This window comes from Gillisia hiemivivida, from assembly GCF_007997295.1.
Classification (GTDB): Bacteria; Bacteroidota; Bacteroidia; order Flavobacteriales; family Flavobacteriaceae; genus Gillisia; species Gillisia hiemivivida.
The window spans coordinates 1-57,671 of record NZ_VORY01000015.1 but is presented as its reverse complement, the minus strand read 5'-3'; the positions used below and the strand labels follow the sequence as shown (position 1 = coordinate 57,671).

The window sequence follows — 57,671 nt, the reverse complement described above, 5'->3', positions numbered from 1 at the left end:
ACAGTGAGATAAACGGAAGAGAAGCTTATGGTCTTCTAGATATGATGAGCGAACTTAGAAACGGAGTTTGGAGCGAACTTAGAAAAGGTGGTGAAATTAGCACCTACCGTAGAAACCTTCAACGTGCATATATAAACAGAATGGATTACTTAATGACACAGGAACAACAAAACAGCCGATTTAGCCGCGGAACGAGTGTTGATGTTGCCCAGAGTGACATTAGACCTGTAGTAAGAGGAGAACTGGTTACTTTACAGCGTAACATTAGAAACGCGGTAGGAAGATCTAATGATCAGTTAACCCGTTATCATTTAATGGATGCTTTGGAAAGAATTGATCTAATCCTAAATCCTATTGCAAAAGGCTAATTTTCTTTTAAAATTTTAAGATTTGAAACGGTTGCTTTAACAGCAACCGTTTTTTTGTGTTAAAACATATTTAACAATTCATAAATTGCTTATTTTTAGATGTTTAAGTATTAATTAATAATTTAAATCATGAAAAAAATAAGTTTAGTATTAATAATGCTAATGTCCTCCTTTGCAGCTTTTGCACAGGTAGAAAAAGTGCATAAGGATAAAGACAAAGATCATATGGAGCATAAAGAAATGAAACATATGGAAATGAAGTCTCATGATGAAGACGCCACTATGTATTCTGATAAAATGGCTGCTAAATTGAGTTTGAATGCGGAACAAAAAGCAGACTTAAAAAAAGCTCAACAGAAAAGATGGGAAAGCATGAAGGAGTTGAAGGCAGGTCACAGAGCAGAAATGACCGAAGAAGATGCAGAGGATATGCCACAAGAAAAAGCCGAAATGCATGAACAGAGGATGAAAATCCAGGATGACTTCAAAGAAGATATAAGAGAAATTCTTGATGATAAGCAGTTCGCAAGATGGGAAGTTATGCACAATGAAGAGATGAAAATGGATAAGGAAAAAATGATGATGCACAAGGACAAGTCGAAAATGAAAGGGAATAAAAAAGATCATGACGATGATGGATCAGAATATTAACCATAGTATCACATATGTTTTTAAGGTTTTTACAGAAAATTAAATGTTTAACTAATTAATCTGTAATTAATTGACAAAAGCTTCGACAATTTAAAAAGCCAATTGCAAATATTTAAAATTTGCATTCATTGTTTAGAACCCACTAAATTATTTTAGTGGGTTTTTGAATTTTAAAATGTATTCAATTTTAAACCTTTTTTAAAACTATGAGTCTAACCAGTATAGAATATAAAATTTATTTCATATTCTAGATTATTCTACCCTACATAGCCACCTCATAAAATGAGGTGGCTTTTATATTATACTATAGTTATTAATTAAGCTTTCATCTTTTCGGTTACAAAAACCTGAATACAACTGCTTATAACATAACCTAACGCAAAGGCCCATAAAGCCATCCAGAAAAGCCGGCACTAGTGTATGCAGCTTCTCCCCATTTACTTAAAAAATTTTGCATAATCCTAATCGTTTATTCTAATCTATTGTTGCATTTTTTAACCTCAACGCATTTGCAATAACAGAGACTGAACTAAAGCTCATTGCTAATGCTGCGATCATTGGGGATAACAGCAATCCAAAAAAGGGATAAAGTACCCCGGCAGCAACCGGAACTCCTAAAGTATTGTAGATAAGTGCAAAAAATAAATTCTGTTTGATGTTTCTCATCACCTTTTCACTTAATCTTTTTGCCTTTACAACTCCTTGCAGATCTCCTTTTACCAAAGTGATCTTTGCGCTTTCTATAGCTACATCGGTTCCCGTTCCCATGGCAATTCCTACATTAGATTTAGCTAAAGCAGGTGCATCGTTAATCCCATCGCCTGCCATGGCAACTAATTTTCCTTGATCTTGGAGTTTTTTCACTTCATTCAATTTATCTTCAGGTAACATTCCCGCTTTAAACCCAGATAGATGAAGTTTATCTGCTACAGCCTGAGCTGTCTTTTTGTTATCTCCTGTCAACATAATAACCTCTATCCCATCATCCATCAATTCCTTTATAGCTTGGGCACTGGTTTTTTTAATAGGATCGGTGATGGTAATATATCCCACAATTTCATGGTTTACTGCAACATAAGAAACTGTTTTACCCTGCTCTTGTTCGCTCTCAACCTGACTTTTAAATTCTGAAGTTATCTCTGCATTCTCCTCAACCATCAACTTATCATTTCCAATAGCAACTTTTTTTCCATCAATTTCCCCAGTCACCCCTTTTCCAGTAACCGAATTAAAATTGACTGCTTCAATTAAACTCACATTTTTATCTTTCGCGAAATTTACTGTTGCCTGGGCGAGTGGATGTTCGCTCATTGAGTTCACAGAGCCTACAAATCTTAAAACCTCATCTTCAGAATAAGAAGATTCTAATGAAACTACTTTTTCTACTGAAGGCTTTCCTTCAGTAATTGTTCCAGTTTTATCAATAATAAGCACATCTACTTTATCCATTTGCTCTAAAGCCTCAGCATTTTTAATAAGCACTCCATTTTGTGCGCCTTTCCCAACACCAACCATCACAGACATTGGTGTGGCTAGTCCCAGAGCGCAAGGGCATGCAATTATTAAGACTGCAATAGCGTTTATCATGGCATAAGCATACGAAGGTTCTGGACCATAGATTGCCCAAATAACGAAGGTGATCACAGAGATCAACACTACAATAGGCACAAAATAACCTGAAATTCTATCGGCTAATTTTTGAATTGGCGCTTGCGATCTACTGGCATCATTCACCATTTTTATAATTTGAGCCAGTAAAGTTTCGTTTCCAACTTTTTCGGCTTTCATGGTAAAGCTTTGGTTCCCATTGATAGTTCCAGAACTCACTTTATCACCTTCAACCTTATCTACTGGAATAGGCTCACCTGTAATCATAGATTCATCTAGGCTACTCTGACCCTTTTCAATTGTTCCATCTACAGGAATTTTGTCTCCTGGTTTTACACGTAAGAGATCGCCCACCATAATTTGATCTGTAGGCACTTCTTTTTCTACTCCATCAACAATCTTATAAGCTTTATTTGGAGCGAGTTTTAAAAGTTCTTTTATAGCGCTATTCGTTCTACTGTGGGCTCTGGCTTCTAATAGCTGACCCAAAAGCACCAGCGTTAAAATAACGGTAGCCGCTTCTAAATAAATATGCACCGTACCAGCATCGGTTTTAAACTGATCTGGAAAAAGGCCGGGGAAAAGCAATCCAAATACACTAAAAACCCAAGCCACACCTGCACCTATTCCAATTAAGGTGAACATATTAAGGTTCCAAGTGATTATAGATTTATAAGCTCTTTCAAAAAACATCCAAGTAGCATAAAATACTACAGGAATGGAAAGGCCTAACTGGATCCAATTCCAGGTTTTCATATCCAACCAATCATAAAGCGGGTTTCCCGGAATCATTTCAGACATCGCGATCAAAAAGATTGGAAGGGTAAAGAGTACTGCGAGCTTAAATTTTTTGAGTAGCTTCATGTAAGTTTTTGCTTCCGCAGAAACATCTGCTTTCATTGGCACTAGGTCCATTCCGCAAATGGGGCAATCTCCAGGCTCATCTCTTACGATCTCTGGGTGCATTGGACACGTATACTGTGCAGCTGATGATTTTAAACTCATTTCTTCTACAAGATCCATCCCGCAAACTGGACAGTCTCCAGGTTCATTATAGGTCTTATCCCCTTCACAGTGCATCGGGCAATAAAAAGTTCCTGTTCCTTTTTCATTGGTTTTAGAAGACCCATTCTCCTTTGCATTTGGAGCTTTTCCGTGAGGATAAATCTGATAGGTTCCTCCTTCTTTCTCTAATACCTCTTGAAATTTTTGAATCTTAATGTGAGATTCCATTTCTACAACGGCTTCCTTCTTTTCAAGATCTACTATGGCTTTAGAGACTCCTTCTACAGCGTTTAGAACCTTTTCCACATGTGTACTACAGCCATTACAAGTCATTCCTGTAATATCATAAGTATGACTCATGATTTTTCCTGGTTCATGTATCTCATAACCTCCTCCATCTACTTTTAAAGCTTTTTGAAACTGACTCAGTTCAACGTGAGTATCCATTTCTATTTCTGCTTCAGCTTTTTCCAAATCTACAGATGCGTTAGAAACACCTTTTATATCCTTTAACGTGTTTTCTACATGGGTTCTGCAACCATTACAGGTCATTCCAGAAATTTTATACTTATGTTTCATGTCTTCTAAATTCAAGAAAACCCAGACGAATCCAGGTTTTAAACTAATTAAATTAATAATTTTTATTAAGCGGCATAGGCCTCGCATGCTTTTTCACATTCGCGACATGCTTGTGCACAATCTTTACAATGTTGTGTGTCATGTTTCTCACATTCCTCTGCACATGACTTGCAAACCTGTTTACAATAATCTACTAGACCTTGGACATCTTTATAGTTAGTTGCCAGAATTTGACTTAAAGCCGCACAGGCTTCTGCACAAGCCCGGTCTACTCTAATGCAGTCTACCATCATTTTCACATTGTCTTCATCTAGGCAAGCATCTGCACAATAATTACAGTGGTTAATACAGTTTCCTAATGCATGAATCAATTTTTCATTTCTCATAACTCTGGTTTTTAAGTTTCTATTCAAAGTTAACTATTATAAAAACTAAAGACTTTTAATATTATGGTAAGATTTTATGAAAATATAGGAAAATCAAGAACCTCGGGGCAAGCCCACGTGGTATGTCCCGATGGTTCGGGAGGAAAATCCTTTTAAAAGTTCGAGGCAAGCCCGCCTGAACGTATCGGGCAGGCCTCGGAGAAACTGCCCAGCCGGTCAGGCGGGTTAAACCCTCAATGAGGGATTAAAAGGTGTCCAGTGTATTTCTGATCTTTTTAGAAGTTTTATAATGAGAAGGAGTAAATCCAGTAATCTTTTTAAATTGAGTAGAAAGATAAGCGGCACTTCCAAAACCTAATGTATCCGCAATTTCGGTGATGCTGAGTTCATCATATTCCAGCAATTCTTTTATGCGCTCTACCTTGAGTTCATTTTGATAAGTCTGAATACTTTTCCCCTCAGTCTTAGAAAATATAGAACTTAAATGGCTGTAATCGAAATGAAGTTGATTACTCAAGGTCACCGATAAGTTTTGATTATTCTTAAGCTTTTCCTGAAAAATATCATTTAAGATGATCGCCTTGATCTGCTTTACTATACGTTGATTTTTTTCTGAAATAACTTCAAAGCCAAGCTTTTTAAATTCCTTCTGAAGATTTTCTGTCTCAATTGAATTGATGGGTGTGCTAAGCTCAATAGTTCCTAATGTAATAGTTCTATAGGAGATATTATTGCGGTCTAAGATGTCACGAACTGCATGGATACAGCGATCACAGACCATGTTTTTAATATGTAAAACGTCAATTTCCATGTTATAAAATTTAAACTTGAGCTTGCCAGTATTGTGAAATTGACAAGCTCAGTTTAATGTTAACTAATTAGTTGCTTGGTTATTAATAACTTCCTCAACTCGGCCACATTTTAGCATTTTATCACCAAAATAGGGGTTTCTAATTTCTGAAGAAGAAGAATACCAGTAATCACCTTTTCCTTCAAAAGCCATAGGGCAAAATTGCTTATAGATCTCTCCAGAAGAAACTGATCCAGTTAAGACCACTTCCATTCCATTAGTGATCTTTGAAAAAGCTTCACGTTGTTTATTAATGTCTGTTGCTTCTGCTAATTGTTTAGTAGCATCCAATAAAGTTTGCTCTGCCTTAACTTCTTTTAAACTTTCCAACAACATGTTAGCATGCTTCTGTGCTTCAGTATTATCTGATGCTACTAATGCCGATTTCACTCCAATATAATGCTCGAAAGCTGCTTGAGTGGTAGTTTCCTTGAACTGAACATTTATCACTTCTTCCACATTTAATATTTCTGTAGAATCTGCTTGGCCTTCAGAATTCATCTCTTCATCCATTACTGTCGTGGTTTCTTCGTTTTTATTCTTGTTATCTCCACAGGAATAAAATCCAAAACTTGCTACCATAGCAGCTATCATAAAACCGTTTCTAATTTGCTTTTTCATTTCTTTTCTTCTTTTTATTTTTATTCAAAACTTTTCTAATACTTGGTGACGAGGTAAACCATAGGGTAAATCCACTTAAAACTGTTAATAACCCTAGCACAGAAAACGAACGCAAAAGTAAGTTATTAAAATCATCTCTTGCTTCATAATCCATAGTATGCGTCATCCATAAAAAATCGAACCAACGCCAATCCCGATGTCTTATACTTTCAAATTTACCATTTTCTACAGCAACATATGCCTTAATATTTTCCCAAGACTTATAAGAGATCACATAAGCAGGCAATGGCTTCCCTCTGTATTCATGATGCTTATCTGTATCATTTATTTTTTCGATATTTGAAACCTCCAGCTCCTTTAAAACATGCTTATTTGCCACGGCTAATGCATCTTCTTGAGATATTCCTTTAAGCTTTGTTCCGCTTATAGCATTAAAAAGGCTAGTTTCATTTACCCAATAAAAGGGTCTTTTACCAATCTCCATTAATTCTAAAGATGTTATTTCTGAATTTAACTGAAGCTGAGAAGGACTTATTAGATTACTAAAACTAGCTTCTTCTACGTTTGCTTTAAGAAACTGATCTCCATGAATTTCGTCTATATCTGTCCAGCTAAAATACAAACCACTAATTGTCCACATTAAAAACTGAATCCCGATAAATAAACCCAGATACCGGTGTGTTTTTCTGATTTTTTTAGCGGTGTGTCTGTTTACCATTATATATTAATTTATTTATTTAGGATTTAAATAGTCCTTAGCGATAAAGAGCGAGTGCGAAATGTCTCATATACTTTGTGCTTTTCACCAAAATTAATTCATTATAAAAGATGAAGTCCCCAGGAAATATATCCCGGAACACTTCATCTTTCCTACTATTCCTAATAAATAAATTAGATGAATAAGTAATTGAATCTCAACTACTGCTTTTTGTTATTTTTCATTTCAGCCTGATGGGCTTTCATTTTAGCTTGCATTTTATCCATCATTTCTGGATTCTCATGTAAGAATTGGATCATTTTATCCATCATCTTTTCAGCCATCTCCGGGTTCGCCTTCATTTCAGCATGCATATTTTGCATCATAGCTTCTTTCATAGAAGGATCTTCCATCATTTTAGCCTTCATTTTATCCATCATCTTCTTCTGCATTTCCGGATCCTTCTCCATTTTATCCTGCATCATTTTCTTCATTTTTTCCTGCATCTCAGGATTGGCTTTCATAACTTTCATCATTTTGCCATCCTCCATCATTTGCATATGATCTTTCATAAGCCATTTATCACCCTCAGCTGAATTATGAACAACTTGCATGAAATCCTTAAATTTGGTTTGATCTGTAGCTATTTCTTTATAAACTTCATTTCTAAATTCATTTTCTGCCAAAGCTTCAGATGCTGTTTGCGTAGTTCCACAGCTTACTGCTAGTAAACTTAGAATTGCTACCATTGATACTCGAAATACATTTTTCATAATTTTAAATTTTAGTTAGTCATTAATAATATTTAAACTCATTTCCTTTCACATTACATTTCCTTTTTTTGTCCGGTATGTCTTATTACAATTTTGTAGGGCTAATTTGGAGTATAATTTCTAGAAGAGGAATGTGTCTTTAAAATTTTCCAAGATCCATCTACTTTTTTAAGAACAGAAGTTGCTACTCCCTTTTTACTAATAATTTGTGCCTTTCTATTTTTCTCCTTATTAGGCTTTAGATCTAGGGTGTAGATATAGGTTTCTGCAGTAAACGCATAAGGAAGATCTATTTGAGCATCTATAGTATAATCTGAAAAGGTGAAACTATTAAAATGACTCAGTTCTGGCCCAATGTGATTTTCTATATAATTTGCATAAGTACCTTCAGCCCCACCAGATTCAAAAACCTGCGAATCTTCAGAGAACAATTCCATAGTCCCTTCTGTGGAAAGATTTTGAAAGGCATCTTTATATTTCTTCATATGAGCTATTACCTCATTCTTTTCCTTTTCTACATCTACCTCTACCGCTTCAATTTCCATTGGCATTACCTCTGAGCTGGTATCCTTGGTTTCTTCCTTGCAGCTATAGATTCCTAAAATTATAATGAGTGATAATAGTAAGAATAGATGCTGTTTAAAAATACGAGTAGTTTTTTTCATTTCAAATATTGAATTTATTGATTATAAAGATGAAAATACTTTTATTAGTTTAATTGAGGACTAACGCCACTTACATGAATATTTGAAGTTTTATTTGAGAAATAAGATCAACTGATTGAAAGAAATTTCATTCTTCTGCCCTTTCCAGCAAATCTCTTAGCAATTCACATTAAATACTATCAAGTACTTTATTTATCCAGTTTAACACTAATTTCTTTTCAGACTTGGAAATTTTGGCATCTCTGTGAATTAATGTGTAGGATTCCAACGGCATTTCATCCTGTTCTACCTGCCTAATAAAAGATTTTAATTTACTTTTCTTTCGTCTATCAGAATAATCTCCAAACTCACTAAAATTTAACTCTTCACTTCCATGCTTTATATGATCTTCTAAAAGCATGGCCAAAGGTTGAATCTTATTATACCATGGATATTTAGTGTTGTTGCTATGGCAATCATAACAAGATGTGCGTAACATGCTTTCTACTTCCTTTGGCGGATTGTAAGTTGCAATAAAATCTGTTACAGGTACAACATCACTTTGGTTACGAGTAGTAGGAATAAATTGGATTCCTATTAGCGCAACCAAAGCAACAATTGCAATTATTTTCAAAATTCTGATCACTTAGATCTCTTTTTGTACAGTTCCACACGTAAGCATTTTACTACCATAATAAGGGTTTTTAATCTCCTTAAATTCACTTAACCAAATTGCTCCTTTTCCATCGTTGAACATTGGACAATAAGCTTGAAACAGTTTTTTTGAGGTTCCCGTGATTGCAATCAAGTCGGCCACATCTTTACTTAGAATCTCGAAATGTTCTCTTTGATGGTCAATCGTATTTTCCGCAATATGTTCTGCATGTTCTTTTGCATCTTCAATAATGTCTGTAAGTTCTTTATTTTGTTCTGATGAATAAGCTGATTTGTCAAATTCAGCAAATAAATTTGCTAGAACAGCCCCAAAAGTTTTCGCTTCTTCCGTATTATCTGCAACCAAAGCATTTTTAAGCTCTAAATAGTTCACAATAATAATATCGGTTGCAGATTTATCTTGATCAATTGCCATATTATCAGATGAATTCATTGAGGAATTATTCATTTCCATATTATCATGTTCCATCTCCATATCGTCTTGATCCATTTCGTGATCATCTTCTTTCTTAGAATCTCGGCATGATGTCAAGGTGAAAGCTATTATTGCCAGTAGCATTACTCCTAATATTGATTTTGATTTTTTCATTTGTTTTCTTTTAAATATTACTGATAACCTTTTTTAATTTTTTCGTAATTTCTTCTGCTATATCTTTTAATTCTGAATTCTCAATAGCTTGCATAGAAGCTAATGGATTAACGGCTGCAATTTCAATAGAATTGCCATCGAGTTGCTGCACAATTACATTACATGGCAGCATAGTTCCTACCTTATCTTCCGCTGTTAAAGCCTTATGTGCATAAGGGGCATTACAGGCACCCAAAATTCTATAATTCTGAAAATCTACATCCAGCTTCTTTTTAAAAGTAGCTTTAATATCGATATCGGTTAAGACACCGAATCCTTCTTTCTCTAATTCTTTGGAAACTTTCTCTATGATTTCTTCAAAATTCCCTTTAACTGTTTTATTAAAATAATAATTCATAGTTGATTTATTTAATGTTTATGTTTCTAAATGTTCTTATTCTCCTTGTATCCTTTTCCAAAAGTTTCGTCATCTCAGTTCATCCTTCATATTAACTAATATCAATTTCATCATTTCAAGATCATGCCTTGTTTCATTATCATCTATCCATCATATTATTTTCACAAGCCTAGTTATACTCTAAGGTAATTCATTAGGTTAAAAAAAATAAATTATTCCCCAACTTACACTAAGATGCCTACTCTGTTTCTACAGTTTTGTGATTTAGAAACCATTTTTCACCGAAAAAAATAAGCAAAATAGAACCTAGGGCTATCCCAATTAGTATTGGATCATTTTCAATTTTAATCCATACAAAAGCAAAAAGCACCACAATATCCAGAACAAGGGCACATATCACAATCCAAGGCTTAAAATCGATCTTATTTTTTAAGTTTCTTAAAACGCCCCAATGAACGATGATATCCATTACTAAATAATAAATAGCGCCTAGGGAGGCAATTCTTGTTAGGTCAAAAAAGATGGTTAGGATAATAGCAATCACAACAACATATACCAACATATGCTTTTGCACACTTCCCGTCATACCAAAATGGCTATGTGGGATCAATTTCATATCCGTTAACATAGTAGTCATCCTGGAAACGGCAAAAATACTAGCTATCACACCAGATGCGGTTGCTATTATTGCAATCCCTACAGTAAACCACAAGCCAAATTTCCCAAATAATGGTTTTGAAGCTTCAGCAAGGGAGTAATTTTTCGCTTCTACGATTTCCGGAATGGAAAGGTTTGAAGTAACACCCCACGAAACCAGAAGGTATACCACTGCACAAATTGACAAGGAAATAATAATCGTTTTACTCACATTCTTGTGAGGGTCTACTATTTCACCACCACTATTTGTAATAGTAGTAAAACCTTTATAAGCCAAAATAGATAAGGCCAATGCACCCAAATATTCCATTACCCCATTTTGAGGTGCACCACTTGGAACTAAATCTGTTACTACAAAACCAGAAGCATAAATCGCCCCGCCGGCAAAAATCAACAATCCTCCAGTCTTAAGAACTGCCATAATGAGGGATGATTTTCCAATCACCTTATTCCCAAGAATATTAATTAAAAAAGCTAAAATAAGAAGCCCTACCCCCAGAGCAGGTACTAAAAATTTATTGTCATTCACATCGAACAACTGTAGGGTATAAGTTCCAAAAGTACGGGCGACAAGGCTTTCATTAATAATCATAGAAAAGGTCATTAATAATGCCGCGAAGGCTGTAATAATTCCCTTTCCATATGCTTTTTCCAGATACATAGCAATGCCTCCCGCCGAGGGAAAGGAATTAGACATTTTAATATAAGAATAAGCGCTAAAGCCAGATATAATACCTCCCACCATAAAAGCAATGGGGAAATATTTACCTGAAAGTTCAGCTACCTGGCCCAATAATGCAAAGATTCCAGCACCAATCATTACATTGGTACCCATGGAAATAGCACCAATTAGACTAAGACTATTCTTTTTATATTTCACCATTTATTAAAACCTTATAGATAATCCACCACCGGCACCAAATCTGTTATCATAGCTCCCCATTAAAGAGAAATTTTTAGATATAAAATATTCGAGCCCTGTGCTCCAGGTCTCTTCTTTTTCAAAATTATCACCTTCAGGAAGCTCATCTACCCATCCAAAATCTGCCTGAAATTCATATTCCCCAAATAATACCAATCGTGGAAAGATCATGATTTCCCGAGCCAGGCTTATTTGAGGCCTCAACTTATTATCTACACGAAGGTCGAGGGCAAACATATAAGGAGTAAAATACCGAATACCCCCAATAGCCGTGGTACTGAGTTCTTCTATACTGTTTTCCATTTCATTCTCTACATTCACACCACCAAACAGTCGCACCCAGTCATTTAAATAATATTCATAGGTGAATTCTGCTTCAATATTTTCATTCCATCCGTATTCAGCCAGGGCAGTAAATTGATTCCTGATATTGGAACTCACCACATTTAATTCTGTCATGTGGGATGCAGCATCTACCATCCCCCAGGTATAAAATTTATTGGTTTCTCTTATAAGATTGCTTACTGGATAACGTTTCATTCGTTCATCCCTTTTAGTATCATAACTTATAACTCTTGCCATACCTGAATCCAAGTGATACAAAATGTGGCAATGGAAAAACCAGTCTCCATACTCATTTCCATAAAATTCAATAGTTACCTCCTTCATGGGCGGCACATTAACCGTGTGTTTTAAGGGTGAATATTCCCCGTTCTCATTTATTACCCTGAAAAAATGTCCATGAAGGTGCAAAGGGTGGTGCATCATCGTAAGATTATTAAAAGTGATGCGGGTAACCTCATCGCCTTTAATTTTTATCTTATCTGATTCAGCTAAAGGCACCCCATTGAAACTCCAGATGTAGCGAGCCATATTCCCCGTTAAATTCAATAGAATTTCAGTGACAGGAATATCTTCGTCATAACTTGTCTTTTCAGGAGATTTCAAATAATCATAATTATATTCTGAAAACATACTCATGCCATCAGATTCTTCCATTTTCATATCTTTCATCCCATCCATCGACATATTTTCTGTAGGAGAATTAACCATTTTCATGGTATCCTTCTTCATTTCCATTTTCGAATCATCCATTCCAGACATCGTGGAATCTTTTTTCATTTCCATCTTAGAGCGATCCATTTTGGAATGGTCCATCCCTGTCTTAGAGGAATCTTTCTTCATCTTCATATCACCATGGTCCATCCCATCCATTTTCATTCCCCATTTTTCCTTGAGTTTATAAGGATCTGGGTTACTAGGATTAAATTGCAAAGCAGGAGCACCCATTTTCATTTTCATCTTGGCCATTTTCTGCATCATCCCTATCTTGTCGGGTCTTGCTACTTCGGGCGCCGGAAGTATTCTCCCGGTGCCAAGAAAAGCAGAGGCAGTACCCGAACCATCCTGTGCCATAATTTTGAATTCTATTTTCCCATCATCGGGGATGGTCACGATAAAATCATAAGTTTCAGCAACAGCAATAAAAGTTTTATTTTTTTGAACCGGTACCACATCTTTCCCATCAGCAGAAACCAACGTAGGCATATTACCTCCAAAAGTCATCCAAAAGGAAGTTGATGCTGCACCATCTATTATCCTTAGCCTTACCTTTTCACCGGGTTTAAACTCAGGGTATTCTATTTTTTCTTCTCCATTTATTAAAAATGCAGGATAGTATATATCAGCAATATCTGCCCCTTCCATTCGCTGTCTCCAAAAATCGACTTGTGCGCCCAAAGCACCTCTTGCAATTACCTGGTTAAGAGGAGTTGCCGTTCCTTTTTTGATATTGTACCATTCGGTTCCCCTTTTCAGGAATCTAAGGACATTCTTGGGTTTTTCATTAGTCCAGTCTGAGAGCAACAGTACCAGATCTTTATCATAATCCAGTAGCTTTTCTTTTGGATTTATCAATAAAGAACCATACACCCCGCTTTGTTCCTGCAACATGGTATGCGAATGATACCAATAAGTACCATGCTGTTTAATTTCGAATTCATATTTAAACGTTGTTCCCGGCATAATGGGTGGTGTGGTAAGATAAGGGACACCATCATAAAAATTAGGTAGTAACATGCCGTGCCAGTGAATGGAGGTTTCCACATCCATTTTATTTTCCACATAGATCACAGCATATTCCCCTTCGGTAAATTCGAGGGTCGGACCGGGAATACTTCCATTTATGGTCATTCCCATTACCTCTTTTCCTGCTTTATTTACAGACTCCTGATTTATCGTGATTTTATATTCCTTTACCGGAAGATTATTAACATTTCCTTCCACCGAAGCTTCCAGTTCATTCTGACAATATCCTGAAGCTCCTGTAATTAGGGCTAGAATAAATAGGTGTATTTTCAATTTCATATTATTCTTTACTTAAAATGACTATTCTAAAGTTCCAGATTATTAACTTAAGTAAGTCAAGGTTTTTGTATAAAAAACAACATCGATATTTAGATTTCGATGGAGATAGCATGTGTGACCAATCTAATTTTTACAGATGCTATTAATATTTATTCATTCTCCAATCTTTCGATCATTCTTTTCATTTCAGTTATTTCCCTTTTTTGGGCTTTTATAATGTCTTCTGCCAATTTCTTCACCTCTGGATCTGATATAGCTGCACGCTCACTCGTTAAAATTGCAATGGAATGGTGTGGGATCATCGCTTTCATCCAAAGCACATCCCCAATAATTGGACTTTGAGCCCTTACCAATCCTAATGCACCTAAAAATAGCACCAAGCTCCCTACATAGATCGCAATGTTCTTTTTCTTGTTTGTATACATGTTTAGCATAAGAGATAGCATTATAACCGCCATTGCAGATATTCCTAAACAGCTCATATAAAATCTTGTGAGACTGAAATACACATGATCAATTGCATAAGTGTTTAAGTACATTGTGATATACATAGCCAGAAAGGATAAACCAAGCATCAGGAAAAACTTAGCGTAATTATTTCCTTTCATTTCGTGTTGACCTTTTTCTTGTGAATTCATATTGGTTAGTTTCTGGTTATCACACTAAAGTATTGTAAAACTGCCTCTTAAGTTGTTAATATTTTGGGTACTATCTATATTATTTGGTCTAAAGAATTCCTAAAATCCTCATTTAAGCCTTTATATTCTGTCAAACTCATGCCTGTTTCATTCTTAAACTGACGAGATAAATAATTCATATTATTATAATCTAAAAGCTGACTTATCTCTGTGAAATTATACTCCTGAGACTGGACTAATTCCTTTACTTTTTCAATCTTCAGTTTTATAAAATACTTCTCAATAGTGATCTTTTCAGTAATCGAAAATATCTTGCTGATCTTGGAGTAATCAGAATTAAGATGAGCCGAAAGTAAGTTGGATAGAGTCCCTTCAATTTTAAGAGGCAGATTCTCCAATAGGTTGATCAATTCGATTTTAACAGCTTCAGATAGTATTGATTCAGGGCTGCTAATAAGTATAAAACCATTCTCGACTAGAACCTGATTCAATTTCTGCTCATCAGAAATTTCGTCCTCGGTATCTATTATCACTCTTCCTAAAACAACTTCCAAAGTATTTACTCCACTAGCATTTAATTCATTTCTCACCACTTTTATACAGCGGTCGCAAACCATATTTTTTATGTAGTATTCTTTGGTCATGAGTGCTAGTATTTATTAAAATCTCTCTTTTAAAAATTTTACTTTTGAAGAACTTCGAATGGGATCTCAATCTGAGAAGTCTCCCAAGCCAAAGAAATCACACCCATATTCTCTTTCTTTTTCTTTACATGATAAACAAGCGATTCTTGGATTTTCTCTAATTTATTAAGCTTAACATTTGTGACTAGTATGTCTTCTGCTTCACTATACTCATCCTTACCATGCTGATCCCAGTTAGAATTGAACATCACTTTCCAAGACTCTTTTCCCGGAACTACGAAAAATCCATATTTCCCGGCGGGCAAAACTTTACCACCTATCTTCAATGCTTTGTTCGTTTCTATCCAAGTTGCTTTATGAGCCCCTGCTTGCCATACGGTGTTAAAGCCAACCAAACCTCCAAAAACCATTCTGTTTCTAACACTTGGAGAAGAATAATCTATATGCACATGCGCATCTCCAACCATCGCCATCGCACTTGTGTGGGGACTCAATACTTTTTTAGGAGTTGTCGATTCCTGTTTAGTTTCAGAATTCATATTATGATTTGAATGCTCATTTTGTGAAAAAGCACCTAAACTAATTAGGGCAATACAGCTTGTTATAATTGTTTTTTTCATGATTTTATCTTTAAAAGTTTAGTACTTGATTTATTGCTAAGAATATTAAGATGAATGAAACTATTCCATAGACCAATCTGACACTCCATTTTTTATATACCGATTCTGGTTTCACATTCCCTACTTGACAACACTTTTTCATTTTATTGTAGTTTTTAATTCCCCGCAGGTTATCATAGCGCTACCGTAAAAAGGATTTTTAACTTCTGAAGAAGCACTCAACCAATCGGCTCCCTTATTATTATCTGCCATAGGACAATGCAACACATAAAGTTCTTTATTGTTTAACTGAAAGGTTTTAACCATTCCAATCATTGTTTCTGAAAACTCATCAAAACTGTTCCTCATCTCCTTAATCTCTTTGGCAGAAGCCATTGTATTTGTAGAGGCTAGCAATTCCTTCTGAAAACTTTCCCAGATCTTTCCAACTTGGCTGTTAAATTGTGATTTATTGATGCTCTTTATTTGATCACCCATTTTTGTATTTAACTTTTTTGCTGAAGAAAAATCGTCTTCTACAAGTGCGTCTTTAAACTTTAAATAATTAGACAAAACAGCTTCAAATTCCTGTTTTTCTTTTTCTGAAATAGCAACTTTAATAAAGGCATCCTCTTTATCTGTATCTATTTTTGGGTTCATCATGCTAGGCCTTCCAGACAACTGTACCGAAGCATCTACCGTAAAAGTACCGTTGCTAACTATTTCGTCACCTGCTAGCAAACCTTCAGTCACTATATAAGAATCCCCTAAAGCAGGGCCCAAAACAACTTCTCTTAAAATAAATTCAGCTCTATCTCCTAGAGTTTCTTTTATATAAACCACAGATCGCTTTCCTGTCCACAATACTGCAGACTTTGGGATGACTATTTCTTGGGTTTCTTTTCCAGAGATGTCATTTACCACTACTCCAGAAGCAAACATTTCAGGTTTTAACTTCCCTTCTTTATTATTAACCTCAACTCGAGCAGAAGCTACTCTGGTTTGGCTATTTATCAAAGGATCTATAAAACTTATTTTTCCTTCAAAAGTTTCCCCCGGTAATGAATTTATGGTGTAAGTGATCTTACTTCCTTCTTTTACCCAGTTCAGGTCGCTTTCATAAAGATCGAAAAGCACCCAAACCTTGGAAAGGTCGGAGATCTCATAAATTGGCATTCCACGTTCTACATAATCCCCAAGATCTACCATTTTTTCTGTAACAATTCCATTTACATCTGCGCTAATTGGAAATCGCTGAATTGCTTTTCCGGTAGATAAGATCCTGTTGATCTGTGAATCGCCGATCTTCCAGTTTCTCAGCTTTTCCTTTGCTGCTGCGAACAACTCCGGCTGACTCTCTTTAATACTTTCAGCTTGCAGCAATTCCTCTTGCGCAGTTACCAATTGTGGTGAGTATACAGTAGCCAGGGTTTGACCTCTGCTAACTTTCTCTCCGGTAAAATTTATTGAAAGTTGTTCTATTCTCCCCGGGATGTGGGTAGATTGAGAATACGCATTTCGCTCATCTACTTGTACTTTCCCGTTCAGTCTCAATTCCTTGTTAGCACTTCCCTTTCCTACCGTCATTGTAGTGATGTTTGCCAATTTCATGGCGTCTTCACTCATTGTATAGTTTTCAGATTCTAGATTATCGCTTTTTAAAGGAATAAGTTCCATCCCACAAATAGGGCAATTTCCTGGCTCAGATTGTCTGATTTGCGGATGCATAGAGCAGGTCCAAATCTGGTCTGCGGTTTCCCCAAGGTGATCATGGATTTCCTTGTCCTCAGAATTAGAGTTTGAAGGTTTTAAGATCCAACCAATACCAGCTCCAATAATTAGAGTTGCAATTACGATAAGTATTATTTTTTTGTTTTCCATCTTAATAAGATTATGGAGTTTTATTAATTTCTGAATTTGAATTTACATCGCCAGAAAACAAGTAATCTAACTTTGCACCAGCGATAAATCCGTTTTTAATAGCTTCTATTTTTTGAGTTTTAAGCAACAATATATCTTGATTCATTCTTAAAACTTCTTCGAAATCTCCTGTGGCGTTGCTAAAAGCAGAGATATATAATTTATTGGCTTGGCCGGAACTAAGCAGTTGCCTATTGTATAGCTCAATCAGTTTTTCAGATTTATGATATTCATAAATAGTCATTGCCAGCATACTTTGCAGCTCATTTCTCATAGCTTCTCGCTCACTTATACTACTTGATACTAAGAATTCTGCTTGCTCTCTTGAAGCTTTATATTTTTTTCTGAAAATAGGCAGACTTATAGAGACCATAGGCATGATAGCATCTTGACCATTCCCTTCAGGACTAGCATCTGTTCTTTTAGAAATGATTGAATAATCTACCCCAATACCAATATTTGGCATTCCTTGCTTCTCTGCTACGGTTTGTTCTGCTATATAAGATGCCTTTTCCTTTTCTATTGCCTTCAATAAAGGATGCGATTCCAGATTATCTTCTGAATTTATCTCCATAGGAAGTCCTGAAAGTTTTAAAGTATCCTGAACAAATATGGTTTCTTGAAGATCTCTATTTAAAAGTAAATTGAATTTAGTGCTTACAGGAATCAGCATTTCATTCATAAGCTCAATCTCTGTAATAGCAGCATCTTTATCTATATCTACCTTAACCACATTTACCATAGCACCATCGCCACTTTTGAATCGGCTTAAGGATAATTCCCTGTAAGATTCAAGAATTTCAAGATTCTCCTCTTTAATCTGTATAGTTTCTGAAATTGTGTACAATTCAGCATATACCGATTTTACATCATAGATCAGCTGATTTTTTAAGTCAAGGAATTTTTGAAATTTCGCTTCGGCCATTAAGTTGGCGGCATTTTCTTTTGCTTCCAAAGTACCAAACCAGGGAAACATCTGCATTAAATTGAATCTTGCCTCCTGAGCTCCTACTCTGGTTTCTATCATTCTTCCCAGACCGCTCATAGTTAGAGTTGGATCTGGCAAACTTGATACCTGTGGGGAATTTCTCATTGCAGCTTCAAACTGGGCATAAGAAGATTTCAACTTAGGATTGTTCTTAACTGCTATTTCTAAGTAAGTGTCCAATGTTTGCGAGTATCCCCCCATGCCCCAAAGTGGGAGCAAAAGAAGCAGAAATTTCATCCCTGGAAATCGCTTTTGAAAATATTTTGATATAGATTTTTTCATCATCTGTTTCTTTATTGTTTAGGTTTCAGATTATCAGGAGCTAATTCTCCACCTTCGGGGGAGTTAGAAGGGGAACTTACCACCGTTTCTCTCCAATATGCTTGAAGCACAGGAACCACAAAAATGGTCATGATCTGGATGATCATTCCACCAACTATTGGAATTGCCATAGGCACCATAATATCAGATCCTTTTCCGGTAGATGTTAGAACAGGGAAGAGAGCAATAATTGTTACTGCAGTGGTCATCATAGCAGGACGCACTCTTTTTAATCCTGCTTCCATCACAGCTGCCCGAACTGCCTCTACCGTTTTAGGTTTTTTCCTTTCGAACACTTGGTGAATATAAGTTCCCATTAAAACACCATCATCGGTTGCGATTCCGAATAAGGCAATGAACCCCACCCAAACTGCAACGCTTAAATTGATATCTCCCATCTGAAACAAGTCCCGCATATTCATCCCAGAAATGGCAAAGTCCATAAACCAAGTTTGACCGTAAAGCCAGATCATTATAAATCCTCCCGCAAAAGCCACAAATACTCCTGAAAAGTGAATTGCAGACGCGATTATGGTTTTAAATTGAAAATAAAGTAACATAAAGATCAAGATCAAACTTATCGGGATCACAATTGCCAATCGTTTTACCGCTCTTACCTGATTCTCATAATTCCCTGAAAATTTATAACTCACACCTGCAGGAACTTTCAGCGTTCCGGCATCTATTTTGTCCTGCAAAAATTTTTGGGCATCATCTACTACATTCACCTCAGCGAAACCATCTCTTTTGTCAAAAAGCACATAGCCCACCAAAAAAGTATCCTCACTTTTTATCATTTGTGGACCTCTGGTATATTTTAATTCGGCTAATTCACCTAGTGGAATTTGAGCACCGCTATTTGTAGGCACTAAGATTTTTTTGAGGCTTTCCGGGTCATCCCGTAACTCTCTTGGATAACGTACTCTAACAGGATATCGCTCTCGACCTTCCACGGTAGTGGTGATCTCCATTCCGCCAATGGAAGTTTCCAAGCTTTGCTGCACGTCTTCAATACTTAAGCCATATCTGGCAATGGCGTTTCTATCAATATCAATTTCTAAATAGGGTTTCCCAACGGTTCTATCTGCAAAAACTGCTTCAGCCTTTACAGAAGGTACTTGCTTTAACAATTCCTCCAGTTCAATTCCGAAATCCTGAATTGTTTGAAGGTCTGGCCCGTAAACCTTTATTCCCATTGGAGCCCGCATCCCGGTTTGTAGCATCACCAATCTGGTTTCTATTGGTTGTAATTTAGGGGCAGAGGTCACTCCCGGAATATTGGTTCGTTTTACTATTTCTTCCCAAATATCATCTGGACTTTTAATATGAGAGCGCCAATTCCTATAATAATCACCATCCTCATCTTCAATTAGATCTTCCCTTTCTGTCCTGCCTTCTAAGGCTTCTTCATTGGTTAAGCTATCTCCAGATCTTAATATGAATTTATTATCATCATCAACTTTAAAGGCCACTGGTTTGCCCTTTTCAGTAAGAATAAATTCAGGTTTATAATTAATGATAGTCTCATACATAGAGATTGGCGCAGGATCCAGTGCGCTTTCTATTCGCCCTAACTTTCCAACAGCAACATCAACTTCGGGAATGTCAGTAATTGCTATATCGAGTTTTTGCATAATCTCTTTGGAAGCTTCTATCCCAACATGAGGCATTGCAGTAGGCATCAGTAAAAAACTCCCTTCATTTAATGAAGGCATGAACTCTTTCCCTACTCCCGGAAACGTATGAGACATTCCGCTCCAAACAGAAGTACTTCTCACGTTCCAGCCTACCTTGTCAAAACCGGTTGCAGCAAAACCAAAAACCTTTGGAAATCCTAACCAGATCATGATTCCAAATAAAATGGTCATTAATGGAAGAATAAGAAATTTCCCTTTATTTAATAGGCACCAGTTAAGAATCACTTGGTAATATTTCACTATACCCATGAGGATAAAAAGAGTAATGGCAAGCAGTACAATTACAAAGAAATAGTTTGAAATAACAGATGTTTGATGTCCAAGTGGCACCCATTCTTCCGCTAAGAAAAACAAGGTTACCGCAAGGATCACTATTACGGTGATTAAGTTGGAATACTTTCCTAAAAACTCTGGATTTTTATCCTCGAATAATCTTAATGTTCCTATTACTACTAATGCTAATGGTAACCAAAAACTGAAATAGATCGCTAAGAAAAGGCCAGTAACTATTAAAACTATATTCCAAATCCTTACCACTTTTTTCTTCTGAACTTTTATGTTGAAAAAGAAAAAAGTGATCATTGGTAATATTAATATCCCAATAATAAATGCTGCTCCCAAGGCAAAAGTTTTGGTGAATGCCAATGGTCTAAATAGCTTCCCTTCTGCATGTTCCATAAAAAAGACCGGCAAGAAACTTACAATAGTAGTTGCTAAGGCAGTTGTAACAGCTGGGGCTACCTCTAAGGTTGCTTTATGAATTACCTGCAATAATTTATTATCTCGGGCTCCCGCATTCTTTTTCATCTCCAAGTGCCGAATAATATTCTCAACAAAAATAATTCCGACATCCACCATGACCCCAATAGAAATAGCTATTCCAGATAATGCAACCACATTAGCATCTACCCCAAAATAACGCATGGCAATAAAAGTCATTAGCACCCCAATAGGCAATAAACTGGAAATTAAGATGGAGGCTCTAAGATTTAGGACCAATACAATAATTACAATGATACTTATTAAAATTTCATGCGAAAGGGCACTCTCAAGAGTTCCTATTGTTTCTCCAATTAATTGTGTACGATCATAAAAAGGAACAATGGTAAGCTTGCTTATAGTTCCATCGGCCAATGTTTTTTGAGGCAGACCTACAGATATTTCCTTGATCTTCTCTTTGGTATTCTTAATTACTTGAAGCGGATTGGAACCATATCTGGCAACAACTACTCCTCCAACAACCTCTGCTCCTCCTTTATCCAAGATTCCACGGCGTTCTGCAGGCCCCAAGCTTACCACCCCAAGATCTTTAATCAGAACAGGAGTGTTATTATCATTGGCAAGAACTACTGAATTTTCGATGTCCTCAACAGACTCGATATATCCCAATCCACGAACCAGATATTCAACTTTATTGATCTCCATGGTTTTGGCGCCAATATCCCTATTGGAATTCTTCACAGCCATCATCACCTGATCAATTCCAATATTATATGCCTTTAAAGCATCTGGATCTACATCTATCTGATACTCCTGAACATAGCCTCCTACAGATGCCACTTCTGAGACTCCTGAAGTTCCACTTAATCCAAGCTTCACATAATAATCCTGGATAGATCTCAATTCATTAAGATCCCAGCCACCGGTAACATTACCTTCTGGATCGCGACCTTCCAGCGTATACCAATACACTTGCCCCAGTCCAGTTGCATCTGGACCTAAAGTTGGTTGCACACCTGATGGAAGCAGATCTGTTGGGAGCGAATTCAATTTTTCTAATACCCGGGTTCTGGACCAATAGAATTCTACATCCTCTTCAAAAATAATGTAGATGGTAGAAAATCCGAACATCGAAGTACTACGAATAGATTTCACTCCGGAGATCCCCAATAATGTAGAGGTCATGGGATAGGTGATCTGATCTTCGATATCCTGCGGAGATCTCCCCGGCCAATCTGTGAATACAATTTGCTGGTTTTCACCGATATCTGGAATGGCATCTACGGGAACCGAATCTTTAGGCAAAAATCCAGTATCCCAATCGAATGGAGCAGTGACCAATCCCCATCCTACCAGAGAAAGCAACAATAGTATTGTTACTAATCTATTGTAGAGGAAATATTTTATAAGTTTATTAAACATGGGTTTACTTTAAATAATTTTCAAAAAACTAAGTTTTTGGTCGAAGAAGAATGATAAAGATCAGACTACGACATAGCTCAAACTGACTACTCTTGTAGTTAGTTCGATAAAAATTATTTAAAATCAGATAAGGAATACCTGGTCCATCAAATGGATATCTGTGACCAGTAGGGGTGGGGAATAATCTTTAAAAGGAATTATCTGTTCTGGAGAACTTTCAAAAAGTTCAATGAAAGAAATAGTAAAGGCTGAAACAAAAACTTGCTGATCCAGACTTAATTTATCAAAAGAGATCTTTAACTCGTCTTGACCTTCTATGGCAAGATGTGTATTAGTACAGCAAGAATCTGTAAGCATTCCTGAAACCATCATAGCATCCATATTATGGGAACTCATCCCACAATCTTTAACTTTAGAAAACACAGCTTGATCTACCAATAAATCTCCACAGAAATGTTTTTCGATAGTAAAGGAAAAGGTGGAAACCAGCACTAATAGCGCTAGAATCAAAGAAGAAAATTTCTGGATACCTTTTTTCATTACAAACAAATATAAACAATAATTGTTATAATTGATATACTTACCTCTTAATCAGCAAGCATAGATTATAACAGCTTATACAAATGTAACAGAAAGTTGTATCTCTAACTTTCAAGTTTTCAGGATTAACTTTTGAGTTTATGGCCATTTTTGCGCCTGTAATAATAGAATGCTGGCATTAATATTAGAACAAAAATTGGATGGATCAAAAACCTTCTAACATAAAAGAGTGCTAAAAAGTTTTGGCTTTCTATTTCAAAAATCAAGACAACAAACACAGTAAAACATATTACAAAAAAGATCGAAAAAAGATAAACCGAGAATTCTAAAATATTTTTATCAAAAAAAGTAACATATAGTATCCCCAACGAAATAATAGAATTGATTGAATACCTTAAAAGGACATTAAAAAACAATTTCCCGGTCTCAAAATATGGAAATGAGTGATTCAAATAGTCTGCCTCATAGAATTTTAATAACGGGTCATAAAATAATTGATTCTCAAAATAGCGCACCATTACTAGTAAGGTAACAAGCAAAGAGATCATAATAATTTTATACCGCTTTTTCATCTACTGTGTTTTTAGAAAATAACCGAACCCAAAAAACCCACAAAATAAATACAGTCCCGTAAATTATGAGCGGAAAAACAATGGTGTGCAAGAAGCTTGTGTATTGTGGGTATTCATAAATTCCAATAGCCAAGATAACAATTCTTAAAATATTCGCGATATAAATGATCACTGCTCCTGTAAAAATATAAAGGAAGCTTATTTTAAACTTGGCGAAAAAGGAAAGTATAAAAGAGGTGAACAATATAATGATACTTATAGAATTACAACCCTCTACGATCCTTGCAAGAAATACATCATTGACAAATAATTGCAGGGAAGGCTCATTTGGATGAATCATTGTCTTTGAGGTATAGCCAAAAGATTCGATCACAGATTCACTTTGCAAGGCCACTAAATGCGTAAAAAAGTCGGGATAGTAGCTAGAAGCTTCAAAAAAAGAGAGATATAAATTGTATAAAATCGAGAATATAAAATAGCTTCCCATAAAAATGAGAATGAACTGTAAAACCGATCTATATTTTTTAAATAGTTGAAGCAATTAAAAACTTGATTTTAACAAATTTATAGAAAATACATAGGTGACTGTACTAATACTTTTTAATACTTTTGAACAAAAATCAGCAACATGCCTTTTCAAAAATTAAAACCTCAGGTTCTTTCTATTATAGAATCCAAAAATCTTTCTGTAGACCACAGGCTTACAGAAGTTTGCGAATTATTAGAAAAAAATATTCCATACTACGATTGGGTAGGATTCTATTTTAAAAATGGAGATAAGAACGAGCTCAAATTGAGGGCTTTTGCTGGAGAACCTACAGATCACCTAATTATTCCATTTGGAAAAGGAATTTGTGGGCAAGTAGCTGTTACCAACAAGAACTTTGTTGTACCAGACGTCAAAGCTCAAGACAATTATATTGCCTGCAGTATTTATGTAAAAGCAGAGATCGTTGTGCCTTTATTCGTTAATGGAGAAAATATTGGGCAAATAGATATAGATTCTCATACCGCAGATCCATTTTCTAAAGAAGACGAATTGTTCTTAGAGTTTGTTAATGAAGAAATTGCGAAAATTTTAGGATAAACTATTCAAAATTTAAGGTTTGAAGTTTCAAATTTGTCCATTGTCCATGCCTAAATAGCATTGACCGCTTTAGAGTCCTTCTTTACCGTTAATTTTTCCCTTTGGGGAAATATCCCAAAGGGCAATGGGGATTACATTCCCGTCCTAATTGCCTCTACAGGATCTAGTTTGGAAGCAGCGATCGCAGGTATTATTCCTGAAATCAATCCAATAACTGCTGAAACCATGGTTCCTATAAACATATTCCATGGGGACAAGACAAATTCAAAATCCCCTGTAAATTGCGAAGCCAATATTGAAACTATCCATACCAGGAACAATCCTATTAATCCGCCAATTATTGCTAGTATCACGGCTTCAAATAAGAATTGGAACAAAATAAACCTATTCTTGGCTCCTAAGGATTTTTGAATTCCTATTAAATTGGTTCGTTCTTTTACACTTACAAACATGATGTTCGCAATCCCGAAGCCCCCAACCAATAATGAAAATCCACTTATAACCAGCCCCATTAGATTAAGTTGTCCCGTAATATTATCTATAAGGTCTGCAAAACCTTGAAGCTGATTCACAAAGAAATTACTAATCTCATCTGGCTTTAAAGCTCTGTAATTTCTCAACTTCTGAGTTAGCACTGCGATAAATTCAGCATTATCTACGCCTTCATTTGGCTTAATAAGTATTTGAGGAAAAGCAGCTTTATTATTATCCCCATAAATTCGTCTAATAACATTTACAGGTAAGAATACAGAAGTATCTTTAGAACCTCCAAACAATCCAGCTCCTTCCTTTTTGAGAACTCCAATTACAATAAATCTTTGCCCATACATTCTAATTTCTTTTCTCAAGGCTTCTCTTTGTCCAAATAAATTCTGGGCAATTTCATGACCTAAAATAATTACATGGGTCCCACTAACAGATTCTGCCTCATTAAAAAATCTCCCCTCCGCCAGCTGTAGCGCTTCAATTTGATAATAATTATGAGTAACAGCTCCAACCTCTACCTGAGAAACCGTTTTTTCTTCGAATTTGATAGTTTCTCTACCTACATTCAAAGCGTAATCTATAGCTTCTACATCTGGAAGATTTTTTTCTAAGTATTGATATTCATCATAAGAAACATCTGGAAATTGTTCTCTTTTCCAACGAGGGATCTCCGAAGGTCCAAATTTGAAACGCATTACCATGATGGTGCTATTATCTAAGGAGCTTAAGCTTCCTTTTATTTCTCGCTCCAGGGAATCTACTGCAGCAAGAACTGCAATAATAGAAAATATACCAATGGTCACCCCTAACAAAGAAAGGAAGGTGCGTAGTTTATTGTTTATTAACGCACTGACAGCGAAATTAAAACTTTCTGTTAATAGCCTTAAATATATTAGCATAGAAAAACCGGGTGTTTTTACAAAGATTAAAGATAAGACGTCTAGTGTATATTTTCGTTACATTTTTTTTAAGAAATAAAACTTTAGAACTATATAATTAATAGCGATTTAATTACTTTTGCAAGCTTAACAAACACAACACAATGAGCAATTTAAAAACGGCGAAATCTGCTTTAATTTCGGTATTCAGTAAAGATGGATTGGCACCCATAGTTAAGAAAATGGATGAACTTGGAATTACTATTTATTCAACTGGTGGTACAGAAAAATTCATTAAAGATCTAGGGACCGCTGTTATTCCTGTAGAAGATCTAACTTCTTACCCCTCAATTTTAGGAGGTCGAGTTAAAACTTTGCACCCTAAAGTTTTTGGTGGGATTCTTAACAGACAGGATAATGAAGGTGATGTTGCAGAAATGAAGGAATTTGAAATTCCACAAATTGACATTGTGATTGTGGATCTTTATCCTTTTGAAAAAACAGTAGCTTCAGGAGCATCTGAGGCAGATATTATTGAAAAGATCGATATAGGAGGGATTTCTCTTATTCGAGCTGCAGCTAAGAATTTTAATGATGTACTTTGTGTTTCTTCTGTAGATGATTACTCAGAGTTTTTAGAGCTTTTATCAGAAAATAACGGAACTACTTCACAGGAGGACAGAAAGAAATTCGCGGGAAAATCTTTCCAAGTATCATCTCATTATGATACTGCAATCTTCAATTTCTTTAACTCTGAAGACAACACTTTCAAACAAAGTTTCAATAAAGGAAAAGAATTAAGATATGGGGAAAACCCACATCAAAAAGGAACCTTCTTTGGAGATTTTGAAGCTATATTCAATCAGTTACACGGAAAGGAATTATCATATAATAATTTACTGGATGTAGATGCTGCTGTGAATTTGATGAATGAATTCAAGAATGACGCTCCAACATTTGCCATTTTAAAACATAATAATGCCTGTGGATTAGCTCAAAGAGATACTATTTTACAAGCTTATAAGGATGCTTTAGCGGGAGACCCTGTTTCAGCTTTTGGAGGAGTTCTAATTAGCAACACTGAAATTGATAAAGCAACTGCAGAAGAAATTCATAAGTTATTTTGCGAAGTAGTGATCGCTCCTTCTTTTTCTTCAGAAGCACTTGAAGCTTTAAAAGGGAAAAAGAACAGAATTATTCTAATTCAGAAAGAACAGGAATTACCGCAGAAACTAGTGAGAACTTGTTTAAATGGGGTTTTGGTTCAAGATAAAGACTTTAAGACAGATTCTGAGGCAGATTTAACGGATGCTACAAACAATAAACCCACTTCTAACGAGTTAAAGGATTTGATATTTGCATCTAAAATTTGCAAACACACCAAATCCAACACCATCGTTTTAGCAAAAAACAAACAATTACTAGCAAGCGGAACCGGGCAGACCTCTAGAGTAGATGCTTTAACGCATAGTATTGAAAAAGCAAAGTCGTTTAATTTCGATCTCAAAGGATCGGTGATGGCAAGTGATGCTTTTTTTCCTTTTCCAGATTGTGTAGAGATTGCAGATAATGCAGGAATTACCGCAGTAATACAGCCTGGAGGCTCTATTAAAGATCAATTAAGCATAGATTATTGTAACCAACATAATATGGCTATGGTAATGACTGGTACGCGCCATTTTAAACATTAATTTTATTACATTTACCTAACCTCAACAAAAGAAATATGGGATTTTTTGATTTTCTCATTGAAGAAATAGCAATAGATTTAGGAACCGCCAATACTTTGGTAATCCACAACGATAAAGTAGTAGTGGATAGCCCATCTATTGTTGCCAGAGACAGAACCACCGGAAAAATTATAGCCGTAGGTAAAGAAGCTGCAATGATGCAAGGGAAGACCCATGAGAACATTAAAACAATTAGACCCTTAAAAGATGGAGTAATTGCCGATTTTGACGCCAGTGAACAAATGATAAACATGTTTATCAAAGAAATTCCGGCATTAAAGAAAAAATGGTTCACTCCTGCTCTTAGAATGGTAATTTGTATCCCATCTGGGATTACAGAGGTTGAAATGCGCGCGGTAAAAGAAAGTGCAGAACGTGTTAACGGAAAGGAAGTTTATCTTATTCATGAGCCAATGGCTGCAGCGATAGGTATTGGAATAGATATCATGCAACCAAAAGGAAATATGATTGTGGATATAGGAGGTGGGACAACCGAGATTGCAGTGATTGCTCTTGGAGGGATTGTTTGCGATAAATCTGTGAAAATCGCGGGAGATGTGTTCACAAATGATATTGTTTATTTTATGCGCACACAACATAACTTATATGTTGGGGAGCGTACTGCTGAAAAAATAAAAATTCAAATAGGTGCTGCTACTGAAGATCTTGAGATCCCACCAGAGGAAATGAATGTTCAAGGTAGAGATCTACTTACTGGGAAACCTAAACAGGTTCAAATATCTTATAGAGAAATCGCTAAGGCATTAGACAAATCTATTTTAAGAATAGAAGATGCTGTGATGGAAACTTTATCTCAAACCCCACCAGAATTAGCTGCCGATATTTACAATACAGGAATCTACCTTGCAGGGGGAGGATCTATGTTAAGGGGATTAGATAAACGTTTGTCTTTAAAAACAGATCTTCCAGTATATATTGCAGAAGACCCCTTGAGAGCCGTAGTTCGAGGAACTGGAATATGCCTTAAAAACTTAAGCCGTTACAAAGGAATATTGATAAAGTAGGATTAACCCATGCAGCAGATTTTCAATTTTCTTATCCGCAATAAGAATAACATTTTATTTCTGTTGCTGTTTGGCCTATCTATATTTTTAACAATTCAATCTCATACTTTTCATAAAAGTAAATTTATAAGCTCTGCCAATTTTATAACCGGTGGTATTTATAAAAAAGCGAATAGCATTCAGGCTTATTTTTACCTGGAAGAGTATAACGAACGTCTTTTAGAGGAGAATAATGAATTAAGGAATAAACTTTCCAATATTCCGGATACCATTTTCGAGGAAACTTTTATCGATTCTACCATCTATGAAGGGGTTTATCAATTTAGAACAGCAAGAGTCATAAATAATAATTTTTCCAAAGTAGATAATTACATCACTTTGGACAAAGGTGAAAAAGACAATATAGTTCAAGAATCAGGAGTAGTAACCAGTCAAGGTATTGTAGGAATAATAGATAATGTTTCTAGAAAATACTCCAGAGTTATCTCAATTCTCAATAGCGATTCTAAAATAAACGCGCAACTCAAAAAAACCAATCACTTCGGGTCTTTGATCTGGAATGGAAAAGACCCCAATATTGTACAGTTAATAGATGTTCCCAGATTGGCTCCGGTTAAAAAAGGTGACACTATTATAACAGGTGGGAAATCCTTGATTTTTCCTCGCGGTATCCCAATTGGAAATATTGTAGGTTTTGAGTTAGATGAAAATAAAAGTTATTTCACAATAGATATCAAATTATTTAATGACATGACCAATATTGGTCATGTGTATGTTATTGTAAATAAGGATAGAAAAGAAATAAAAGAACTGGAGGAAATAGATGACTAATACAATTATCTCTAATAGCATCCGGTTTGTGGTCTTGGTCTTATTGCAAGTCTTACTTCTTAATAATATCAATTTTTTGGGTTTTATAAATCCATATCTATACATCCTGTTTTTAATTCTTTATCCTTTTAACACTCCACAAGGTTTATTTATGCTTGTAGCTTTTTTGTTAGGGCTAAGTATAGACACTTTTGAAGATAGTGGAGGAATACATGCCGCGGCTTCTGTATTTATAGCATATATCCGCCCTATTATATTGCGGTTTTCTTTCGGAATAAGTTACGATTACCAAACCGTAAAATTATCCAACACCCCATATGGAGCACGACTGAGTTATATTATCCTTGTGGTGGTTCTTCATAATTTATTGCTTTTCATTTTGGAAATGTTCAATTTTTCTCATATATATTTAATTCTGAAAAAGACTGTTTTCACGAGTATTTTCACTATACTTTTAGTCTTAATTAGTTTGACATTATTTAAACCGAAAAGACGATGAGAAGGCTGTTGCTGTACATTATAATTATTACCACTGGCTTTATTTTTATAGGCCGATTATTCTATCTGCAGATTGTAGATGATTCTTTCGCCGGTTTAAGTGAAGACAATGCAATAAAGGTGGTTTATGATTATCCTCAGCGAGGTTATATTTTTGATAGAAATGGGGAATTGTTGGTTTCTAATCAACCTTCGTATGACGTAATGGCTATCCCAAGAAATATCAAGCCATTTGACACTGCAGAATTTTGCAGCATCTTAAAACTCACACCAGAACAACTTTCAAAAAAACTAGACAAGGCAAAAATATATTCTCCGAGGCTCCCCTCTATTATTGTTCCTCAGCTCACAAAATCTGAGTATGCCTACCTTCAGGAGAAAATGCGTAAATATCCAGGCTTTTATATCCAGAAGAGGTCTTTACGGGATTATCAGACCCAAAACGGTTCCAATGTCTTAGGCTATATTGCTGAAGTAAACAATAAAATAATTGATGAAAATCCCTATTATATTTCTGGAGATTTAATTGGAAAACAAGGAGTTGAAGGTCAGTATGAGGAATTGCTTAGAGGTATAAAAGGCGTAAAATACATTCAGAAAGATAGATTTAATAGAGATATTGGACCATTTAAAGAAGGGATTTTTGATACTCTACCAAAAAAAGGAAAAGATGTCACGCTCTCTATAGATGCCATGCTGCAAGCATATGGCGAAAAATTGATGGAGAACAAACGTGGAGGAATTGTAGCAATAGAACCTGCCACGGGGGAAATCCTTTCACTTGTAACGGCTCCTAGCTATGATCCTGCCTTACTAGTGGGCAGAAAAAGGTCGGCAAATTTTACAAAATTTTATAATGACACATATTCGAAACCTTTATACGACCGAGGCCTATTAGCAGAATACCCTCCAGGTTCACCATTTAAGACAATCAATGCGCTTATTGCTCTACAGGAAGACGTTGTGGATATTCACGATAAGTTTTCTTGTAACAGAGGCTATGTGTATGGACGAGGTAGAAAATTAGGCTGTCATGCCCATGCAAGCCCGTTAGATATGATCCCGGGAATTGCTCAGTCTTGTAATGCCTATTTTGCTAACGTTTACAGGAGGATCATAGAAAAATATCCTACTCCACAAGAAGGTATAGATACCTGGGCGAAACATTTAAATAGTTTTGGTTTAGGAGAGTTCTTAGGTTATGATCTGCCCGCAGGTAGATCTGGTAAAATCCCAACTTCAGAATACTACAACAAGATCTACGAATATCCTACTTACAAGTGGTTTGCAACCGCAACTATATCTAATGCTATTGGACAAGGAGAAGTATTAATGACGCCTATACAGTTAGCAAATATGACCGCCACAATTGCCAATAGAGGCTGGTTCTATACTCCTCATATTTTAAAAAATATCGAAGGTGAATCAATATCCGATCCAGATTATACTAAGAAAAACTTTACCACTATAGATAGTGAGCATTTCATTCCGGTTATCGAGGGAATGCACCAAGTATACAAAGTTGGTACTGCATCTGCATTACAAATCCCAGGGATAGAAATAGCTGGAAAAACTGGAACTGCTGAGAATTTTACCAAAATAAACGGCAAGAGAACACAGCTAACAGATCACTCAATATTTATTGCATTTGCGCCGGTGGACAATCCAAAAATTGCCATTGCTGTATTTGTTGAAAACGGATATTGGGGAGGTAGATATGCCGGAAGAATTGCCAGTTTAATGATAGAAAAATATCTTAAAAATAGCATTTCTAGAAAAGATATGGAAACTTGGGTACTCACTCATAGTTTGGAAGATGAATACTTAAAGCCACTTAGTGGAGAACCTTTCTCAATTAATAAATAATGGCGAAAGGCACTATTAGTTTTGATTGGATTACCATATTAATTTACCTTTTACTTATAAGCTTTGGGTGGATGAACATATATTCAGCTTCACTTGGAGATGCTCCTTCCGGGATTTTTGATTTCAACGAGATCTATGGGAAACAGGCCATTTGGATCATACTCGGTTTATTTATGATCATCATCATATTATCTATTGAGGCTAAGTTCTACATGAAGTTTTCGAGTGTTTTCTATATAATAACACTTGTTTCCATTTTAGGGCTCTTTGCCTTCGGAAAGACCATTAACGGAGCTACTTCATGGTATGTATTTGGCGGAGTAAGCATTCAGCCAGCAGAATTCGCGAAAGTTGGTACTACGCTGGCACTCGCAAATTACCTTGGAGACATTCAAACAAATATCAAATTATTCTCACATCAGCTTAAGGCATTTTTTATAATCGTTTTACCTGCTCTTATTATTTTACCTCAACCAGATGCAGGAAGTGCTATGGTATACGCAGCATTTCTATTCCCGTTATATAGAGAAGGACTATCTGGAATTTACCTATTCTTAGGGTTTGCTGGAATAACTGTTTTTATATTAACCTTGGTTCTTGGGCCATTTTATGTAGCCATTGCGGTCGTTGTCGTTTGTTTACTAAGCTTGCTTCAGAAAAAAAGGAGACGCCCGAAACCCCTTGTTATACTAGGGATTATTATAGGTGCGGTTGCACTTTCTTATTCTGTAGATTATATCTTTGAGAATGTATTTGAACAACGCCATAGGGATCGCTTCAATATAGTTTTAGGAAAAGAAGTAGATGCTAGGGGAATTGGATATAACACCAATCAGAGTGAAATTGCAATTGGTAGTGGAGGCTGGTTAGGTAAAGGCTGGACAGAAGGCACACAAACCAAAGGTCAATTTGTTCCAGAGCAGCACACAGATTATATATTTAGTACCGTTGGTGAGGAATGGGGATTTCTAGGAACCTCTTTAGTAGTGCTTTTGTTTATGGGCCTACTCTTTAGATTATTATTTCTTGCAGAGCGGCAGAAATCTACATTTCATAGAGTGTATGGATACAGTCTAGTGGGGATTATGTTTATTCACTTTCTGGTGAATATAGGAATGGTAACAGGGATTTTTCCAACTGTTGGAATACCACTTCCTTTCTTTAGCTATGGAGGCTCTGGCTTATGGGGCTTTACTATCTTACTCTTTATCTTTATAAAGCTAGATTCTGAAAGAATGGCCTTTTAATCCTACATTGAGGGTTTAGTGCAACATCCTGATGGCTCGGGATTCCTCGATTTTTCTCCCGAATCATCGGAAAGTAACTAGTCGTCTTACCTCAGGCTTCTTGATTAAATATAGTTTTATTTACATCTTTCTACTAAAACCAATAGCAAAGCAACAGCAAGGATTATAACCGGATAAATATATTTTCTCTTCATAGGAAATTCATAGGAAAGTTGCAGACATAATAAAGAGCCTGTTTAAAAGGTTTGTATTTACATCATACTTTTGAAGGTAGTATCAGGAATTATTTCAATATCTCAACTAATTAAACTTAGAAAAAGAAATATTTCGGATGATTATCCTACAATTTTTTGACTCATTAAACTCTTTAAACAGACTCTTAATAAACTTTTAATTCTTAATGTTAGCTACCTTATCCCTTTTAATGTTATTGACCTTAATGTCTTCAAGAACATTAATAGCCTCTTCTACATAAACATCTCCAGTTAAACTCTCGTGCCATCTGTCTCTCTTTTCTCTTAAGATAGTATCCGTCATAGATATTTCAACTTCATAAGGAAGAGACTCATAGGTTAAGTTAGAGGTATAATCTGAAATAGCATCGAATCTCTTAGCATCTTTTTCTGTAAGCAATCTATGATTTTGATAAGCCGCATAGTTCAAAGGATACGTTTCCTCATCTCTTTGATCTTTTACCCACTTTGCATTTTCAGCAATAAGATTTAATTGTGCATTGTTAGTCATTCTCTCTTTACTGTTTTTAATAGCATCTTCAAAATCTATATAACCATCCCAGATTTTATATTTGGCAGCTTTTATTTGATCCCAAGGCAATGGGTTTTCATAATCTTTCTCACCTATGTCTATAAAGCTATATCTGTCTGGAACAACCACATCACTTTTAACACCCTCTAACTGGGTAGAACCTCCATTAACTCTATAGAACTTCTGAGTGGTTAATTTTAACGCGCCAAGGTCTCCATATTCGTTACTCCTAACAGTTTGATTAAGATCTATTACATTTTGAACTGTACCCTTACCATAAGTTTGTTTACTTCCAATAATAATTGCTCTCTTGTAATCTTGCATTGCTGCCGCAAGAATTTCTGAAGCTGAAGCTGATAGCTCATTTACTAATATTACTAAAGGTCCGTCCCAAAGTATACTTGGATCTTTATCTTCTAAAATTTCCTGACCTACCCCCTTACTTTTCACCTGAACTACAGGGCCTTTTTCAATAAATAAGCCAGCAATATCTACAACTGTTTTGAGAGATCCACCACCATTGTTTCTAAGATCTAAAACAAGACCTTCCATTCCCGCTTTTTTCAATCTTACAATCTCTTTTTCAACATCTGAAGCTGCATTTCTATCTGCATAGTTTTCCATATCAAAATAGAATTTAGGCAAGTTGATAAGGCCGAATTCTCTTCCGTTCTTATTAACCAAAGCAGATTTTGCATAAGTCTCTTCTAATTCTACAATATCTCTTGTAATCGTAATATCTTCAATATTACCCATCATCTTTTTCTTAACTGTCAAAGTAACCTTAGAATCTTTAGGCCCCTTTATTAGGTTCACCGCATCATCTAAACGCATTCCCACAATACTTACTGGATTTTCTTCATCTTCTTGTTTTACCTTCAAAATGATATCCCCTTCGCTTAATTTATCACTTAACCATGCTGGCCCACCAGAGATCACTTCCATGATGGTAATGTTATCGCTTTTCTTTTGTAGTCTTGCTCCAATTCCTTCCAGTTTCCCAGACATTGCAATGTCAAATCTATCTTTATCTTGTGGGGCAAAGTAAAATGTATGCGGATCGAACTCCTCTACAATGGCATTAATATAAACTGAGAAATAATCTTTACGCTCTAGTTCTTCGCTAAAATCAAAATACTCGTCCATAGATGTTAGAACAGCTTCCCGAGCCTCTTTCTCCAATTCCACATCAGATTTCACTTTATAAGAAGGATCTTTTTCTAATGCTTTTTCCTGATCCTCTTTACTATTGTAAAAATTTCCTAAGGTGCTAAATTTTAGTTGCTTTCTCCAACGCTCTTTTAATTCTGCTCTAGAAGAAATATAATCTATCTCCTCGTAGTTGGTATTGATATCTTCTTCTTCAGAAAAATCAAAAGGTTGAGCTAGAATCTCTTTATAAATTCCTCGCACTTCTTTCATTCTTTCCAGTAACCTATCGTGTGTTAAATTGAAAAAAGCAAGATCTTTTCCTCTTATCTGATCATCTATCTTATCTTGATAAACAACAAACTCCTTCACATCTTTCTCGTAGAAAAATCGTTTTAAGGGATCTATTGCATCTAAATAATCTTTATAGACTTCTTTTGAAAAACCATCGTCTATAGTCTTAGCATCGTAATGTCCTTTCTCTAGGACATAGGTAATTAGATCTATTAATAATTTATCTTTATTAGGGTCATTGAAAGTTTTTGTAGTAAAGCTGCACGATGCGGCCGCCATAAGCAACACTAACACCAAAAATTTATAGTTCCTTTTCATAAAGCGAATATATTTCATCATTTAATATCAATCTATATATACTAAAAATTGTGCCAACACTCATCATTTGCACAAATAATTTGTTAGACGCCTAAGATAAGCTTTCCTTTGGGAATTATAATTTTAGCACCCTTAAAATATTTACTTATGTCTAAAGAGAAACCGCTTATTTTAGTCACAAATGATGATGGAATCACCGCTCCGGGAATTCGCACATTGATTGAGGTGATGAAAGAATTAGGCGATGTAATTGTTGTTGCTCCAGATAGCCCCCAAAGTGCGATGGGACATGCAATTACTATTACAGATACACTTTACTGCGACGAGGTTAAAATCAATAAAAAATATACTCATAAAGAATATAGTTGCTCTGGGACCCCAGCAGATTGTGTGAAAATTGCAACCCAAGAAATTTTACACCGCAAACCCGATCTCTGCGTGAGCGGAATAAACCATGGTTCTAATTCCTCCATTAATGTGATTTACTCTGGGACTATGAGCGCTGCTGTAGAAGCTGGGATTGAAGGAATTCCCGCAATTGGATTTTCACTACTGGATTATTCTTTAAGTGCCGACTTTGAACCTACCAAGAAATTCGTAAAAGCAATTACACGAAAAGTTCTCAAAAACGGACTTCCAAAAGGTGTGGTTTTGAATGTGAACTTACCCAAGCTAAAGGAGAGAGAAATTAAAGGAATCAAAATATGTAGGCAAGCCAAAGCCTATTGGGTAGAGGAATTCGATAAAAGAACTAGTCCGCAGGGAAGAGATTACTATTGGCTGACCGGTAAGTTTGTGAATGAAGATAGTGGGCAGGATACAGATGAATGGGCCTTAGAAAATGGCTATGTATCTGTAGTCCCTGTTCAATTTGACCTTACTGCACATCACTATATTAAAGATCTTAAGGACTGGGGACTAAATGATTAAAAAACACGTTCTTATTGGTTTTCTAATTGGATTATTGACCAACGCAGCCGGGATTTTCTTTTATATTCTTATATTTTCGAAAATGGATCTGGAGGCTACAATTCAGGATGCGCTTCAGAATGATTATTTAGGTAAAATTATAGCGCTTGGAGCGATCTTAAATTTTTTCCCCTTTTTTGTTTTTATAAAAAAGAACCTGCTCTACAAGGCGAGAGGTGTGCTCTTAGCGACCGTACTTACGGCAGTGGTTATAGCAGTTACCAAATTTATTTGATAGCGTCGGAAAATATGGGAATTTGATTAAATGTTCAATTGGCATTCATTTTTCAAAATAAATTAATAAGATTTAAAGAGTTTGTTTCTATCAAAGAATTGAAATAATAGTATCTCGACTCCGCTCGATTTTACATTTCAATTATATTATAGACAAGCAGCAAGGAGTACATAGATAACAATTTGATAACTTTCAATACTTAAAATCCCTTTGAATGAAATATTACCTTATTGCAGGTGAAGCTTCCGGAGATCTACATGCTGCCAATTTGATGTTAGCTTTAAAAAAAGCAGATCCAGAAGCTGAATTCAGATTTTGGGGCGGAGACCTTATGCAAGAAGCTGGGGGAACTCTGGTAAAGCACTATAGGGAATTAGCCTTTATGGGATTCTTAGAGGTGATTGCAAATCTAAGAACCATATTAAAGAATATTAAGGTTTGTAAAAATGATATTCTGGAATACAAGCCAGACACCATTATTTTTATAGATTATCCCGGCTTTAATATGCGTATTGCCAAATGGGCAAAAGAGCTAAATATTTCTACACAATATTATATTTCTCCACAGATCTGGGCCTGGAAAGAGAATAGGATAAATGCAATAAAACGAGATGTAGATGAAATGTATGTGATCCTTCCTTTCGAAAAAGAATTTTATGAAGAAAAGCATCAGTTCCCAGTACATTTTGTAGGCCACCCTCTTCTAGATGCAATCGCGAAGAAGGATTTGGTTGTTCCAGATGAATTCAGAAAAAAACATCAACTAGACGAAAGACCGATTATCGCATTGTTGCCAGGGAGTCGAAAACAGGAGATCTCCAAGATGTTGGAAACCATGTTGAGTATTACCGAGGATTTTAAAGAATATCAATTTGTTATTGCCGGAGCCCCCAGCCAGGATGCAGAATTTTATAAACCCTTTATAAAAAAGAAAAATGTTCATTTAGTACTGAATAGAACCTACGATGTATTAAGCCTTTCTACTGCGGCCTTAGTGACATCCGGGACAGCAACTTTAGAAACAGCCTTGTTTAAGGTACCGGAAGTCGTTTGTTATAAAGGAAGTACAATTTCTTATCAGATAGCAAAAAGGGTAGTGGATTTAGACTATATTTCGTTGGTTAATTTGATTATGGATAAAGAAGTAGTTACAGAATTAATTCAGAATGACTTTAATTCGAAAAAATTAAAAAGTGAATTGATTAAAATATTGGATACAGAGAACAGGGATACAATATTTGAGGCATATTTTGAGTTAGAAAGAAAGTTAGGGGGCGCAGGAGCCAGTGAAAAGACTGCCCAACTAATTTATAAGAGTATTAAGAAATAGCATTTTTATATGAGTAGATTATCTTACTATGTGTTTTTCTCCCTATTCGCTTTATTACTTAGCAGTTGTGGGGCTTCCAAGCCTAAAAGGTCTGAAGTGCAACAAAATTTGAATGCAAACGAAGTTATTATCTATCACAAGGCTCCAGAAAACAAGGTAAATACAGCCCCAGCCTCAGAGGAACCAAAAGACAAAAGAGTCTATAATATTACTACAACTGCCCTAAAATTTCAGGGAACAAAATATAAATATGGAGGTACCACAGAAAAAGGAATGGATTGTTCTGGCCTTGTATTCACCTCATTTTTAAAAGAAAACATAGAACTACCAAGGTCTTCTAGAGCGATGTCCCTTGAAGGTGAGCGCTTATCTCTAGTAGATGTAAATATTGGGGATCTCTTATTTTTTGAGACCAATAAAAACAAAAAAGTGATAAATCATGTGGGATTAGTTGTAGAGATTCAACCGGGTCATATTTTATTTATCCACTCTTCGTCTTCCAAAGGCGTTATAATATCTTCTTTAGCAGATAATTACTGGTTCGACCATTTTGTGATGGCAAGACGAGTGATCTAATTATTTACTATCTTCAAGAGTAATTAAGACTTTTTGAAGATTGTATAATTTTACACTTATCAGGCTTGCATTTTTTCTAATAGTCGGGATACTATTGGGTTTTTATGTCGAATTTTCGTCAATTATAATTTTAATAACTGGCGTTGTACTTTTTCTAACATTCATAATTTCTTTTTTCATAGCAAAAAGAAGTTTTCTTCAAAATCCTGTTTTTGGAATTTTGGTCTTCATAATGTTCTTATATCTAGGGTTTCTTACCTCCTATTCTCAGCTACCAAAAAATAATCCAGACCACATTGTAAATTTTTTCCCAACAGAATTAAAAGAAGGTTCTCCTATAATTGTTGCTGAAGTATTGGAAATTTTAAAACCTGGGATGTATCAAGATAGATATATTTTAAAGCTTATTAAGCTAAACTCAAACTATGCAGAAGGGAAATTACTTTTAAATGTATTTAAAGACAGTTTATCAACCAATCTTAAGATTGGCCAACGTCTTGTCACTATAGGACGATTTGAAGATTTAAAAGGAAACTTAAATCCATACCAATTCAATTATAGTAAGTATATGAAGGTATTGGGAGTTTACAAGCAACTTAATATCTCCAATCATCAGTTCCAAACCCTTAATAATTCACCAACATCTCTAAGATCTTATGCCGGAAAACTAAGAGACCAGATAATCTTCAATCTTAAAAAGCAAAACTTCAGCAAAGATGAACTTGCTGTAATCCAAGCCTTGTTATTAGGCCAGAGACAGGAATTATCTCCCGAGCTTCAGCAGAACTATGCGGCTGCGGGAGTTATACATATTCTAGCAGTTTCTGGGTTACATGTAGGGATCATCTTATTCATGCTTAACTGGGCTTTAAAATTCATGGATAGATGGAAATATGGGAAAACCACTAAAACACTGTTCTTACTAATTTCTCTGTGGGGATTTGCGTTGATTGCCGGCCTCTCACCCTCTGTAGTACGCGCTGTAAGCATGTTCTCCTTCGTGGCTATTGGAATGCAATTAAACAGAAGAACAAGCATTCTGAACACTTTATTTGCTTCGCTACTAATCCTTCTGCTTATTAATCCTTTCTATCTTTTTCAAGTCGGGTTTCAACTAAGCTATTCCGCAGTTTTCGCTATTGTGGTTTTTCAGCCAGCAATTATGAAAATAATAAACACTGAAAATAAATTTTTTAGATATCTATGGAAAATAGTCTCGGTAACCCTGTCTGCGCAAATTGGAGTATTGCCTTTAAGTTTATATTATTTTCATCAGTTCCCCGGATTATTTCTTGTTTCCAATATTCTTATTCTACCATTTATGGGATTGATTTTGGCGGCAGGTATCATTTTGATCTTATTTGTCCTCATTGGATTAAATCCTATACTATTATCCAAAACCTATGCTTGGATGATTTCAGCTTTAAATAATTATGTAGCCTATATTGCTTCCAAAGACACCTTTATCATCAAAGACATTTCATTTTCGCTGATGCTCTGTGTTGTATTCTTCGTTTTTCTAATCTCTATTTCCTTTCTTCTAAAAAAGTATAATTTTAGAAACATCGTCTTCGTATTTAGCTCTATAATATTTATTCAACTTGTCTTCATTTATGAGAAATATCAAAAGCCGATAAATGAGTTTGTAATCTTTCATAGAGCACGAAACACAGATATTGGAATAACCCATAACAATACTTTTAACTATTACACTACCAATATTCAGCAAAAGCCTTCTTTTATAAATGATTATGAAATTGGAAATAAACTAAAAGTGGACACTAGCTCTAGGGTTGAAAGTATCTATTCATTTGCTGGAAAAGACATTTTAGTAATAGATAGTCTGGGAATTTATGATCTGCCTAACTTTTATCCGAAGCTTATCTTACTTACAAATTCTCCCAAAATAAATCTCGAGAGGCTGATTCTAGAGTTAAAGCCTGAACAAATTATTGCAGATGGAAGTAACTACAAAAACCTTATTGAGAAGTGGAGGCAAACAGCATTAAATAAAAAGCTCCCTTTTCACGCAACTGGCGAAAAGGGAGCTTTTATTATAAAACCTATCCTCACCCGGACCTACCGAAAATAGCAGCTCCGATCTCTCCTAAAGAGAGGTAAATCGGAAACCCAGAGACAAAGTCACCGGGAATTTATTAAGATAAAAACTACTGAAGATAACTAACTAACACTTAATCTTTAAAAGTTCCTTTGAACTCTTTTTCGTATTTACCCCAAGCATCTGCCGAGGTTAATTTTTTATAATCGTTATTCGCTATCATCTTAAGAAAGATCTCTAATTGCTCCGGAGTTCTATAACCTACAACTGGGGCAATTACATTAGATTTTTCATCAAAGAACACCAAACTAGGGTATCCACTAATTTTTAAGGCATTTGCTAAAAAATGCTGACTATTTCTACCTTTTCTATTAGGATCGTAATTAGGATTGGTATACTTGAAATCTTTATACACAACTTCTTCTGTCCCCTCTGCATCAAATTTAACAGGATAGAAATGCTTGTTTACATAATTCACCACATCTTTATTGGTAAAGGTGTTTTTATCCATCAACTTACAAGGCCCACACCAAGTGGTATAAGCATCCATCAAGATCTTTTTTGGCTGCTTCTTCTGTGCTTCCAATGCTTCGTTCATACTCATCCATTTGATCTCCTGCGCTTGAATTCCCGTGCAGGTCAATAAGACAAGTAAACCAGTAAGTAATAATTTCATGTTTGCTATTTTTCTACACATTTTCAAATACCATTCCGAATTCGATCTTCAGTAAGGATTAAATTTAATAAATATCGAAGACATTCAAAAATGAATTATTTAATCCATCACATCAGCATTTTAAGTAATGGCTGCAACATGATAATTAGTACTCCCGCTGCAGCCATAACTATAAAGAACAATTAAAAGAGGCCGAAAGAGATTTATCAACAGCTATGATTCTAATTAAACAAAATCTTTTTCACCAAGATCATACTGCTCTTGTTCTGGCAATTCTCTTTCATCATCTTCTGCACCATGTGTAAGTCTCTTAAGAGGTTTTAGCATGAATAATACTATAGACGCAAAGATTACAGTAAAGATGGTTATTCCTAAGAAGGTTCTAAACTCCATTTCTGTTTGAACTTCATCAATTATTACAATTCCAGAATAATCCAATTGTTCATTAGACAATTCTTCATCATTATTTCTAAAGCTGAATACAGCATAATAAGGGTTTTCCTGAGTTACATTCTCTTCTTTTAATAGATTGACGAGCTCATTCTCCCCATTTTCATCTTCGAATTTCACTAAGTCTAAAACCGACTCATTTGTATTTAGGTCTACTGCCTTAAATTCTCCGTTTTCTGGATAAATTTTTGTCTTTATTTCAAAGTTTTCCCTGTTTTCCAGGATGCTATCGTTAGCATTTAAAAATGGGCTTAGTTCTCCGCTAGATGCAATCAATTCAATTTTCGTAGGTTCTCCTTGTGAAAATTCCCCTATTACTCCTGCAACTTTATTTCCCAAACCAGTAGCTGCAAAATAAACCCCCATCATTAAAGATGCATATCTCATTGGTGCAAGTTTAGTGATAAATGATAAAGCAACCGGTGAAGAACAAAGTTCTCCAATGGTATGAAGTAAATAGGCCAATACTAGCCAATACATTGCTGCTGCACCATCAGATGCGTATTCTTGAGAAGCAGCAGCCATAAATACAAACCCAAGTCCCATGATAATTACACCCGTTGCCATTTTGAAGATGGAAGAAGCTTCTTTGTTCTTTAGTTTTCGTTTCGCCCAGAAATTAGCGACAATCACACCAAAGAGTATGATAAATAATGCATTTAAAGATTGAAAGAATGAAGCTGGCACTTCATTCCCTATCAAGGGTAAGCTAAAAGGTAAGATCCTATCGGTCTTATCTAAGGCATATATATTCATTAAACCACCCGCTTGTTCGAAGGCACCCCAGAAAACAATTACCAAAGTAAAAGAGAGTAGCATTACCACATATCTATCCTTCATTACCTGACTGGTAAGATCTTTATAAACCATGAGCATCATAGCTACTACCAAGGTTAAGAAAAGGAATAATAAACCGTATCCAAAGCCTAGTTCTAACCAACCCCAAATTGAAGCTCCAAGTAAAATAATTGAAATTATCAATTGAACTGGTGATCTAAATAATTCACTAAATAAATTCCCTAAAGAAGCTCCCTCATCAAGCTCTACTTTTGATAGGAGATTCCCAACATTAGTAAGATATTTTTGCCCCCAAAGATATACTAGAAGACCTAAAGCCATTGCAATTCCTGCAAGTCCAAATCCGTAATGCCATCCAATATTTTCACCTACATAACCTACAATTAAACTGGAAAGAAAAGCTCCAAGGTTGATCCCGATATAGAAAATCGTAAAACCTTTATCACGCCTGATATCACCTTCTTTGTAAAGGCCACCAACCATAGTAGAAATATTCGGTTTTAAAAGTCCAACCCCAGCTATAATTAAACCAAGACCAGTATAAAATGCCCACATTTCCTCTACAGCAAGGATTCCATGTCCACAAACCAGAATAATACCTCCTATTAAAACGGCCTTTTTCTGACCGAAGACTTTATCGGCTAAAATACCTCCCGGAATAGAAACAACATAAACTAACATGGTGTACCAACCATATAGAGCAAGAGCTTCCGTAGATGTCCAACCCAAACCGGCATTACCGCCTGTTGTTGCACTTACTAGATATAGCACAAGAATAGCGCGCATCCCATAATAGGAAAAACGCTCCCACATTTCTGTGAAGAATAAAATATACAATCCTAGTGGATGCCCGAATAATTCTTTTTGATTCGCCGGAGGTGCAGTATTTGCCATAAAATTTTATTAGTTTATTGGTAAGATTATTATAAATTTTCTTTAATGAAGTTTGTCATCTTAGTGTACAAGTGCAATCTTGTATTTCCACCGTAAATCCCATGATTCCTGTCTGGATAGATCGCCCAATCGAACTGCTTGTTAGCTTGTACCAAAGCTTCGATCAATCTCATAGAATTTTGCACATGCACATTATCATCTCCAGAACCATGAACCAAAAGATAATTCCCTTTTAATTTATCTACATGATTAATTGGAGAATTTTCATCATATCCACTAGCATTTTCTTGCGGAGTGGTCATATATCTTTCAGTATAAATAGTGTCATAAAATCTCCAGCTAGAAACTGGAGCAACAGCAATTGCCATTTTAAACACATCGTTTGCTTTTAAAATAGCATTTGTAGACATAAAGCCACCAAAGCTCCATCCCCAGATCCCTATTCTTTCTGAATCTATATATTCCAGCTCTCCTAATTTCTTAGCTGCTGCAATTTGATCTTCCAACTCAAATTTACCCAATTCATTTTGAGTTACTTTTTTAAATGCTGCTCCTTTAAATCCTGTACCTCTTCCATCTACTGAAACTATGATGTAACCCAGGTCTGCAAGCATCTGATACCAGTAATCATTGGCACCAAAATAAGAGTTAGAAACAGTTTGAGATCCCGGTCCAGAATACTGATACATTAAAAGCGGATATTTCTTCGTTGCATCAAAATCTGAAGGCTTAATAGTCCACATATTCAAATTGTTCCCATTGATCTCTATGGTAGACAATTCTTTTGGAGAAAAATCAAAGGCTTTCTCTAATTCTAATAATTCTGAATTATCCTTGATCTTTCTTACCAGTTTACCGGACTTCGCATCATGAAGCGTATATTCATTTGGAGTGCTTGTACTATTATAAGTATTTATGAAATAAGTGAAATCTGCACTAAAATCTGCATTATTTGTACCCGTCTTCTGTGTTAAACGTGTTTTTTTAGAACCATCTGTTTTAATAGAATACACATCTCTATTCACACTTCCATTTTCTGTGCTCTGAAAATAGATTCTCTTGGATTTAGGATTGAAACCATAGTAATTTGTTACTTCCCAATCTCCTTTTGTAATTCTATTCAGCAACTTTCCATTTTTATCATAATGATAAATATGATTGTAGCCATCTTTCTCGCTGGTCCAGATAAAACTGTTATCAGCTAAAAAGGTCAGGTTATCGGTAACATCTACGTAGGCTGAATCTTTCTCATTTAAAACGACCTTTACTTCATTCGTTTTTGCATTTACAAAAATAAGGTCCAAATCATTCTGATGACGGTTAAGAACTTGTACACTTAACACATCAGGATTGTTGGTCCATTTAATTCTTGGAATATAAAAATCCTCATAATCCCCTAAGTTGATATCACTTGTTTTCGCTGTCGCTAAATCATACATATGTAATGACACAATAGCATTTGCTTCTCCCGCCTTAGGATATTTAAAAGTAGTTGCTGTTGGATATAAATCTTTCCCTATTATATCCATAGAGAATTCGGGAACATCAATTTCATCAAATCTTAAAAATGCCACTTTTGTTCCATCTGCATTCCAATCAAAACCTCTTACAAAAGCAAATTCTTCCTCATAGACCCAGTCTGTAATTCCATTAATTACTTCATTTTTCTTACCATCTGTAGTGATCTGAGTTTCTTTTCCTGAAGCTAAGTCCTTTACAAAAAGATTATTTTCAAAAACATAAGCTACTTTAGAATTATCAGGAGAAAATGTTGGCTCCTGAACTTTATTTTCACTCAACTTCTTTAGTTCTTTAGATTTTACATCGTAGATATAAAAGATCCCTTTAGAAGAATGACGATAGATCTGGTCTACATCTGTAGCCAATAAGATCATATTCTCATCCTGACTAAGTTCATAAGATTGAAATCCGGACAACTCAGAAAGATCTGAACTGTTTAAAAGACTCCCCTTTTTCTCTCCAGACTTATAATCGTAAACATCTATGCTGGAAGATCCAGCTTTTCTATCTTGATTAAGAACGATATATTCTGTTCCGTTATTTAAAGATTTCAAAGATTCAAGTCTTTCCTGGCTAAAGGTGCCGCGCCATATATCTTCTAATGTAACTTGTTTTTCTTGTGCAAAAATCGCAGAAGTTCCCACCAAAAATAGGGTAAGGACAAATTTTGGTATTCTCATAAATGTATTAGATAATTTTTGTAGGCCAAGTTTACTAAAAATTCAGCAAAAAACGCTGTTTTTGGTTGTTAAATACTAATGGTATGTTAAATCTAAAAAATCACCAAAGTCCAATTTTGCTATTTGGGACGACACTTGTTTCTTGAATAAGTGCAGTAATTGTATCTTTGAAGCACAAATCTATTATCCAATGATCACACCTATTACCGGTTTTTCTAAATTGAAGAAAGAAGAAAAAATTGACTGGTTGCTAAAAACATACCTACAGGATTCCGAGAATTCCAAAAAAATTCTAAAACAGTACTGGAATGAAGATGATGCAGTGCAACAACTGCATGAAGAATTTACGGAAAACACCCTGAGTAATTTTTATTTACCCTTCGGCATAGCCCCTAATTTTTTAATTAACGGGAAACTAATGGCAATTCCCATGACCACCGAAGAAAGCTCTGTAATTGCCGCCGCTAGTAAAGCCGCAAAATTCTGGCAAACTCGAGGTGGGTTTAAGGTCGAGGTTCTAAATACTACAAAAAACGGTCAAGTTCATTTTGTATTTAATGGAGATAAAGATAAATTAAAGAATTTCTTTAATGCCTCTAAAGAGTCTCTTATAGATTCTGTTAGTAGTATTACAAAGAACATGCGTAAGCGTGGAGGTGGCGTTTTAGATATAGAACTGTTAGACAAGACCAAGTTGCTAGAGGGTTATTACCAGTTGCATTGCACTTTTGAAACTAAGGATTCTATGGGCGCTAATTTTATAAACTCCTGTTTAGAAAAATTTGCTGATACTCTAAAAGAAGAAGCTGTGAGTTTTCAGGGTTTTAATACTGAAGAAAAACACTTGGAAGTGATCATGAGTATACTTTCCAATTATGTACCAGAATGTTTAGTTAGAGTTGAGGTTTCTTGTCCAGTTTCAGAATTATATGATGATAATCCTATAACTAATGAAGTATTTGCCGAAAAATTCTTAACAGCCATTAAGATCGCTGAAGTTGAACCCTATCGCGCGGTTACTCACAATAAAGGGATCATGAATGGAATAGATGCAGTGGTATTAGCCACAGGTAATGATTTTAGAGCAGTAGAAGCAGGAATTCATGCCTATGCTTGCAAAGACGGGTCTTATACTAGCTTAACGCATGCCAGTGTAGAAAATGGAGAATTTAAATTCTGGATGGAGATCCCATTAGCTCTAGGAACAGTAGGCGGACTTACAAATCTTCACCCACTTGTAAAAGTAGCATTAGAAATTCTTCAAAAGCCTTCTGCCAGAGAATTAATGGAGATCGTAGCAGTAGCAGGTTTGGCTCAAAATTTTGCCGCTGTGAAGTCCTTAGTAACAAATGGGATACAACAAGGACATATGAAAATGCATTTAATGAATATTCTAAATTCTCAGAAGGCAACTCCAACTGAAAAGCAGGAGCTTATCCAATATTTCACAAAACACACGGTTACCCACAGCACCGTTGCAGAACAATTAGAACGAATCAGAAATTAAGCTTTTGCATTTATGACTACTTTTAGAAGTAACGGGAAATTATTGATCACCGGAGAATATGTTGTTTTAGATGGAGCTGTTTCATTAGCGCTACCCACTAAATACGGCCAGAGTTTAAATGTTGAAAAGACACACAAGAGTGGAATACAATGGACTGCTTATGATAATGAGAATAAAATTTGGCTTAAGGTTTTTTTTAATATTGATGAGTTATTCTTAAAACCCGCTGTTTCATCTTTATCAACTATTTCAGAAGAAGCCTCTCTCTTAAAAATATTACAAGCTGCACATTCATTAAACCCAAAACTGCTCCAGGAATCAGAGGGATTTAATATAACTACCAATCTAGATTTTCCGAAGAATTGGGGACTCGGCACCTCTTCAACATTGATAAATAATATAGCACAGTGGTTTAACATAGACGCATATAAATTATTGCAGGTAACTTTTGGAGGTAGCGGGTATGATATTGCCGCTGCACGACACAATAATGCCATTACGTATGAGCTATCCAGTGAGAAAAGCAATGTTTTGAATGTAGAGTTCGATCCTATTTTCAAAGAGGAGTTGTTTTTTGTGCATCTTAACCAGAAACAGAACAGCAGAGACTCTATCCGACACTACAGAGATCAGTCTAAGGCTGAATTACAAAACAATATCTCCAAGATATCTGGATTAACCAGCCAGTTTCTGACTTGTGGATCATTAAAAGAATTTGAACTATTAGTAGAAATCCACGAAACCATTATTTCTAAAATTATAAATACTCCAAAAGTAAAGTCAGATCTTTTTCAAGATTTTGACGGAGCTATTAAAAGTCTTGGAGGATGGGGAGGAGATTTTGTATTAGCAACAGGCGCAGAGGATGCTAAAAACTATTTTAGAGAAAAGGGATATAACACCATTATTCCATTTACTGAAATGGCTTTATAAATTAATTTATAGTTATAATATCAATAACCATTCTACTTTCTAAATAGTGCATCAAAATAATTTGTAGTAGCCAGATATTCTAATCTCTCCTTTTTAAGATAATTTATAACCACTTCTCTATCCCCATATTCTGGATCTAAACAATCGTTCAATTTAGAATCTGATACCGTTAGAACTATATACCAGTTTCCAGTTCGTGAAAATTGATGCTCTTCCAATAATGGAGAAATCCCCTTGGACTCAAGTCCGGCATCAATCATAATTGGGACTAAGTTTATGGTTTTCGTTTGAATTTCAACTTCATGAAAAGAAAGAAAATATTCATATCCATTAATTAAAATAGGCACGTTATATTCAACATTTTCATGATTCAAAACATACTTAGTGTTTATAAAATTATAAAATTCATCTGCATCTTTAGGGTCCTCGAAGACATAAGAGTGTTTCCTGGGAAGTGACCTTTTGAATTTTTTAGCGACTATAAGTTTTTCCTCCTTGATATTTGGTGCAATTCTCAATGGAATACAGGAAGTGAAAAGTAGCAAGGAAAACAAGAGTAAAAGTAATTTCATATGATTCTTGGTTAATCCTTTGCATTATCATCAAACAACGGGCCATTATTTTGTATGTAAACATCAAATTAGAACGTATTAATCCATGATTCTGATTGTTTTAAGCCCAGTTCATCATTAGACCAGTGATAAAAAATTTATATAGCTTAGGAAATTGACGTATGAAAGATGCTGAAACGAGTTCAGCATGACGGAAGTTATAGCTAGCACCGTCACCCTGAACTTGTTTCAGGGTCTCTTACACAGAGCAACTTAGAAAATACGTCTATGTTAATTCATTTAAGGGTCTTTTAAAAAAAAACTTCAAATAAATTTGATAACTATTTGAACACTTGACATCTTTCCTAAAACAAAAAAAGCCCTTAACAGTGTCAAGGGCATTTTTATAAAAATATTATTTAATCTCTAGTAGAAACGAGCTCTGTTATCCTCGATCTCTGCATTTTCCTTTAATGCTTGGAAAACTCTAGAAACTACTGCTTGTCTTCTTTGAGAAGCTTCTCTCATTGCAAAACTCTTATAAGAATCCATTTCTGGTGCTGCATTCATTGCCGTCATCTCTACCACATAAACTCCTTTATCTCCAGAGATTGGCTTACTTACCGCTCCTGGCTCTAAAGAAAACGCAGCTCCTACAACTTCTGGCTCATTTCCAGCTCCAGCTAGTGTTGGATTATTTAAGTTGATCGCACTTGCAGTTTGAACACTTACATTATTATTTTTTGCGATCTCAGCTAAGGATGCTCCATTAGCTTTTTCTTTTAAAAGATCAGCTTTTTTCTCTTTCATCAAAATAGGTGATACTGTTGCAGATGCTTCTTCTGCAGACATTACGCCTTTCTTTTTAACAGCAGTAACTTGGGCAACAACATATCCTCCCTGAACTTCAAATCTTTTAATATCTCCTGCTTTTACATCTTCCTCAAAAGACCATTGTACAATTCTTCTTTGTGCACCAACTCCAGGGATATTCTCCTCTAAAACCTTCATACCTCTTACGGTTTTCACTTCGTAATTATTGGTTTTTGCTACTTCAGTAAAATCTTTGTCCTTGTCCTTAGCAGCTATTTCAAACTTTGTAACTTCAGTATAAAGATTATTCAATGATTTTTCTGAAGGCTCGATCTCTCTAGCAATAGTTGCAAGTTTAACTCCGCGCTCTTCAGCAGTTTTGTCTTCAATAGAAATTACATGGTATCCAAACTCAGACTCTACAACCCCGAGATCTCCTTTATTATTATTGAACACATAGTCGTTGAAGTTCTTGATCATAGAACCAGGTCTAAAAAATCCAAGATCTCCACCTTTATCTTTTGAAGCGGCATCTGCCGAATATTGAGCCGCTAAAGCTTCAAAACTAGCTTTATCTTTTCTTAAAACACCAGCTATACTATCTGCTAAAATCTTTGCTTCTTCTTTTGTTCTTAAAGTTTCAGCGGCAGTTGGTAAACCTTCCCAAGAGATCATGATATGACTTGCTTGTGCGGAATCTGCAATTTGAACAGCTTCTACCATTTTAGTTACTTTCCAGTATCCTCCTTCTTTGTAAGGTCCGTAAGTTTCACCTTCATTCAAATTAAATACCTGATCTGCGAAAGATCCTTTTAGATCGCTTTTGAATAAAATTCTATCTTGATATTGAATATCTGAATTCTGATTAACAAATGTTTCCACATCAGTTGCTTCCGTAAAACTTGGTAATGTATCATTCGAATTAGAAGCTGAATTAAATTCTACTCTACTATTAAGAACACCTGTAACCACAGCTTTTGCTTCAGAATCATCTTCTGAAGATGCTTCTTCAGGGAAATAGACAAATTGAATATCTCTGCTTTTCTCTACCTGAAATCTTTCTGAATGCTTCTTAACGTAGTCTTTAATTTCATCTTTAGAAACACTTACTTCAGTATCTGCAATGCTAGAATACGGTAATTGTACAAATTTAAGATCGATGTTATCGTTCTCCATTCTATAGGCTTGCTCTCCTTCTAATAAGGTAGCGCCAATTCCAGCTCTTACCATATTATAGTAGATATTCTCTTTTGCATTCTCTGCAATAGAATTCTCGTAAGCAACCCATTGCTCATATGCTTGAGGAGAAGTAGCTTTTAAATTAGCTACATATTCCTGCAATTTGTTTTCATCGAACATCCCTACATCGTTCACGAAGTTTGGATTTTGAGCCAATTGAAGACGAAGCAGTTGTCTAACCTGAGCTTCTCCAACATTAATTCCAAGCTTTTCAAACTCTTCTTGCAAAACAACTTCACGAAGTTTTAGATCCCAAACCTGATTTACAACCTGAGATGTAGTTGCATTAGGCCCCATGTTTTGCTGGTAAGCGTCTACCTGTCTGGCAAAATCTTCCCTACTTATATCTTCTCCATTAACGGTTGCAACCACATTTTGTGATTTCTGTGAGCTTAAGCCTCCATTACGAATCACATCGGCAAGAACGAATGAGAATAATGCCAATGCAATAATTACGATAAGGAAAACAGACCGTTGTCTAATTTTATTTAATACTGCCATTTGTAGTTGTTATTTATCTAATATAGTGGGCGAAAATAGTGTTTTTAACCTAATTATAAAACTTAATATTTGCAAAATATTAACGCAATTTATTTTTTAGATTTTGTCTTTTAGTTGAAGCTCCACCAATTCAATTTTAGTGTTGGTAGCTTCAAGGATCTTAAAGTGGTAGTTATTGATCTTTACTTCTTCATCTATTTGCGGAATCTCCTCTGTGTGATTGGTAATAAAGCCACCTAGGGTTTCATAATTCTCACCTTCAGGAATATCCAATTTGTAGGTTTCATTTAGATAATCTACTTCCAATCTAGCAGAAAATTTATAATGATCTTCTCCAAGTTTTTCTTCTATAAGCATAACAGAATCATGTTCATCTTCTATTTCTCCAAATAATTCTTCTACAATATCTTCAAGTGTGATCATTCCACTGGTTCCTCCATATTCATCTATCACAACCGCAATACTTTTCCTTTTCTTGATCAAAATACTAAGTACATCCTTCACCCACATGGTTTCTGGAGCATAAACTACAGGAAGAAGAATAGATTTAAGGGTTTTAGGTTTTTTGAAGAGCTCGAAAGAGTGAATGTATCCAATGATATCATCTATCGTTTCATTATAAACAAGAATCTTAGACAAACCGGTTTCTGTGAAAATTTTCACCAGATCTTTAGGCTCCACATTTTGGTCTACCGCCACGATCTCTGTCCTTGGCACCATAACCTCACGGGACTTGATATCTGAAAATTCCAAAGCATTTTGAAAGATCTGTATTTCTGAATCCACTTCACCATCAGACTCTACGGTTTCCAGTTGCTCACTTATAAAATTCCCCAGTTCTAGTTTGCTGAAGGCTAATTGCACCTCGTCTCCTTCGGTTTTAAAGAAACGCTTCAGAATAACATCTGAGATCCAGATCACGAAGGAAGAAACAAAACTGAACAAGAAATAGAACAAATATGCCGGGATTGCAAAAATCTTTAAAAAAGAGTTTGCATAGATTTGAAAGAACACCTTCGGAAGAAATTCTGCTGTAAAAAGAATAACCAGTGTAGAAATTATAGTTTGAGTAATTAAACTAAAATCCGTAACAATAGCGGTTACAAATCCACTTTCTGATGGTAAGAGACCGAGTAGGAGACTCATAATTAAATCTCCCATATAAAAACCATAAACCACCAGCGCAATATTATTACCCACCAACATAGTAGCAATAAATTTTGAAGGTTTTCTGGTTAATTTTTTAAGGACATTCGCAAGTATACCCGACTGCCTTTTTTCAATTTCAATAAAGATCTTATTGGAAGAAATGTATGCTATTTCCATTCCTGAGAAAAAGGCTGATAGAATAAGACAACATACAATAATTAGAATTTCAACTTCCATAGTAATTAATGCTTGTCATTTTCCAGTTTCTGCCTAAAACGCCTTTTGAAAAAGAACATAAATATGGCAATAACTACAAAGAAAATAAAAAGATATGCGCGATTACGCTCCTCATTCCAAATCCTGAAAGCTTCGAAAAGAAAAAATGCTGCAATGAATAAATATGCATATTCAAAATATTTAAAAAACTTCATCATTCTTTTTTTCTTCTATTATTTGAATTCCCACATTAGTACGGGAACGAAAATTAGTGAATTTTAAATCGGAATCAAAACCTTGCCCATCATTCCGGGCACCATTCGCAAACTGAATTGTATTGGGTTTATCGGTAAAGATCCATCCCGCTTTTTGATCCCAAAACAATTGTTCTGCTCTTAATTTAGTGCTGTCACTGGTAACCAAAACTACATTATCCTGAAGATCTATAAGTCCGGTTTCATCATATATGATCCCATAATCTGCAGTAACAGTACTCTTTTTTTTGTTTTCATCAAAAAATTCTACTTGTACTCCATCTGGGAACTCTCTATAGGGAAATTCCATATTTGTAAAATCCAGCATTTTCGGACTTTTAAGAGTAGCTACAACTCTTCCAGAGTCGGTGTATTTTAAATTTAGTCCCACCCCAATTGCTTGCGGGTTCTCATCTGGCAAATTTAGAGCTCTTACACGGTTTAAATTACCTTCACATGAAAAAAGCATTGTCACGGTGATAGCCGTGACAATGCTTGTAATTATTTTTTTATATGTGATCATTGATTTACAATGAAGGTACTCTAACTGTTTCTCCAATCCAACATCCTATTCTCACGCTTTGACCTTCTTTTCCAGCTTGAAAAATGTCAGCTTTTTGTGGCGCTCTACCTTTGTAAGCTGCAACCGTTTGGTTTGCAATACTACTTAAAGATGGGTCTACACGACCTGCTCTAGAAGCATAATCTGCAGCTAACCAATAAACAGCTCTCTTATCAAAAGTGGTTTCCCCACAGTTGTTTGCGCTTTTCGCAATCATATCTGCAATTTGTAGATATGCTCTACCTGCAGATGGCTTAGCAGCAAGTGCTTTATTGTAATAATTTCTTGCTTGTCCATAACTACCTTTTCTCTTATAACCATCTGCCAACTTCATATATACTCTTGATTTATCTGAAGGATTTGTTTCCAATTCAGCAGACTCATTATAGTATTTCAAAGCTTGAGAAGCATTTCCTTTAGCTTCTGCTAGCTGTCCTAAATAAAGGGCAGATTTTGAAGAAGGTTCTGCTGTGTGTAATGCTTCAGATAATTTAAAGAAGATAGGATCTTCAGTACAATCTTTAGCAGACAATCTTCCAGAGGCCACCTTTAACCAGGCTACATCTGTTTTTCTTTCAGCAAAATCTTTGTTGTATAAAGGAATCAAGTTATCACAATCTGCTCTCTGACCTAATTTGGCATTTATACTACTTTTTACAGTACTATAAGCTTTAAGGTTAATTTCAGAGTTACTAACAAGTACTTTTTCTTTGGCAGTTAATTCTTCACCTGCATCTTGCTTAACTAAAAGCGGTGCAAGAAATTCAGCCATTTTATTTTCTTCTACTTCTACTTTAGAGATGACTACATCGTAGTTTTCAAAAACATCTTCTAAGGTTCTTGTTCCTTCATCCTGAAGATCTACTAATAAAGAGAAATAAGCGTACAATGCTCTAGCACTAGTAAAACTTGCTTGATCTGCTTTGAAAGCCGCATCAAAAGCCTCGAACTGCTCTTTTTTAGTTCCTATCCCATTATCAAACTTAAGCATTGCGATATCACCTTGCACTTCACCTGCACTTGTTTTGGCCGGGAAATACTTTAAACGATCGTTCATAAGATCTATCATCTCTTGAACCAAGGCGGTTTTATCTGTGCCTTCAGCTTTAGACATTTTATTTTTTAAAACACGATCTAAGTATTGGAAAGTTGCCAAACTATAAGTAGGACATTTCTCTTTTACTTCCATTAGGGGAGCATATGCCTGCTCGTACCTTTGTGCTTTTGCATCATCATAAGCCAACGCTGCTTTCGTAGCACAGTCTACGTTAGATTGAGCGTTAACTAGACCAGAGCTTAAAAGCACTCCTGATAATAGTAATATAATTTTAGTTTTCATTTTTCTTGTTTTTATAGTGGTTAATCAAATTTGCGTTGCACGAACCATTTATCATTTAAAGACAAACTTATTGAAAGTTTAAAAAAGTTCTCCTGTATTAAACCGGAATTTGTTGTACCGCGCTGTCCGTACTCAATCCCTATGTTTGCATTTGTGAAGTTTCGCCCTGCAGGTAACCCTACTCCAAAAGATATGCCAAACTCATTTATCCCCTCATTACTAAGGTTAAGACCAGTTTCTTCAAAACGCAAACCTGCGCGATAAACCACTCTGCTAAAATAACTAGTTAAAGAATTATATTCTGGAATATAAAATCCACCTAATCTATATTGGGAGGCATTATCATATTGCACTTCTGCAAAAGAGTTTCCAGAATTGAAATTATAATCACTGGCAGATACTCTTCCGTACTCTGCTCCCATGAACCATTTGTTACTAGCACCAATTCCAGCACCAATTGTCAATTCTGATGGTAAGGAGAGATCTCCTTGCGGAAATGATATATCGTTCTCCTCAATCACCGATTCACTTCCGTCTGCCCTAAAAGTTACTGTAGCTAAATTGCTCATTTTCTCTGCAGTAATATCCATCTGTGGAGCATATGTAGCAACAGTATATAATTTAAGCTTTTCATTTAATTGTCTTTGGTAATCCAATCCAAAATTTAAACTAAACCCACGAAGATCCGTTCTATTGATCTGTCGAGAGCCCAATTGAACACCACTCTGAAACGTAGTAAATTTATTTTGAATATTCCCAAAATTGTAATTTACATCTAGTCCAACACTTAAATTGTCGTTTACAGCATAACCTCCAGTTAAGAAAACTTTATTCATTCCACCACGACCGGTAAACCTATTTGAAGTTTGCTCATTGGTTTCCAATATTCTATACCCTACAGAAGTATATGGAATTAAACCAACTCCAAAATTCAATCTCCCAGTAGGAAGACCTATCGCCAAATAGTCTAATGAAGTTGTTCTGCTAGACTCACTTTTATCATCTGTTTTTAACGCTGTACTTTGGTGACTTCCCCCAACAGTGAAGGTGGTTAATTTAAGTCTACCATAGGAACCAGGATTTCGTAAGTTTAAATGTATACTATCTGAGAACATACGAATTCCCCCCATAGACTGGTTTTCTACAGTACCTTTGAACTTGGTAAGGCCAATTCCGTAAAATGAATAAGGGGATGATGTTCCTTCTTGTGCAGCCGATGCAACCGTAGTTAATAAGGCCACGATTATTATAAATCGTTTAATCATTGAGATTTATTAAATTCTAAAATGTAATTCAACCCTTGAAGGAGGAAATTTGAGTTCGCAAAGATGCTATTTTTTAATCGTTTACACAAAAATTGTGAGTCTCCTCCTGTCAAAATTATTGTTAAATCTTTAAACTGAGAGTTATACATTGAAATTACCCCATCAATTTCCGATGTAATCCCAAAAATCACACCAGATTGCATACTTTTAATAGTGGTATTTCCAACCAGATCTACATCTTCCTCCGGTTCTAATAACGGTAAGTTCTCAGTAAACGTATTCATTGCCTGATATCGCATTTGCAAACCAGGAGAAATAGCGCCTCCCAGGTACTCATTTTTGCTATTTATAATATCGAATGTAATACAGGTTCCAGCATCAATTACTAAAACGTTTTGAGATGGATACAATTTACTGGCAGCAGAAACCAATGCAATTCTATCATTCCCTAAAGTTTTGGGAGTCGCATAGAAATTTGAGAATACCTGAGGCAGCTCGTTATCCAAAACATACATTTTATAGTCTTCCTGGAGTTTTTGCAACCACTTGGGAGGTGTTTTTGATACCGAAGAGACCAAAACATCCTTGATATCTGGAAAGCTTTGATCTAATTCTTCAAGATTTTTGAAAAAATTTTGTTTGAGTGCTGTTTTCTTTTTGATTAACACATCACCCTGAAATACAGCCATTTTCACAAGCGTATTTCCTATATCTACCACTAAATTCATAGATTAAAATTGAAAAAGCGAAGTTACAAAAGCATTTTTTTAAAATTTCCTTTGTGGGTTAATAAAAATGAAATTATATTTGCACCCGCTTGAAAGGCTTACTGCAAGTTTTAGAGCAACTGGTGCCTTAGCTCAGTTGGTAGAGCAAAGGACTGAAAATCCTTGTGTCCCTGGTTCGATTCCTGGAGGCACCACCTTAAAATCACGAAACCCCTGACAATCAATTAGATAGTCGGGGGTTTTTTATTGAACGGTGTTTTTTACGGCGTTTTTTCGGATCATGACTAATTGTTGTGTTTATGCAAAAATTGTGGTTAATCTGTAGAGGAAGAATTCTACATTTTTTACTCCTCTGAACTGTGCTCTAAAGGCTTTTATTTTTGCGTTGAATGATTCTGCTGA

At 35.5% G+C, this 57,671-nt stretch carries 49 protein-coding genes, 1 tRNA gene and 1 pseudogene (1 of these 51 running past the window's edge); 17 read left to right on the top strand and 34 right to left on the bottom strand.

What is annotated here, in order from left to right; genetic code table 11:
- Nucleotides 1-368 carry the end of a zinc-dependent metalloprotease gene (locus ES724_RS12075; RefSeq protein WP_146933266.1) on the top strand. It extends 2,119 nt beyond the left edge of the window, so 368 of the gene's 2,487 nt are visible here — the last part of the coding sequence; its start codon lies beyond the left edge, outside the window; its stop codon occupies nt 366-368.
- 129 nt (nt 369-497) lie between these two features.
- The gene (locus ES724_RS12070) at nt 498-1,019 is read left to right on the top strand and encodes a hypothetical protein (RefSeq protein ID WP_146933264.1); all 522 of its coding nucleotides are present in this window, start codon (nt 498-500) and stop codon (nt 1,017-1,019) included.
- Between the two features lie 329 nt (nt 1,020-1,348).
- Here ES724_RS12070 and ES724_RS16780 read toward each other — a convergent pair.
- The 22 genes and pseudogenes from ES724_RS16780 to xrtF all read right to left on the bottom strand — a co-directional run.
- Nucleotides 1,349-1,476 (bottom strand): annotated as a pseudogene (locus tag ES724_RS16780) (permease); the annotation flags it as partial.
- A 17-nt stretch (nt 1,477-1,493) separates the two neighbouring features.
- Nucleotides 1,494-4,211 (bottom strand): heavy metal translocating P-type ATPase, encoded by a 2,718-nt coding sequence (locus ES724_RS12060; protein WP_146933262.1) that lies wholly within the window; start codon nt 4,209-4,211, stop codon nt 1,494-1,496.
- A gap of 65 nt (nt 4,212-4,276) precedes the next feature.
- Complete coding sequence (locus tag ES724_RS12055; protein ID WP_146933260.1) at nt 4,277-4,597, bottom strand: four-helix bundle copper-binding protein; 321 nt, start codon at nt 4,595-4,597, stop codon at nt 4,277-4,279.
- 244 nt (nt 4,598-4,841) lie between these two features.
- Nucleotides 4,842-5,408 (bottom strand): helix-turn-helix domain-containing protein, encoded by a 567-nt coding sequence (locus ES724_RS12050; RefSeq protein ID WP_146933258.1) that lies wholly within the window; start codon nt 5,406-5,408, stop codon nt 4,842-4,844.
- Between the two features lie 63 nt (nt 5,409-5,471).
- Nucleotides 5,472-6,068 carry a DUF3347 domain-containing protein gene (locus ES724_RS12045; RefSeq protein WP_146933256.1) on the bottom strand — a complete coding sequence of 199 codons (597 nt, stop codon included), beginning with the start codon at nt 6,066-6,068 and terminating at the stop codon, nt 5,472-5,474.
- Complete coding sequence (locus ES724_RS12040) at nt 6,052-6,786, bottom strand: hypothetical protein (RefSeq protein ID WP_146933254.1); 735 nt, start codon at nt 6,784-6,786, stop codon at nt 6,052-6,054. The genes ES724_RS12045 and ES724_RS12040 overlap by 17 nt, the downstream gene beginning before the upstream one ends.
- A gap of 200 nt (nt 6,787-6,986) precedes the next feature.
- A complete protein-coding gene (locus ES724_RS12035; protein ID WP_146933252.1) occupies nt 6,987-7,538 on the bottom strand; it encodes a hypothetical protein in 552 nt (183 codons plus the stop codon).
- A gap of 101 nt (nt 7,539-7,639) precedes the next feature.
- A complete protein-coding gene (locus tag ES724_RS12030) occupies nt 7,640-8,203 on the bottom strand; it encodes a nuclear transport factor 2 family protein (protein ID WP_246136867.1) in 564 nt (187 codons plus the stop codon).
- Nucleotides 8,204-8,372: 169 nt separating this feature from the next.
- Entirely contained in the window at nt 8,373-8,825 is a 453-nt protein-coding gene (locus tag ES724_RS12025; protein ID WP_146933287.1) for a heme-binding domain-containing protein, read from the bottom strand.
- 3 nt (nt 8,826-8,828) lie between these two features.
- Complete coding sequence (locus ES724_RS12020; RefSeq protein WP_146933250.1) at nt 8,829-9,446, bottom strand: DUF3347 domain-containing protein; 618 nt, start codon at nt 9,444-9,446, stop codon at nt 8,829-8,831.
- Nucleotides 9,447-9,456: 10 nt separating this feature from the next.
- Complete coding sequence (locus ES724_RS12015) at nt 9,457-9,843, bottom strand: DUF302 domain-containing protein (protein ID WP_146933248.1); 387 nt, start codon at nt 9,841-9,843, stop codon at nt 9,457-9,459.
- A 238-nt stretch (nt 9,844-10,081) separates the two neighbouring features.
- The gene (locus ES724_RS12010) at nt 10,082-11,383 is read right to left on the bottom strand and encodes an APC family permease (RefSeq protein WP_146933246.1); all 1,302 of its coding nucleotides are present in this window, start codon (nt 11,381-11,383) and stop codon (nt 10,082-10,084) included.
- Between the two features lie 3 nt (nt 11,384-11,386).
- Nucleotides 11,387-13,789, bottom strand: a complete 2,403-nt coding sequence (locus ES724_RS12005) for a multicopper oxidase domain-containing protein (RefSeq protein ID WP_146933244.1) — start codon at nt 13,787-13,789, stop codon at nt 11,387-11,389.
- Between the two features lie 149 nt (nt 13,790-13,938).
- Complete coding sequence (locus tag ES724_RS12000; RefSeq protein ID WP_146933242.1) at nt 13,939-14,427, bottom strand: DUF305 domain-containing protein; 489 nt, start codon at nt 14,425-14,427, stop codon at nt 13,939-13,941.
- Nucleotides 14,428-14,501: 74 nt separating this feature from the next.
- Nucleotides 14,502-15,071 (bottom strand): AraC family transcriptional regulator, encoded by a 570-nt coding sequence (locus ES724_RS11995; protein WP_146933240.1) that lies wholly within the window; start codon nt 15,069-15,071, stop codon nt 14,502-14,504.
- A 38-nt stretch (nt 15,072-15,109) separates the two neighbouring features.
- The gene (locus tag ES724_RS11990; RefSeq protein ID WP_146933238.1) at nt 15,110-15,691 is read right to left on the bottom strand and encodes a DUF2911 domain-containing protein; all 582 of its coding nucleotides are present in this window, start codon (nt 15,689-15,691) and stop codon (nt 15,110-15,112) included.
- Nucleotides 15,692-15,829: 138 nt separating this feature from the next.
- Nucleotides 15,830-17,551 (bottom strand): efflux RND transporter periplasmic adaptor subunit, encoded by a 1,722-nt coding sequence (locus tag ES724_RS11985; protein WP_146933236.1) that lies wholly within the window; start codon nt 17,549-17,551, stop codon nt 15,830-15,832.
- Between the two features lie 10 nt (nt 17,552-17,561).
- Nucleotides 17,562-18,860, bottom strand: a complete 1,299-nt coding sequence (locus ES724_RS11980) for a TolC family protein (protein WP_170249890.1) — start codon at nt 18,858-18,860, stop codon at nt 17,562-17,564.
- A gap of 11 nt (nt 18,861-18,871) precedes the next feature.
- Nucleotides 18,872-22,738 (bottom strand): efflux RND transporter permease subunit, encoded by a 3,867-nt coding sequence (locus tag ES724_RS11975; protein WP_146933232.1) that lies wholly within the window; start codon nt 22,736-22,738, stop codon nt 18,872-18,874.
- 123 nt (nt 22,739-22,861) lie between these two features.
- Complete coding sequence (locus tag ES724_RS11970) at nt 22,862-23,278, bottom strand: HYC_CC_PP family protein (protein WP_026836504.1); 417 nt, start codon at nt 23,276-23,278, stop codon at nt 22,862-22,864.
- Nucleotides 23,279-23,403: 125 nt separating this feature from the next.
- A complete protein-coding gene (locus ES724_RS11965; RefSeq protein ID WP_146933230.1) occupies nt 23,404-23,850 on the bottom strand; it encodes an exosortase F system-associated membrane protein in 447 nt (148 codons plus the stop codon).
- Nucleotides 23,834-24,391: an exosortase family protein XrtF gene (xrtF, locus tag ES724_RS11960; protein WP_146933228.1), complete on the bottom strand. Its 558-nt coding sequence runs from the start codon at nt 24,389-24,391 to the stop codon at nt 23,834-23,836. Before xrtF ends, ES724_RS11965 begins: the two co-directional genes overlap by 17 nt.
- 87 nt (nt 24,392-24,478) lie before the next feature.
- Here xrtF and ES724_RS11955 point away from each other — a divergent pair, with 87 nt between their 5' ends.
- On the top strand, nt 24,479-24,937 hold the full coding sequence (locus ES724_RS11955; protein WP_026836507.1) for a GAF domain-containing protein: 459 nt from the start codon (nt 24,479-24,481) through the stop codon (nt 24,935-24,937).
- Nucleotides 24,938-25,068: 131 nt separating this feature from the next.
- Here the strand turns inward: ES724_RS11955 and ES724_RS11950 are convergent, their stop codons facing one another.
- A complete protein-coding gene (locus ES724_RS11950; RefSeq protein ID WP_026836508.1) occupies nt 25,069-26,322 on the bottom strand; it encodes an ABC transporter permease in 1,254 nt (417 codons plus the stop codon).
- A 143-nt stretch (nt 26,323-26,465) separates the two neighbouring features.
- Here ES724_RS11950 and purH point away from each other — a divergent pair, with 143 nt between their 5' ends.
- The 6 genes from purH to rodA are packed head-to-tail and all read left to right on the top strand — an operon-like array spanning nt 26,466 to nt 33,498.
- The gene (gene purH / locus ES724_RS11945) at nt 26,466-27,992 is read left to right on the top strand and encodes a bifunctional phosphoribosylaminoimidazolecarboxamide formyltransferase/IMP cyclohydrolase (RefSeq protein ID WP_146933226.1); all 1,527 of its coding nucleotides are present in this window, start codon (nt 26,466-26,468) and stop codon (nt 27,990-27,992) included.
- Between the two features lie 35 nt (nt 27,993-28,027).
- Entirely contained in the window at nt 28,028-29,056 is a 1,029-nt protein-coding gene (locus ES724_RS11940) for a rod shape-determining protein (RefSeq protein WP_026836510.1), read from the top strand.
- A gap of 9 nt (nt 29,057-29,065) precedes the next feature.
- Nucleotides 29,066-29,887 (top strand): rod shape-determining protein MreC, encoded by an 822-nt coding sequence (mreC, locus tag ES724_RS11935; protein ID WP_026836511.1) that lies wholly within the window; start codon nt 29,066-29,068, stop codon nt 29,885-29,887.
- Complete coding sequence (locus ES724_RS11930) at nt 29,880-30,386, top strand: rod shape-determining protein MreD (RefSeq protein WP_146933224.1); 507 nt, start codon at nt 29,880-29,882, stop codon at nt 30,384-30,386. The genes mreC and ES724_RS11930 overlap by 8 nt, the downstream gene beginning before the upstream one ends.
- Nucleotides 30,383-32,251 carry a penicillin-binding protein 2 gene (gene mrdA, locus ES724_RS11925; RefSeq protein WP_146933222.1) on the top strand — a complete coding sequence of 623 codons (1,869 nt, stop codon included), beginning with the start codon at nt 30,383-30,385 and terminating at the stop codon, nt 32,249-32,251. Before ES724_RS11930 ends, mrdA begins: the two co-directional genes overlap by 4 nt.
- A complete protein-coding gene (gene rodA / locus ES724_RS11920) occupies nt 32,251-33,498 on the top strand; it encodes a rod shape-determining protein RodA (RefSeq protein WP_146933220.1) in 1,248 nt (415 codons plus the stop codon). Before mrdA ends, rodA begins: the two co-directional genes overlap by 1 nt.
- Nucleotides 33,499-33,888: 390 nt before the next feature.
- Here the strand turns inward: rodA and ES724_RS11915 are convergent, their stop codons facing one another.
- Nucleotides 33,889-36,024, bottom strand: coding sequence for a carboxy terminal-processing peptidase (locus tag ES724_RS11915; RefSeq protein ID WP_146933219.1), 2,136 nt, complete (start codon nt 36,022-36,024; stop codon nt 33,889-33,891).
- A 147-nt stretch (nt 36,025-36,171) separates the two neighbouring features.
- Here ES724_RS11915 and surE point away from each other — a divergent pair, with 147 nt between their 5' ends.
- From surE to ES724_RS11890, 5 genes are all read left to right on the top strand, one after another.
- Nucleotides 36,172-36,954 carry a 5'/3'-nucleotidase SurE gene (gene surE, locus ES724_RS11910; protein WP_146933217.1) on the top strand — a complete coding sequence of 261 codons (783 nt, stop codon included), beginning with the start codon at nt 36,172-36,174 and terminating at the stop codon, nt 36,952-36,954.
- Nucleotides 36,947-37,228: a hypothetical protein gene (locus ES724_RS11905; protein WP_146933215.1), complete on the top strand. Its 282-nt coding sequence runs from the start codon at nt 36,947-36,949 to the stop codon at nt 37,226-37,228. The genes surE and ES724_RS11905 overlap by 8 nt, the downstream gene beginning before the upstream one ends.
- A gap of 214 nt (nt 37,229-37,442) precedes the next feature.
- Complete coding sequence (gene lpxB / locus ES724_RS11900; RefSeq protein ID WP_146933213.1) at nt 37,443-38,558, top strand: lipid-A-disaccharide synthase; 1,116 nt, start codon at nt 37,443-37,445, stop codon at nt 38,556-38,558.
- Nucleotides 38,559-38,567: 9 nt separating this feature from the next.
- Nucleotides 38,568-39,134, top strand: a complete 567-nt coding sequence (locus ES724_RS11895) for a C40 family peptidase (RefSeq protein WP_146933212.1) — start codon at nt 38,568-38,570, stop codon at nt 39,132-39,134.
- 40 nt (nt 39,135-39,174) lie between these two features.
- On the top strand, nt 39,175-41,226 hold the full coding sequence (locus tag ES724_RS11890; protein ID WP_146933210.1) for a ComEC/Rec2 family competence protein: 2,052 nt from the start codon (nt 39,175-39,177) through the stop codon (nt 41,224-41,226).
- A 100-nt stretch (nt 41,227-41,326) separates the two neighbouring features.
- Here ES724_RS11890 and ES724_RS11885 read toward each other — a convergent pair whose 3' ends face one another.
- The 3 genes from ES724_RS11885 to ES724_RS11875 all read right to left on the bottom strand — a co-directional run bounded on the left by ES724_RS11885 (nt 41,327) and on the right by ES724_RS11875 (nt 46,212).
- The gene (locus ES724_RS11885) at nt 41,327-41,869 is read right to left on the bottom strand and encodes a thioredoxin family protein (protein ID WP_146933208.1); all 543 of its coding nucleotides are present in this window, start codon (nt 41,867-41,869) and stop codon (nt 41,327-41,329) included.
- Nucleotides 41,870-42,094: 225 nt separating this feature from the next.
- The gene (locus ES724_RS11880; protein ID WP_146933206.1) at nt 42,095-44,011 is read right to left on the bottom strand and encodes a peptide MFS transporter; all 1,917 of its coding nucleotides are present in this window, start codon (nt 44,009-44,011) and stop codon (nt 42,095-42,097) included.
- Between the two features lie 29 nt (nt 44,012-44,040).
- Nucleotides 44,041-46,212: a S9 family peptidase gene (locus tag ES724_RS11875; protein WP_146933204.1), complete on the bottom strand. Its 2,172-nt coding sequence runs from the start codon at nt 46,210-46,212 to the stop codon at nt 44,041-44,043.
- 178 nt (nt 46,213-46,390) lie between these two features.
- Between ES724_RS11875 and ES724_RS11870 the strand changes: the two genes are divergently transcribed.
- Nucleotides 46,391-47,719: a hydroxymethylglutaryl-CoA reductase, degradative gene (locus ES724_RS11870; RefSeq protein WP_262712812.1), complete on the top strand. Its 1,329-nt coding sequence runs from the start codon at nt 46,391-46,393 to the stop codon at nt 47,717-47,719.
- Between the two features lie 12 nt (nt 47,720-47,731).
- The gene (locus ES724_RS11865) at nt 47,732-48,652 is read left to right on the top strand and encodes a GYDIA family GHMP kinase (RefSeq protein ID WP_146933200.1); all 921 of its coding nucleotides are present in this window, start codon (nt 47,732-47,734) and stop codon (nt 48,650-48,652) included.
- A gap of 32 nt (nt 48,653-48,684) precedes the next feature.
- Here the strand turns inward: ES724_RS11865 and ES724_RS11860 are convergent, their stop codons facing one another.
- The 7 genes from ES724_RS11860 to ES724_RS11825 form a co-directional block, all read right to left on the bottom strand.
- Nucleotides 48,685-49,224: a hypothetical protein gene (locus tag ES724_RS11860; RefSeq protein ID WP_146933198.1), complete on the bottom strand. Its 540-nt coding sequence runs from the start codon at nt 49,222-49,224 to the stop codon at nt 48,685-48,687.
- 405 nt (nt 49,225-49,629) lie between these two features.
- The gene (locus ES724_RS11855) at nt 49,630-51,756 is read right to left on the bottom strand and encodes a peptidylprolyl isomerase (protein ID WP_146933196.1); all 2,127 of its coding nucleotides are present in this window, start codon (nt 51,754-51,756) and stop codon (nt 49,630-49,632) included.
- A gap of 96 nt (nt 51,757-51,852) precedes the next feature.
- Entirely contained in the window at nt 51,853-53,142 is a 1,290-nt protein-coding gene (locus ES724_RS11850) for a hemolysin family protein (protein ID WP_146933194.1), read from the bottom strand.
- A gap of 180 nt (nt 53,143-53,322) precedes the next feature.
- Nucleotides 53,323-53,898 carry an LPS export ABC transporter periplasmic protein LptC gene (gene lptC / locus ES724_RS11840; protein ID WP_026836529.1) on the bottom strand — a complete coding sequence of 192 codons (576 nt, stop codon included), beginning with the start codon at nt 53,896-53,898 and terminating at the stop codon, nt 53,323-53,325.
- A 4-nt stretch (nt 53,899-53,902) separates the two neighbouring features.
- Nucleotides 53,903-55,276 (bottom strand): hypothetical protein, encoded by a 1,374-nt coding sequence (locus ES724_RS11835; RefSeq protein ID WP_146933192.1) that lies wholly within the window; start codon nt 55,274-55,276, stop codon nt 53,903-53,905.
- Between the two features lie 20 nt (nt 55,277-55,296).
- Entirely contained in the window at nt 55,297-56,541 is a 1,245-nt protein-coding gene (locus ES724_RS11830) for a hypothetical protein (RefSeq protein WP_146933190.1), read from the bottom strand.
- A complete protein-coding gene (locus ES724_RS11825; RefSeq protein WP_146933188.1) occupies nt 56,538-57,269 on the bottom strand; it encodes a type III pantothenate kinase in 732 nt (243 codons plus the stop codon). Before ES724_RS11825 ends, ES724_RS11830 begins: the two co-directional genes overlap by 4 nt.
- Nucleotides 57,270-57,390: 121 nt before the next feature.
- Between ES724_RS11825 and ES724_RS11820 the strand changes: the two genes are divergently transcribed.
- Nucleotides 57,391-57,463, top strand: a tRNA-Phe gene (locus tag ES724_RS11820).
- Nucleotides 57,464-57,671: the final 208 nt, after the last annotated feature.

Excerpts from the sequence above, each read along its gene's own strand:
- ES724_RS11905 (WP_146933215.1), top strand. The coding sequence starts at position 36,947 with ATGATTAAAAAACACGTTCTTATTGGTTTTCTAATTGGATTATTGACC.
- ES724_RS12005 (WP_146933244.1), bottom strand. The coding sequence starts at position 13,789 with ATGAAATTGAAAATACACCTATTTATTCTAGCCCTAATTACAGGAGCT.
- ES724_RS12040 (WP_146933254.1), bottom strand. The coding sequence starts at position 6,786 with ATGGTAAACAGACACACCGCTAAAAAAATCAGAAAAACACACCGGTAT.
- ES724_RS11865 (WP_146933200.1), top strand. The coding sequence starts at position 47,732 with ATGACTACTTTTAGAAGTAACGGGAAATTATTGATCACCGGAGAATAT.
- ES724_RS12010 (WP_146933246.1), bottom strand. The coding sequence starts at position 11,383 with ATGGTGAAATATAAAAAGAATAGTCTTAGTCTAATTGGTGCTATTTCC.
- ES724_RS11970 (WP_026836504.1), bottom strand. The coding sequence starts at position 23,278 with ATGAAAAAAGGTATCCAGAAATTTTCTTCTTTGATTCTAGCGCTATTA.
- ES724_RS12050 (WP_146933258.1), bottom strand. The coding sequence starts at position 5,408 with ATGGAAATTGACGTTTTACATATTAAAAACATGGTCTGTGATCGCTGT.
- ES724_RS12015 (WP_146933248.1), bottom strand. The coding sequence starts at position 9,843 with ATGAATTATTATTTTAATAAAACAGTTAAAGGGAATTTTGAAGAAATC.
- mrdA (WP_146933222.1), top strand. The coding sequence starts at position 30,383 with ATGAGAAGGCTGTTGCTGTACATTATAATTATTACCACTGGCTTTATT.
- ES724_RS11930 (WP_146933224.1), top strand. The coding sequence starts at position 29,880 with ATGACTAATACAATTATCTCTAATAGCATCCGGTTTGTGGTCTTGGTC.
- ES724_RS11850 (WP_146933194.1), bottom strand. The coding sequence starts at position 53,142 with ATGGAAGTTGAAATTCTAATTATTGTATGTTGTCTTATTCTATCAGCC.
- ES724_RS11950 (WP_026836508.1), bottom strand. The coding sequence starts at position 26,322 with ATGCTAATATATTTAAGGCTATTAACAGAAAGTTTTAATTTCGCTGTC.
- ES724_RS11825 (WP_146933188.1), bottom strand. The coding sequence starts at position 57,269 with ATGAATTTAGTGGTAGATATAGGAAATACGCTTGTGAAAATGGCTGTA.
- ES724_RS11835 (WP_146933192.1), bottom strand. The coding sequence starts at position 55,276 with ATGAAAACTAAAATTATATTACTATTATCAGGAGTGCTTTTAAGCTCT.
- surE (WP_146933217.1), top strand. The coding sequence starts at position 36,172 with ATGTCTAAAGAGAAACCGCTTATTTTAGTCACAAATGATGATGGAATC.
- ES724_RS11995 (WP_146933240.1), bottom strand. The coding sequence starts at position 15,071 with ATGACCAAAGAATACTACATAAAAAATATGGTTTGCGACCGCTGTATA.
- ES724_RS12055 (WP_146933260.1), bottom strand. The coding sequence starts at position 4,597 with ATGAGAAATGAAAAATTGATTCATGCATTAGGAAACTGTATTAACCAC.
- ES724_RS12000 (WP_146933242.1), bottom strand. The coding sequence starts at position 14,427 with ATGAATTCACAAGAAAAAGGTCAACACGAAATGAAAGGAAATAATTAC.
- ES724_RS11990 (WP_146933238.1), bottom strand. The coding sequence starts at position 15,691 with ATGAAAAAAACAATTATAACAAGCTGTATTGCCCTAATTAGTTTAGGT.
- ES724_RS11955 (WP_026836507.1), top strand. The coding sequence starts at position 24,479 with ATGCCTTTTCAAAAATTAAAACCTCAGGTTCTTTCTATTATAGAATCC.
- ES724_RS11975 (WP_146933232.1), bottom strand. The coding sequence starts at position 22,738 with ATGTTTAATAAACTTATAAAATATTTCCTCTACAATAGATTAGTAACA.
- ES724_RS11940 (WP_026836510.1), top strand. The coding sequence starts at position 28,028 with ATGGGATTTTTTGATTTTCTCATTGAAGAAATAGCAATAGATTTAGGA.
- ES724_RS12020 (WP_146933250.1), bottom strand. The coding sequence starts at position 9,446 with ATGAAAAAATCAAAATCAATATTAGGAGTAATGCTACTGGCAATAATA.
- ES724_RS12030 (WP_246136867.1), bottom strand. The coding sequence starts at position 8,203 with ATGAAAAAAACTACTCGTATTTTTAAACAGCATCTATTCTTACTATTA.
- ES724_RS11980 (WP_170249890.1), bottom strand. The coding sequence starts at position 18,860 with ATGAAAAAATCTATATCAAAATATTTTCAAAAGCGATTTCCAGGGATG.
- rodA (WP_146933220.1), top strand. The coding sequence starts at position 32,251 with ATGGCGAAAGGCACTATTAGTTTTGATTGGATTACCATATTAATTTAC.
- lpxB (WP_146933213.1), top strand. The coding sequence starts at position 37,443 with ATGAAATATTACCTTATTGCAGGTGAAGCTTCCGGAGATCTACATGCT.
- ES724_RS11895 (WP_146933212.1), top strand. The coding sequence starts at position 38,568 with ATGAGTAGATTATCTTACTATGTGTTTTTCTCCCTATTCGCTTTATTA.
- ES724_RS11880 (WP_146933206.1), bottom strand. The coding sequence starts at position 44,011 with ATGGCAAATACTGCACCTCCGGCGAATCAAAAAGAATTATTCGGGCAT.
- ES724_RS11830 (WP_146933190.1), bottom strand. The coding sequence starts at position 56,541 with ATGATTAAACGATTTATAATAATCGTGGCCTTATTAACTACGGTTGCA.
- ES724_RS11985 (WP_146933236.1), bottom strand. The coding sequence starts at position 17,551 with ATGGAAAACAAAAAAATAATACTTATCGTAATTGCAACTCTAATTATT.
- ES724_RS12070 (WP_146933264.1), top strand. The coding sequence starts at position 498 with ATGAAAAAAATAAGTTTAGTATTAATAATGCTAATGTCCTCCTTTGCA.
- ES724_RS12045 (WP_146933256.1), bottom strand. The coding sequence starts at position 6,068 with ATGAAAAAGCAAATTAGAAACGGTTTTATGATAGCTGCTATGGTAGCA.
- ES724_RS11855 (WP_146933196.1), bottom strand. The coding sequence starts at position 51,756 with ATGGCAGTATTAAATAAAATTAGACAACGGTCTGTTTTCCTTATCGTA.
- lptC (WP_026836529.1), bottom strand. The coding sequence starts at position 53,898 with ATGATCACATATAAAAAAATAATTACAAGCATTGTCACGGCTATCACC.
- purH (WP_146933226.1), top strand. The coding sequence starts at position 26,466 with ATGAGCAATTTAAAAACGGCGAAATCTGCTTTAATTTCGGTATTCAGT.
- ES724_RS11860 (WP_146933198.1), bottom strand. The coding sequence starts at position 49,224 with ATGAAATTACTTTTACTCTTGTTTTCCTTGCTACTTTTCACTTCCTGT.
- ES724_RS11885 (WP_146933208.1), bottom strand. The coding sequence starts at position 41,869 with ATGAAATTATTACTTACTGGTTTACTTGTCTTATTGACCTGCACGGGA.
- mreC (WP_026836511.1), top strand. The coding sequence starts at position 29,066 with ATGCAGCAGATTTTCAATTTTCTTATCCGCAATAAGAATAACATTTTA.
- ES724_RS11915 (WP_146933219.1), bottom strand. The coding sequence starts at position 36,024 with ATGAAAAGGAACTATAAATTTTTGGTGTTAGTGTTGCTTATGGCGGCC.
- ES724_RS12060 (WP_146933262.1), bottom strand. The coding sequence starts at position 4,211 with ATGAAACATAAGTATAAAATTTCTGGAATGACCTGTAATGGTTGCAGA.
- ES724_RS12035 (WP_146933252.1), bottom strand. The coding sequence starts at position 7,538 with ATGAAAAATGTATTTCGAGTATCAATGGTAGCAATTCTAAGTTTACTA.
- ES724_RS11965 (WP_146933230.1), bottom strand. The coding sequence starts at position 23,850 with ATGAAAAAGCGGTATAAAATTATTATGATCTCTTTGCTTGTTACCTTA.
- ES724_RS11875 (WP_146933204.1), bottom strand. The coding sequence starts at position 46,212 with ATGAGAATACCAAAATTTGTCCTTACCCTATTTTTGGTGGGAACTTCT.